The following is a 56,804-nucleotide window of genomic DNA, read 5'->3' on the forward strand; positions in this document are numbered from 1 at the left end:
TGGGCGGGGACGTCGACCGGCTCGCCGCCGACCTGGTGGTCGTCGCCCGGAAGAACGCCCAGGCCATGGACACCTACTACCGCCCGGACGACGACCTGGCCGGCGCCGTCTTCACCGCCCTCGGCGAGCTGCGTGGCCCGGCGGCCCTGGAGGCGCTGTGGACGCTGCACTTCCATGTGACGAACTCCCAGCACCCGCACAAGGTCCTGGTGAAGTCCGTGAAGAAGGCGGCCGCCCGGCTCGGCGTCCCGGCGTACGAACTGGCCGAGCGGACCGTCTCCCGGTGCGGGCTGGAACCGGACGGCACGCTGCCCGTCGGCTGGATCGGGCACGGTGTGCTGTGGTGGAACGCCGGGCTGGACGCGGTCATCACCCTGCATGACGACGGCCGGGTGACCGTCGACTGGACCGACGAACAGGGCACCACGACCCGGACCATATCGCCGTTCCGCTCTCCCGCCGGTTACAAGGCCCGCCACCGCGTCGAAGATGTCGACGGCGTTCGCCGCGGCGCCCGGGCGGTCGAGAAGACCGTCGCCGAGGAGCGGCGCCGGCTCTCGGGCCTGGCGGCCGAGAACCGCACCTGGAGCCACGCCGACTGGGTCCGGTACTACCGCGACCACCCGGTCACGAGAGTGGTCACCCGTTCCCTGGACTGGGAGTACGAGATCCCGGACGGCCTGGGCCATCGCCCGCTGGACCCGGGCGCGGCGCCTGCCGCGGTCCCTGCCACCGCGCGCGTCCGGCTGCGCCCGCCGGCCGACGCCTGACTGCGGCGGTAGAGGTGACCGGACCTCCCTTGCGGAACACCGCTGACGCGGCGTTCCGCAAGGGAGCGAGCTCGGGCGCAGCCGCGTCCGGGGCTCACTTCCAGATGACGAGAGGATCGTCGCCGATCTTGTCGGGGAGGAGCCGGATGTCCGTGGGCGCGCCGGTGCCGCTCTCGGCGAGGTAGATGTCGCAGCCCTTGAAGCTCTGTCCCTTCGCGGCCTTCTTGAAATCGGCCGAGTCGAAGCCCGTGCACTTGTCGAACTCCTGGACGACCGGTGCCAGCGGGTCGCTGAAGTCGAAGGACGGCATCACGTTCAGCGCGGTCAGCTGCTTGTCCCCGGCGTACGCGCCGAAGTACGGCGCGGGGACCTTCTGCCGGTCCTCGGTCTTCGTGATCCGGTAGTGCACGTAGTACGGCGTCTTCCCGGCGTAGCGTGACGTGTCCTTGAAGACGTCGAGGTCGGAGTTCTTCCCCTGCTCGACCCGGAGCACGGCCACATCGTACGAACCGGCCTTCTCGGTGGTGACGTTGGCGCTCTCGCCGTACTTCAGCTCCGCCCCGGAGTCGGAGCCGGAACAGCCGGACACGGCGAGGAGACAGAGCGCGACGGCACACGTGGCCACGGCATAAGGGGGGCCAGGACGCGTGACGGTGGCGTGGGACGTCATCGGTACCCCCCGAGGCGGTTGTTTCCGTTGTTCCCGCGCCTGTTCCCGAAGCCCTTCTTGAGCAGGAGTGCGACGCCGACGACGGAGGCGAGCGCCAGGGCCGCCAGCCACACGCTGTTGTCCCCGCCGTTCTGGCCGGCACCGACCGTGACCGCCGGTTTCTGTGGTGCCGTGTCCGCGCCGCCCGTGGGGGACGTGGTGTCGCCGCCCAGCCAGACGTGCGAGGCACCGGCTCCGGACAGGTCTGCCGAGGCCGCCAGCCCGGCGTCCCGGGGCATGCCGGCCCACTCGTCGCGGAACGCGCTGGCGGGCTTCACCCGGGTGAGGTTCACCCGGGCGAAGTCGACGCCGCCGAAGACGTACGTCTTCGTATAGAGGTAATTCCCGCTGCGGGTACGCCGGGTGATGTTGAACTCGCCCTCACGGTAGGAGCGGACGTACTGGTTGAAGGTGTCCACGGGCTTCCAGCTGGTCCGCGTGACCCAGCGGCTCACATCGCCCCGGCCGATGAGGTCGCTGTAGGTCACCGACGTCCGCCGGTCGAGCTGCCGGTACCACTCGGCGGCGACCCGGCTGAGATAGACCCGCCTCAGCCCGGCGTACTCGGGGGCGTGGTTCACGGCCTGCTCGATCCGGGGCAGGATCAGTCGGCGGAAGGCCTGCTCGTTGCGCTTCTCGGCCGCCGGGTCCCGCTCGTCGCAGGACACCGCCCCCTTGCTGCCCTGCCCGCTGAGGTACTGCGACTCCATCTTCACCGACAGGGGCGCGTCGAGGATGTAGAGCTGGTTGTCCCGCTCGCTGACGCTCGCCGGCGCGGGCACGATCCAGGTGCGGAAGGACATGCAGCGCCCGGAGACCGCCCCCCAGAACCGCTTGCCCGACGAGGAGTCCGGGTGGATCAGCCGGCCGGTCGTCTTCTTGAGCTGGAGGTCGGCCTGGAGCAGGATCCGGCCCGCGTCGGTACGGCCCAGAGCGGGGTCGACGACACGGTCGGGTTCGGTCGGGTTGAGGTTGACCCAGAAGGCCGAGGGCGGCAGGGACAGCCAGACGAAGAACGCGTCGGACGCCTCCCGCGCCGCCGTGACCCCCGCCGCGGCGTTCCCGCCCTTGCCCGCCCCGCCCGGGTCGGCGCTGAAGGCGTACTTCAGGCCTTTGCCGGGGTCGGCGAGATAGCGCAGCTCCAGGGTGGAGAAGTCGATGCCGCCCGGGGCGGCGTGGGGATCGGCGAGCGCCTTCGCCAGACCGCTGGCGCGCGATGGCTCGTCCTCGGGGCACGGGCCCGCCTGCGGCAGCACGCGCGGCACGGTGAACGCGGCCTTGTGCACGGAGTACGAGGAGTTCTGGGCCTTCGTGCCGCCGTTCTCCGGGCAGCCCGGCAGTGCCTGGAAGATGTCCTGCGTCATCTCCTCGTACTCGGCCTGGGCCTGCCCGTACTTCTGGTGCTTCTGCTTCGCCACGGTCAGGGCACCGCGGAGCAGGCCTACGGCCATCGTGCCCCGCTGCTTCCTGATGTTTTTGTACTTCGTCTCGATCGGCTTCGCCGCCTTGGCCTTCGCCTTCTCGGTGGTGTGCTTCGCCGTGGCCGCGGCGATCTCCTTGGCGCGGTTCGCGATTTCCTTCGCGGTGAGCGCGTAGGGCGCGACGTGGAAGCGCCGTGCCTTGGGGGCGACGATTTCCCGGCACTCCTCGCAGTAGTCGCGATCCGAACCCCAGACCAACTCGGTGAGTTTGGCCTTCAGGTGCCCCTTGCGCAGTTTGTCGAGTTCACCCGTGATCAGTGGCTCGGAGTGGGAACCGTGGTCTTCGAAGCTGTAGGCCCGGAAGCTCATTCCGCCCACCATCACCAGATGGCGCGTGCCTGCCTTCTGCAGCTTCTGGTACACGCCTGGGGGCAGGTAGTCCTTGAACGCGTCCAGCGGAACCACCCGGGAGAAGACGGGCGGCGCCTTGGGTTCCGGATTTCGCTTGGCCAGCTGCAGCAGGGTGGCATCGTCCAGGCCGGTCGGGTCGACCAGGGTGAACGCGGCGTTCTTCTCCGGGGCGTAGGCCGAACCGCCCATCGTCGGTGCCAGCCCGACACGGACCATGAAGAGCAGCCGCATGAGCGGATCGTCGTAGTACGGAAGCTGCCCGTTCTTGGGAATGGGAGACGGGGCGGCGACGGGCGAGGTCGCAGGCCCTGCGGCGGTGCTTGTACCGGCCGCCGCCGGAAGGGTGAGGGCGAGGGCGGTGGCGAGTAACCAGGCCGTGGCGTACCGGTACGGACGACTCTTCCATTTCATCGGCAAATCCCCCGTGGGAAAGCTGAGTTGTGGATGGAACGGGTGTGTCGCGAGCAGTCGTCAGTGTGCCCGACATGGTGTCAGTTCTGTAGAGGCTTTCTAGAAAACCCTTTTAGCCGGTGCCAAGCCTTCACAGACCTCCGCGCGCCCGCGGGCCCGGCTGTGCGCGCCGGGCCCGCGGGCGGACGGGGACGGGGTCAGGACTTGACGAGAGTGATCTCGGTGCTCGGGAACCCGGTGTCGACGGTCACCGGGTAGTCACGGTCGTCGGCCCTGCCGACACCCCGGAGCGTGGCGGTGCCGGGCTGGAAGGAGGCGGTGGGGTCGATGTTGCTGCGGAACGAGGCCGTCCACGGGGCGGGGGCGCCGGGCTCGCAGAGGACGATGAGGTCCTCGTACACGCCGGTCGCCGTCGCACGCTTCTGAATCTGATAGGCGCTGGGGGTGAGGTTGATCCGCGCCGGCTTGTTGCAGGTGACCGTGCCGCCGACGGTGATCTCACCGCTGCGGGTGTCGACCGTGCCCGTGGTGTTCAGGTTCAGGCCGATCGCGAGCTCGGCCGGCGGCTCGGGCATGCGGGCATGGACCTCGCCGCGTGCGGGCACCGTGGAGCCGTTGCAGTACTGCTCGAAGGTGGCGTCGAGTTCGCGGATGTACCCGTAGGGGCCGTAGGCGATGTGGGAGACGGTGAAGGAACCGGTGCTGGAGTTGCAGCAGCGGTCGGTCTCGCCGATCATCGAGCTTCTCCTCGAGAAGGCGTGCTCATGGCAGCTACCTGCCAAAACGGTCATGGGGGGTGGCCGTGAACGCTCCTCGGTTACGCGCCAGAACGTAACGGCTGCCACTGACAACATCCGCTGGCATGTGCCGTTGCCGGGTGGTGGCGGCGGATGCGGGCCGATTCGCCGATGTGTGCCGGCCGCCGCGGATCAGCAACCCCCTTGCCACTGTCGGTAAGTTGCAACAGGCTTAGCTGGCCATTACATACCTTCAGGATGCGGAGCGACGTGATGCCCCACCTGCTGCCGGAAGCCGGACCGCAGCGCACCCTCGCCGTCTCGAACTTCGTCCACACCGTCGGCAGCGGCCTCTATCTGACCGCCGGAGTGCTGTACTTCACCCAGGCGGTTCACCTTCCGGCGGCCCAGGTAGGTCTCGGACTGGGCCTGGCCGGTGTCTTCTCGCTCGTGGTGGGCATCGCCGCCGGCCACCTCGCGGACAGACGCGGAGCGCGCGGCGTCTACGTCGCCACCCTCGTCGTCCAGGGGCTGGCAACGGCGGCCTTCGTACTCGCGGACAGTTTCTGGCCGTTCGTGGTCGCGGTATGCGCGGCGACAGGGGCGAAGGGTGCCGGACTGGCCGCACGCAGCCCTCTCATCAGGCAGCATGGAGGAGACCGGCCGCAGGAGTTCCGTGCCTATCTCCGAGCCGTGACCAACATCGGCATCTCCCTGGGCGCCGTGCTGGCAGGCTGGGCCGTCCAGGTCGGCACCCACAGTGCCTACCAACTACTCGTCATCGGCAACGCGATCGCCTTCGTGGCCTCTGCGGTGATCATGGTTTTCCTGCCGCCCGTCACACCCGAGCCCGCCGTCGCCGGCCCGCGCTGGATCGCGCTGCGGGACCGGCCGTACCTCCTGCTCACCGTTCTGGACGGCATCATGGCCATCCAGTTCAAGGTGCTCACCGTGGCCATCCCCCTCTGGCTGGTCGCTGCCACCGCGGCTCCCCACTGGCTCATCTCGGGCACCATGGTTCTGAACACGGTCATCGTCATCGCGTTCCAGGTCCGAGCCAGCCGCCACATCGACACCCCCGCAGCCGGGGCCATCGCATACCGCCGTGCCGGCGTCGCCTTCCTCCTGGCCTGCGCACTGATCTCACTGTCGGCCGGGGTGCCGGCCTGGGCCGCCGCCGTACTCCTCCTGGCCGCGGTCTTCGTCCACACCATCGGCGAACTGTGGCACTCCGCCGGCGGTTTCGAGATCTCCTTCACCCTCGCCCCGAAGCACGCCACCGGCCAGTACCTCGGCGTGTTCGGCCTGGGTGCAGGCCTCGCCGAGGCCGTCGGCCCGGCCCTCCTCATCTCCCTCTGCATCACCTGGGGCCGCCCCGGCTGGTACGTCGTCGGAGCGCTCTTCGCGCTCACGGGCCTGGCGGCACCACTCGGCGTCCGCTGGGCACAACGCCATCAACACGCCGGGCAGCCCCACCTCGAAAGCGCGGGGAAGCAGACGGTGCCGGCGTAGTTTGGTGTGGCCCCCCCGCCAACTCGCCCGCCGACTACGGACGGCACCCGTCATCGCGGCCAGGACGAGACGCCGCCGGGGTCCAACGGTCCCTGTTTCCCGGCTTCCGGCGAGGCATCCCGACTGCCGCGGGCACCGGAGCCGGGCCGCCGGGGGACCGGTGCGGGGTTGTGGAGCGTGGGCCGGGACCAGGGCGCGTCGACCACGCCGGACTCCGGCCGCAGTCCGAGTTCGCGCAGCTGGTTGACCGCCATCATGGCGGTGAACATCGCATTCGGGTTGGCGCCGCCGACCCCCAGTTCGGCGGCGGTCTCTCCGTAGCGGGTGGTGAAGGCGCTCGGCCGAACCTGCCTGCTGTCCTTGGTCAGTCGGAGTGCCGCCTCCTGCAGCGCGGTGGCCTGCTCCAGCAGTCCGTCCAGGTAGGACGCCGCCTCAGCGCCACGGCGCACGCCGAAGGTGTGCCCGTCGGTGAGGACCGCGGCTTCTCCCTCCTCGAAGACGAGGGCGACGGCGCCGAGCACGGTCTGGATCTTGAGCTGGTCGGCGTCGGCCATCGCGCCGCAGGGTCCGTTGCCCTCGTCGGACAGGTGAAGGACACCGCAGTCGTTCAGGTGCACGATCACATGCCCGGCGCAGTGGCCCTGGCTGCGCAGCACGCGGACCGTACCGTCGGCGAAGGTCCAGCCGGTGAAGCGAAGCGAGCCGATCCGTATCCGCTCCAGCGGTCGCTCCTCGTAGGTCCGGGTCGTCGCGCCGAAGGGCCGCATCGGCTCGAAGAGGGACACCACTTTGCCGGCCGGCGCGGGCAGCGGCGCCAGCCCGGCGATGCGGTCGAAGGACCGCACCCAGTACTGGGCCGGGTCCCGCATCTGGTCGACGTCGAAGGCGGGGACGTAGTGCTGGACCGGCACACCCAGCTCGTCGGCCAGGTCGTTGTTGCCGACGTGGTCGGGATGGCCGTGCGTGGTCAGCACCAGGGCCCGGGACCAGGGCCCGACCCGGTCGGCCGCCTCCCGCAGTGCCGAGCGGAAGGCCGCCGTGACGCCGGTGTCGACAAGCACCAAGGTGTCGCCGGCCCGGTGTACGAGGGCGTTGGCGACGTCCGGCTGATCGTGCTCGACATCCAGTCCCTGCCCGAGGACCAGTACGGTCCCGTCGTCGATCTCGATCAGGTCGCCGAGCGCGGTCAAGGTTCCTCCCGCGGTCTCGTCCGGGTCCGGCTCACGGTGGAGCCGTTGGAGGTGAGTGGTGAGCCGGAGGTACCCGGTGAGGTTACGGTCGACGCTGCGCGCCGGTCGGTTCGGGGTGAGCCCTGCCGCCCCACCGCAACGAATCACGGGTCCCCCTGCCGACGAGCGTACGCCGCACCAGGCACGGCGTCCTGGCGAAGCCTCCGGCCAGGATTTCCCTGGTCGCCCGGCGCGGTCACGGTGCCGCCGCCGTGCTGGGCCGGGGGTGGTCCCTGCTTCAGACCGCCGCTGAGTCCCCGGCCGGCACCGGCCGCGCGGTCCGGGCGGCTTGCCCGGGCAGCGCCGGCGGCAGGACCTCCAGGTGCTGGGCGGCCTCGGCGGCGGTGTAGGAGGAGGCGAAGGTGAAGGCGCGGGGGGACGGCCCGTGCGCCCGCAGGTCCGCCAGCCGCTCCAGGGCCTCGCCGACGGTCGGGACGTGCCCGGCGGGGACCCACCAGAGCACCAGGTGCGCCTCGACGTGCCGTTCGAACCAATCGCGGCGCCGCCGCATCACCTCCAGGTGCCCGGTGCGGTAGGCGAAGTCCCACAGGGCCTCCTGGGTCTCCCACACCGACAGATTGACGATGACGTTCTCGCCCGCAGGGCGCAGTCCGGTGGCGTCGGCTGCCCCTTCTTCCACGAGCCGCCACACGAAGCCGGGCGCACCGTCGGCGGCGGCGTTGACCGGGTCGAGCATCTCGACGAACGGCGCCACGCGCGGGTCACCGATGGGGTGGCGGAGCGTACCGACGTTGAGTTGGGCGAGGTGGGCGGCATGCGCGGATGCGGTCATGGCCTCATCCCAACACGACCCTTTTTCTATGTCAATCATCATTGTTTTTAGAAGCCTCGACCACCACGCAGCACTCCCCGGGGCGGGCGTCCATGCGGGCGCGGACGGGGCCGTCCGTGCCGAGCAGTCCCTCCAGCAGTGCGAGGTTCATGCCGCAGACGAGTGGCGGGAAGCGTTCGGCGACGGCGTGGAAGGGGCAGTTGCGCATGCGGACGACGCGTGCTGCGTCCCCGGTCGTTCCCTCGGCGCCTTCGGTGTTGTCGGCGTCTTCCAGGTGTGGTTCGTAGCCGCGGGCGGCCAGCATCTTCGCCGCCTCGTCGAGCCCGCCGCAGGGCGCAGCCGAGCCGCGCAGGGCTTCACCCCGGCGGCGTGCGGCCGCGCAGAGCCCGGCGTCGAGCCCGGCCTGCTCGGCGGCTTCGGCGAGCAGCTCGGCGGCGGTGCGGTAGTCGCGGGCGGGCAGTGACACCGACCGCTCGGTCCGGGCCCGCGTGTACACCTTGGCGGGACGGCCGGCCCCCGGCCCCGAGCGGCCCGTCAGGCGGCGGCTGCCGCTCTCCAGCAGCCCGGCCTCGGTCAGTTTGTCCAGATGGTGCGCGGCGAGCGTGCGCGCCACCCCGGCCGCCTCGGCGGCCTCGTTGCGGCTGACCTCACGGCCCTGTGCCGCCACGTATTCGTACAGGCGGCGCCGCACCGGATCCTGCAACACCGCGATCGCGTCGATGTCCTTCATTCGGACATTCTAGGAACAACGCAGGTTGGAGATAGAAGGAAGGGTCGTCCCGCCCAGGCTCTGTCGTCCAAGTGATCAGGCCGCCGGCGGCGGGCCGAGTTCGGCGGCCCACTCCGGGTGGAGCGCGGCCTTCTCCTCATGCGGGGCGAGGATCTCCCGGGCGGTGCGTGCTCGCGCTCCTCATCGGCCGCGGTTTCGCGAGGCCGTCGAGGACGCCGCCGACCGGATCGGCGCGTGGAACCTCGCCGCCGTCGAGCAGCTGGGCGAGGCCGCCGCGGACGGGGACCCATGCGCGCCGCTCACAGCCGTGCCTCGCGGTCCGCTTCAGGCGTTTCGGCGACGAAGACTCCCGTGCCGTACGGCGGTTGGCCTGTGCCCAGGCGGCGCGGTTCCCCGGCCTGGCGGCGAGCGTACGCGGCTGAGCTTGTCCGGGCTGATCACCGGGCGGACGTCGATGGCCGCGGGGACGCCGGGGGCCGGAATCGAGCTTGTTACCGGTCATCGCGGGTCGCTGAATTCCAGCGGGGTTGTGCCAGGGCAGGATGGCGTCCGACGACTCTCGTCGTCCGCGCGCCAAGGATCATCGCTATGGAGAGAAACCGGAATGCATTCGCGTTTCATGTGGAGTTGGTCCGCCGTCGGATCACTTCTCGCCGTGCTCGCGCTGGTGCCGGGCTGCGTCGGAAGTCCGGGCGCCGAACGGCACTCCCATTCGGTGCCGTCGCCGACGGGACTGGCCACGGTCTCCCCGTCGGCCGCCCTCACCGCCCCGGCCACGACCGAACTGCGTGACCCCGCCCAGGTGGTGAGCAGAAACGGGCTGCTCCGCACGCGCATCGTCGTCGAGCGGAAGAAGGTCGGCCTGGCGGGCCGCCGACTGTGGGCCCTGACCTACAACGGCCAGTACATGCCGCCGACGCTGCGCCTCAAGCCCGGCGACCGCATGGAGATCACGTTCGAGAACAGGCTCGACAAGCAGACAAATCTGCATGTGCACGGAATGCACGTATCACCGGCGGGGAATTCCGACAATGTCTTCCTGGCGGTCGAACCGGGAAAGACCTTCCGATACTCCTACCGGTTCCCGGAGAGCCTCGAGCCCGGCACGTACTGGTACCACCCGCACCCGCACACCCAATCGGCGGCACAGACCGCCGGCGGACTGTCCGGCATCATCGTGGTCGACGGGCTCGATGCGTATCTGCCGCCGTCCCTGCGGGGTATCACGGAACATGTCGTCGCGCTCAAGGACTTCCAGATCGTCGGCGACCGGATCAAGACCCAGGACCTGAAGATGGGCGCGCCGACCACGCGGACCGTCAACGGGCAGCTCAATCCCCGGATCCGGATCCGCCCCGGTGAGACGCAGCTGTGGCGGCTCGCCAACATCGGAGCCAACATCTTCTACAAAGTCGCCCTGCCGGGACAGAAGTTCTACGTCGTGGCCCAGGACGGATATCCGGTCAACAAGGTCTACTCGGCCGACTCGATCGTCATTCCCGCGGGCGCCCGCTACGACGTGCTCGTCCAAGGCGGCCCCAAGGGTTCCCGGGAACTGCGGACGCTCCCGTACAACACCGGAAAGGCCGGAAATCAGTTCCCGCAGGCGACGCTCGCGACCGTCGAATCCGCCGGCGAGCCGATGACCGCCGAGCCCATGCCCACCACCTTCGGTCCCACTGACGACCTCGCCGAGGCATCCGTCGCCGCCCGCAAGACGATCACGTACACCGAGAACACGGCGGGTACCCAGTTCTTCATCAACGGCAAGCAGTTCGACCACAACCGCGTCGACTTCCGGGTCAAACTGAACACGGTCGAGGAATGGACCATCCGGAACAACACCGACGAGGTGCACTCGTTCCACATCCACACCAACGACTTCCAGGTGATGAGCATCAACGGCAAGCCGGAGCCCCATTTCGGGCTCCAGGACACCGTGGACATCCCGCCGCGCGGGACCATGGTGATCCGGTCGCGCTTCCTCGACTATCCGGGCAGGACCGTCCTCCACTGCCACATCCTCAACCACGAGGATCAGGGAATGATGTCCGTGCTGGAGATCGAGAAGTAGGCCGGTCGGTCGACTCTCCGGCGGGGCGCCTTCACGGAGGAACGGGACATACATTCATGGTGTACGTACCCATGCGTTCCCCTGCCAGGTGAATCATTCCGTGGTGCCCCCGGGCCGCCACCGCGTTCCGGGGCCGTCCCCGGACGAGGACACGGAGAGAAAGGCCAGACCCATGCGTGCGTCGCTGATCCAGCTAGCCGTGGAGGCGTCCGAGACCGCCGAGCAGCGCAGGAGCCGCGCCGCCGCGCTCGTCCTCGACCGGGCAGGCGACGACCTGGTGATGCTCCCGGAACTGTGGCCGACCGGCGCCTGGGACTACGACGCGTGGACCGAGGGCGCGGAGGGGCTGGACGGCCCGACGGCCGCGGCCATGTCCGCGGCGGCCCGCGCTGCGGGCGTATGGGTCCACGCGGGATCGGTCATCGAACGCGACGGCGACGGGACCCTCTACAACACGGCTCTCGTCTTCGACCGCGAGGGTGAGCTGCGCGGCCACTACCGGAAGATCCACCGGTACGGCTTCGACACCGGCGAGGCCGTCTTCCTCGGGGCCGGACAGGAGATCGTCACCGTCCCCACGGACTTCGGGACGCTCGGCCTGGCCATCTGCTACGACCTGCGGTTTCCCGAGATCTTCCGGGCCCTGATCGACGCCGGGGCGGACATCGTGGCCGTTCCGGCGGCGTGGCCGGCGGAACGGCTGGAGCACCTGCGGCTCTTCGCCCGCACCAGGGCCGTCGAGGAACAGGTCTTCCTCCTGGCCTGCGTGGCCACGGGCGAGCACGGGGGCATGCGACAGGCCGGACACAGCATGATCGTCGACCCCTGGGGCGATGTGCTCGCCGGAGCGGGCGACGGCGAGCAGACCCTGACGGGGGACTTCGACATGAGGGACGTCGAGGCCCATCGCACCCGCCTTCCGGTCCTCCGGGACCGCGTCCTGTCCATCGCCGCACCACGGACGCGGTGAGTGACGCACCGATCCGCCCCGACAGCCGGATGCCGTCCGGGCGGCGGCGGGGCCCGGCCGAACAGGAGGACCGCGAGCGGATGCCGCCGGTGCCGCAGCGCCGGGCCGCGCACGCGACGGGTGGCGGACCGGTCAGGAATGGAGAAGCACCGGCGGCCGAGCGGCGACTAACGTGACGGACATGGACATCACCATTCACACGACCGCCCTCCCGCATGACGACCCGGACGCCTCCCTGGCCTTCTACCGCGACACCCTCGGCTTCGAGGTCCGCAGCGACGTCGGGCACGGCAAGATGCGCTGGATCACGGTCGGCCCCGTCGATCAGCCCGGCACGTCCATCCTCCTGGCGCCGCCTGCCGCCGACCCGGGGGTCACCGAGGAGGAGCGGCGCACCATCGTCGAGATGATGGCCAAGGGCACCTACGGGTGGATCCTGCTGGCGACCCGGGACCTCGACGGCACCTTCGAGAAGCTGCAGGCAGGCGACGCCGAGGTCGTCCAGGAGCCGACCGAGCAGCCGTACGGCATTCGCGACTGCGCCTTCCGCGATCCCGCGGGCAACCTGATCCGCATCCAAGAGCTTCGCTGAGCCGTTCGGCGATCCATCGGGGCTCGGTGGCCGACGTGCTTGCCTGCGTCCTCGCGATGACGGCCACCGGGCCGAGGCGTTCTTCACCCTCAGCCTGTCCGCAGGTGCTTGCGACCATCGATGAAAGGGTTCTCTCATGTGTCATCCCGGATGGATGCGCGCACTTACCGCCGCACAGCGCCTGAGCGACCTCGCGCGACTGCGCCGCGTCCGCGACCGGATCGACCGGGAGTACGCGCAGCCGCTGAACGTCGAGGCGCTCGCCCGCGACGCGAACATGCCGGCCGGGCAGCTCGGCCGGCAGTTCCGGCTCGCCTACGGCGCGTCGCCGTACGCCTATCTGATGACACGTCGCGTCGAGCGCGCGACGGCGCTGCTGTGGCGCGGCGACCTCGACGTCACCGAGGTCTGCTCCGCGGTCGGCTGCTCGTCGCCGGTCACCTTCAGCACCCGCTTCACCGAGCTGACCGGCATGCCGCCCGGCGCCTACCACCGCCACAGCAAAGAGCTTCGGCCGTAAGGCGCGCAGAAGCTCACGTCGACGTACGCCAGGCTCGGGTGCGGCTCCGGCTTCAGCAGCGGATCATCGACATCAGCAGCCCATGGGTCTCGGCGTCGGCGGCCACGACGAGTCCGCGGTTCGACCGCCCGACGGGGGCGCCGTCGATCCCGGTGACGAGGCAGCCTGCGGCCCGGTACAGAGCGATGCCGGCGGCGAAATGCACGCTCCCGGACAGCTCGCTGCCATCGGTGACGTATGCGGCGCGCTTGCCTGCGGCGACCCAGGCCAAGGCCAGCGTCGTGGACACGACTCGTGGCCGGAACCGCTCGGCGAAACCGGGGTGGGCCAGCAGGTCCACCGCCCGGAAGCCGGGCGCGCTCGGGAAGGGCGGATCCAGGTTCACGTCCACCAGTCGGGTGGCGGACGTGGGCGCCAGCTGTGCATCGGCCCCGTTGTTCCGCACCCAGGCGGTCTCCCCGTCGGTGAAGAAGACTTCGCCACTGAACGGGTCGGCCACGGCCGCCGCTCCGCCGCGCAGCGCCACGTTGACGGCCACCAGCATGTTGCCGACAGCGTAGTTGAGCGTGCCGCACAAAGGATCCACCAGCCACTGACGCGCAGCCCCGGCGGCACCCTGATGCCCGCCCTCCTCGCCGAGCACCGCGTCATCGGGCCGAGCGGCACGGATGACGCCGAGGATCGCCTTCTCGGCCTCGACATCGGCGGCGGTGGCGAAGTCCCCGGCGCCCTTGTCGAAGCGGGTGAGCCGCCGGCCGTACATGCCGTGCACCGTGTCCGCGCCGGCACATGCCGCGGCCATCGCGACCCCGGCATCGTCAAGGCTCGCGTATGAGTCGATCACGTCGCGCAGATTATCCGACCGGCAGGGATCGTCCGGCTTCCGCCAGACCACCGGGGATCGGACGGGACGACCGGGTACGGCAAGGGACATGGACCCCACGCGCATCATCGACCCGACGCGGCCCGCCGACCGCTCGCCCCGCCAGGTCTGGTACACGGCCTACGGCTCCAACACCCACCTGGACCGCCTCTCGTACTACCTCGCGGGAGGCCGGCCTCCGGGAGCGTCCCGGACCTACCCGGGCAGCCGGGACCGCCGCGCGCCCTCGGCATCCGTCCCCGTGGAGCTCGCCGGCGCCCTGTACTTCGCCACCCTCTCCCCGGTGTGGCGCGGCGGCCGGGCCTTCTACGACCCCGACGTGCCCGGACGTGTCCTCGCCCGGGCCCACCTGGTCACGGCCGGACAGTTCTCCGACATCACCGCTCAGGAGATGTACCGGGATCCGGGGCGCGACCTGGATCTCACCGATGTGCTGAGCCGCGGCAGCGCGCTGCTGGGGAACGGGCGTTACGAAAGACTCGTCTGCCTTGGCACCGTCGACGGCGTTCCGGTGCTCACCTTCACCGCACCGTGGGGAATGGGCGACGTCGTGTGGGAAAAGCCGTCCGCCGCGTATCTGCGGCATCTGAGCGCCGGGTTGCTGCAGGCGGGCGCATGGAAGCCGACGGACATCGCCGCGTACGTGGCTGCTTGCCCGGGCGCGGCGGGGCACTGGACCGCGCGGGACGTCGCCGGCCTCATGACCCCCTGGACCCGGGGGCCGGCATCGGCATCGGGATGAGGCGGCGTCGAGCAGTGGGCGAAGGGCCGGATGGTGTGGACGCGGTGGCGGGGCCGTCGCCAACAACTCGAACCGCGACGGCGGGGTGCGCGGCCGACGTGGCCACCAGTGAGCTGCGTCTCGCCATCCGGCCCGAGCACGATGGCCCATGCGGATCGGGACGGTCGTCCGGTCGTGGTGCCGGCGGACGGCCCTCGGGGCGCGGTGACGATGACGTACATCGAGCGCGATGGCCGCCGCCGGCGGTGTGGGTCACATGGTCAGTCGGTGATGGTGACGCAGGGGAGCCCCACGCTCTCGCCGCCGCGGAAGCCTTCCGCGCAGAGCCGGGTACCCGCGGGGAAATGACGCTGGGGGTATGCCTGATCCCGGTAGGTGCGGAATTCGGCGACGTCCTCGGTCTTGGTGTGGGTGCTCCAGCCGTTGGTGGTCCATACGCGGGCGGTGATGCGGTGCGGCTGGTTGGTGTTGGTGACGGACACTTCCACCCTGCCCAGGTAGGTGCCGTGGTCGTAGGTCTCGATGCAGACCGAGTGGTTGCACCACTTGCCCGCGGCCGCCGCGGGCGGACCTGAGACGATGACGCAGCCGAGCGCAGCGGCTGCCGCTCCGATCGCCGAAGCGATCTTCTTGGTGATGTCGCGCATGGTGAATTGCCCTCAAGCGTTCTTCCTGGCCCCGCAACGAGGCGCCTGATCCTTTCGGGGCCGGACCGTTCGACATCGTCGAAAGTGTCAGGCCCCACGCCGACCAACGCGGGCAAAGATCACGAGTTACGCCCGCCCGGGGCCGCTCGGACGGCGAGACTGCGCGCGCCCTGGCACTCCTTGATCCCTTGGGTGGGTTCGCGAACGGCCTGCTCGACGCGCTTGCCGCTGCTGTTCCAGGCAAACCTTGATGCGCGAGTTCGTCCCGATATGATGCATCTTGTGATCACTCTCGGGTGGCTCTGGCGCCGTCGTCTTCCCTGCAGTGGCCGGTGGGACGTCGCCCTGCTGTCGCCGGTGATCCTCACCATCGTCATCGCCGGCCTCGCGTTCTCCACACCGAGGGAAATCGCCTTCAGCCGTCTTCTGCCCGCCGCACCCGCCCTCGCCGCCGCGATGTGGCCCGTGCTCCCCACGCTCCTGCTGGGGGCGTTCTGCCTGCTGACCATGATCGGCCTCAGCTTCGCCTACACCGATCTGGGAACGCCCTACACGGTGGCCGCGATCGTCGCGGTCACCCTGGCCGCCGCATACGCGAGCCACGTCCGACTCCAGCGGGAGGAGGCGCTCTTCCACATCCGGCTCGTCGCCGACGCGGCCCAGAAGGTGCTGCTGCGCCCACTGCCGCCCCGCATCGAGGACGTCGAGATCGAGTCGCTGTACCTGGCGGCCCAGGAGCAGGCCCGGATCGGCGGCGACTTCTATGAGGCGGCCAATACGCAGTACGGGGTGCGGCTGCTCATCGGCGATGTACGCGGCAAGGGCCTGGCCGCGGTAGGGGCCGCCTCGGCGGTGATCAGCTGTTTCAGAGAGGCAGCGTACGACGAGCCGGACCTGAGAGGCATCACACGTCGCCTGGAGACCAGCGTCACCCGCTGGAGCGCGGCGTTCCCCGCCCAGGACGTTCCGGAACGCTTCGCCACCGCGCTCATCGCCGAGATCCCGCACGACAGCGGCCACGTCAGACTCCTCAACTGCGGGCACCCCCCGCCGCTGCTCGTGCACCGCGGGGAGATCCACGTCCTGGAACCCACCGCCCCCTCGCCGCCGCTCAACCTCGCGACGCTCATCGGGGACCACTACTGCGTCGACACCGTCGCTTTCTTCCCGGGCGACCAGCTGCTGCTCTACACCGACGGCGTAACGGAGACCCGGGACCGTACGGGCGAATTCTTCCCGCTGCCGGACTGGATGCGGCGACAAGGCCCCACGCCGCCCCGTGACCTGCTCGACCGGCTTCACCGGGACCTGCTCACCTACAGCGGCGGCAGGCTCGACGACGACCTCGCGGCCCTCGCGGTGCAGTGCTCGAACCCCCGGTCCCAGGGGCGCTCCCGGTAGACCCCGGCGCGGGCGTACGGGCTAATGCCCAGGACGACACGAGCGACCGTGAGTGAGTTCAGCGCGTGCGATCCGCACAATTCGGTTCGAAGGTTGGTGTCGCCACCCCAACCGTGGACGACCTTCAGAACCTCCCGGAGAGACCCATGCGCATTCCAGCTCTCGCCCTCGCCGCCCTGGCCGCCGCGGCCGCTGTACTCACCCCGACCGCAGCCGCTGCCGACAACTTCACCGGCGATGTCTCCGTCAAGGAGCAGGCGTACATCGCCCCGGACGGAACGCTCACCATGTCCGGCACCTACCGGTGCAGCGAGCCGTCGCCCGCCCGGAGAATCTTCATCGCCAGCAGCCTGGTGCAGGAAGGCAAGCGGCTCGGCTTCGGCGGCACCGAGGCGCGCTGTGACGGTGCCGAGCACAGCTGGACGACCAGCGGGCCGGTCGGCACTGTGATGAACCTCGGCTTCCACGACGGCCCCGCGGCGGTCGACGCCCGCCTGATGGTCATGGAGAACGTGGGCGGCCTTCCGCTGCCGCGCGTGCTGGCCGGCGGCGAGAAGGCGGTCAGCCTCGTCGACGACCGTAGCTAAGGCCGGTCGAGCGGTCTCAGGGACCGATCTCGAACTCAGGCGGCTCGAGGCCGCTCAGGCATCCGGTCCTCGGCGCGGCCGGGGTGTCGAAGAACGAGACGGCGATCTCCTGGGCGCACTCCGACGTCGCGAACACCACATGCGGCTCGTAGGGGACCGTGACGACCTTGGCCCTGCTCAGCGTACGGGCGACGTACGGGCCGCTGTCCGCGCCGGTCTGGGCGTCGAACGCACCCGACAGGGCGAGGGTGGGGATGTCACTGCGCGTGACGTCCCGGATCGAGCGCGCAGCCGGGGGGACGTTCCAGACCTCGCAGTCCGGACGGAGGAAGGCGAGCAGCGGGGCCTGGGCCTGTACCGAGCGGGGGAACGACGGGTACGCCTTCTGTCCGCCCCGCAGTGCCTGTTCCTCGCTCTCGTACGGCGTCCACTCGCTGCAGAAGACGCCGTAGACGAGACCGTGCGAAGTCACTCCGATGCCCTTGGGGTTGGTCCTCCAGCCCGCCCACTGCTCGGCGATCCGCTGCGGGTTGCCGTGGGCCAGCTCGTCGAGGGAGCGGGGTACGGCCTCCGCCGTGTGGGTGGCGGAGGTCAGCCAGTTCACCAGGGTCCCGCCGTCCAGCACGACCTTCACCGGCTTGTCGCTGCCGGGGAGCGTGACGGTGGTGGTGACCGGCTTGGCTTCGAGGTCGTTGACGAGCTTCTCGAAGGTGGCCGACAGGTTCGGATAGCGCTTGTTGCACGCCGGCTGGTCCGCGCAGGCTTTGAACAGGCCGTTGACGCCCTGCTGGAAGCTGCTCCAGGTCGAGGCCGACCCGCCCTTGGACGGCGGCAGGATGCCGTCGAGGCCCACCGAGCGGAGCCCCTCGGGGTGCAGGCGCATGTAGGCCAGCGCCAGGTGGGTGCCGTAGGAGATGCCGTACAGGTTCCACTGCTTGATGCCCAGCGCGTCGCGCAGGTCGTCGTAGTCGGCGGCGCTCTCGGTGTCGTTGTAGGCGCTGAGGTCGAGGCCCTTGCCCACCAGCTTGTCGCGGCAGGCCTTGGTGGCCTCGACGTGCAGGCGTTCGGTGGACGGCGCGTCGTGGACGAGGCCGACCACGCGTGCGTTGAACTCGTCGATGTTGGGGCACAGGGCATCGGGTTCGGCCGAGTAGGTGCCGCGCTGGGACATGAAGATCACGTCACGGTCGCGGTTCAGGCCGCCGTCGATCGCCATCTTCGCCTCCCCGACGGCGTCGTCGCCGGGTCCGCCCGCGAGCCACACGATGGGGTCGGGTTTCGGTGTGCCGGCCGCGGCGGGCACGATCGCGACACCGAGTTCGATCGTTCGACTGCCGGGCTTGGCGCGGTTCTCGGGCACGGTGAGCGTTCCGCAGCGGGCTCCTTCGAGCGCCTTGACCGGTTCCGGGGTCTTCGGGCAGGGGCCCGGCTCGAAGCGGGCGTCGCCCACCGTCCGGGCGACCGTGCCGATCGGCGCGCGGGGGCCGGTGCCGGTGCGGGAGTCGGTGCGGGGTTGCGCCGGGGCGGGTGCCGCGAGCAGGCCGGTGACGAGGAGACCGGACGCCACGCCGGCCGAGGTGGCCAGGAACCGTCGTGCGGTGCGGCGACGACCAAGCGCTTGACGGAGTGTCATCAGCCGGAGTGTCATCAGCCCTCCCGGTCATTTCGGGATGATCGTGAACGGTTTCGGCTCGAGGCCGTCCACGCAACCGGTGTCGGGCGCGGTCGGGCGCGCGAGGAACGAGGCCAGCACGCGTTGCGCGCACGGCGACTGCGGGACCACCCAGTGGCCGATTCCGGGAACCCGCACGGCGGTCGAGCCGGACAGGTCACGGGCCACGTCCCGCGCCCAACTCGCCCCGGTCTTCACGTCGAACGTGCCGGAGAGGACGAGCGCCGGCACCGAGCTGACCGTGGCCACCCGCTGGACGGAGGCCCGGTCCGGAACGTTCCAGATCCGGCACGACGCGTACTGGAAGGGAAGCTGTGGCACCTGGGCCAGGACGGTGTCCGGCCACCCGGGGAAGGCCTTGCGCCCGGCGTTCAGCACGTCGGGTTCGGAGTACCCCGGCGCCCACTCGCCGCACACCACCGACTCCGTCAGGCCGTGCGCGAACGCGCCGACGTTCTGGACCGAGCCGGCCGCGCGGCCCTTCGCGAAGCGTTCCGGGTTTCCGGCGGCGAGTTCGTCGAGCGCCGCCGGGAGGTCCTCGGGACGGACGGCGAAGGCGATGATCAGGTCCAGCAGCGCGCCCCCGTCGAGGACGACCTTGACCGGCTTCCCTCCGCTCGGCGGCGGGACGTTCAGCGTCAGGGGCCGCGCCTCCAGCTTGCGCACCTGCTCCGTCAGCGTACGGGGGAGGTCCGGGTAGCGGCTCTTGCAGGCGGGCTCCGCCGCGCACGCCTCGAAGATGGTGGCGATGCCCTCGGCGGCGCTGCTCCATCCCCATGGCAGGGTCACGGTCCGGGGAGGTGCGATCGAGTCGATCGCCACCGCGCGGATCCCCTCGGGATGCAGGCGCAGGTACGTGAGGGCCAGGTCGCTGCCGTAGGAGTACCCGTAGACGTTCCACCGGGGGAGGCCCAAGGCCTTGCGCAGGTCGGCGAAGTCGGCGGCGTTCTCCGTGGTGTTGTAGGCGCCGAGGTCGATGCCTTCGGCCGTCAGGCGGTTCCGGCACTCCTTCACCGCCTTCAGCAGGAGCTGTTCCGCCGGCTTCGCGCCGAAGCGCAGGCCCACGGCCCGCGCGTTGAACCGGTCGACCTCCGGGCAGGCGAGGTTCGGCTGCCCGTAGAGGTTTCCGCGCTGGGCCATGATGATCAGCTCGCGGTCCTTGTTCAGGCCGGAGTCGACGAGGAACGGGATGTCGTCGAACGTGTCGCCACCGGGGCCGCCGGCCATGAACACCACGGGGTCCTGTGCGGGCTTCGCCGGGGCGACGGCCGGTATGACCGCCACGGGCAGCTTGATGGTCCGCCCGCCGGGGCGGGAGCGGCTCTCGGGGACCTCGAGGAAGCCGCACCGTGCGCCGCTCAGCGCGGCGATGGGCTCGGGCGGCTTGGGACAGGGGCCGGGCACGAACCGGGACGGAGCCGCCGGGCTGGGCCCGGCGGACCGGGCGGGTGGCGACGCGGCGCTGCTGGGTGTGGGGCCGAACGCTGTCAGGCAGACCAGAGCGGCCGCGGCGGTCACCGCGTGGATGCTCTGCTTTGGCATGTCGTCTCGTTCCTCTGCCGACATTCGTCGGCAGCGCTGCCGGGCGGGCCGGGCCGCAGCGGTTTGGGCGGAACGCGCGTCCTTCGACGCTACCGGGTGGCGCGTCCGCGCGCATGCGGAGCGGTCGCAGCCCGTGGCCCGTGCCGTCATCGGCAGCCCGGTAGGGTGGGAGGCCCGGCGTCCCGTGGCGGATGCGTCGTTGCGGCATGGGGGACGGGGGAGAGCGATGATCGTGGATGTCGTCGTGGACGGTGCGAGGTTCACGGTGACCGAACGCCCGGGCAGCCCGGGCGTGCACGACTTCGTGTGGCAGTCGGGCCCCAACCCCGGCTACGGATTCACGATGGCGGCGCACGGAGCGGGGCCGCTCGGCAGGGCGGACCTCGAACAGGCGGCGCGCGATTTCCTTTCGCAGGTGGACCCGGCCACCGGGTACCTCGCGGACTAGGCCGGCTCCGCCTGTCGGCGGCAAGGCGTGCACGGACCTGTCGGTGCCGGTCGCCGCCGGACACCACAGAACCCCGGGAAGGTACAGCTCATGGGCTGAATTGCGGCTGCGGATGATCACCGCGGCTGCGATGCTGGTCCGCATGACCGATGCCGACGACCCGACGAGTTCGCTCCTCTCCCCGAGGATCATCCGCCTGGAACGGGGCCTGATGGAGGTCGAAGGCGTCACCCCGGGCAAGGACTTCGTCCTGTACCCGGGCGGCGGCCATGCATGGGACTGGGCCGAGCACGGCACCCGGCACGACCCCGGGATCCAACCCGGGGACGTACGGGAGCTTCTCGGGCGAGGCGCCGAGGTCGTCGTCCTCAGCCTCGGCATGGACCGACGGCTGCGGATCGCCCCACCGACCCTGGAGCTGCTCAGGGAGGCCGGGGCGGAAGTGCATGTGGACGAAACCCCGGCAGCCGTCGAGCTCTACAACACCCTGACGGCCGGGCCCCGGCCTGTGGGCGGCCTGTTCCACTCGACCTGCTGAGGCCGACCGTACGGCGCCGTCACCGCAGCCGCATGTCCGGCACCCGCCTGCTGACCACCGACACACAACCGCTGAGGAATCGCACCGTGCCCGCGCCCGCCGACCCGACAGTTCTCCATCCGATGCCCGAGCAACCCCGGGTGGTGCTGCTCAGGCCGCTGGTGAAGTCCCCTTTGATCGAGGTCGGGGAGTATTCCTACTACGACGACCCGGACGATGCGACCGCGTTCGAGACACGCAACGTCCTCTACCACTACGGGCCGGAGAAGCTGGTCATCGGCAAGTTCTGCGCGCTGGGCACGGGCGTGCGGTTCATCATGAACGGTGCCAACCACCGCATGGACGGCCCCTCGACCTTCCCCTTCCCCGCCATGGGCGGTTCGTGGTCCGAGCACGTCGACCTGCTCACCGGCCTGCCCGACCGAGGTGACACCGTCGTCGGCAACGACGTCTGGTTCGGCCACAGCGCGACGGTGATGCCCGGCGTACGGATCGGACACGGCGCGATCATCGGCGCGGGGGCCGTGGTCACCGGCGACGTACCCGACTACGGCATCGTCGGCGGCAACCCGGCCCGCCTCATCCGCACCCGCTACAACGACCGGGACATCTCCCGGCTGCTGGCGGTGGCCTGGTGGAACTGGCCCGCGGAGCACATCACCGACCACGTACGGACGATCATGTCGGGAACCATCGCCGATCTGGAAGCCGTCGCCCCGGGCAACCCGCACATGTGACGGGCGGGTTGCCCGCGTCGTCCGCGACCCCCTGCCGAGTGCCGGCGGCCCGTCTCACCCGGGCTCCGGTCAGGATCGGGCCGAAGGGTCCAAGGGCACGGCGAGTTCACCCAGGACCCGGGCCGCCGGAGCCGGGTCGGTCAGCCACTTCAGATGGCTGCCCTCGAGGGTGCGGACGTCGTACGGGTTGTCCGGTGTCAGCGCGTTGCCCTCGCGGATCAGCCGGTCCTGTATGGCGAGCGGCAGGCTGGCGTCGTCGGCCAGACGCACATAGGTCTTCGGGATGCTGCCCCAGGTAGCGGCCTGCGCCCGGTCGGCGGAGGTGCCGACGTCCAGGTTCTCGTCGGGCTGGAAGGTGTTCAGGAAGGTCAGGAACTCCTCGTCGGTGCCGTCGGCGAGGAAGGCCGCCTTGAACGCCGCGAGGGCGTCCGGGTCCGCGGTGCGGAAGTTGACGCGGAGCAGGCCGAGTTCGGCCGGGTTCCCCGCCATCGCCTGCGCCAGGGAAGCCGCGTCGACCGTGGCCATCTCCGGCTCGGCGTAGTACTCACTGACGTCGAGATCGACCGGGCACCAGGCCGATACGTACACGACGCGGTCGATCAGGTCCGGCCGGGCGTTGGCCGCGGCCGTTGCCGTGACGCCGCCCCGACTGTGCGCGACGAGGATCACGGGGCCGTTCCGCTTGGCCCGTTCCAGGACCCCGATCAGATGCGCGGCGTTGTCGGCGAGCGTGACGCCCTTGATCGAGCCGGGCGCGGTCGCCAGCCCCTCGGGGTCCTGCGGCGCCTGATAGGCGTGCACGTAGGTCGCCCCGAATCCATGGCCGGGCAGGTCGACGGCGACCGAACGGTGCCCGAGGAGGCCGAGTTCGGCCTGGAGCGGCGCGAAGGAGAAGGAGTTCGCGAAGGCTCCGTGAACCAGTACGAAGGTCGGCTGCATGTGTCTCGTCACTTTCTGGCCTCCGCGGCACCGGCGGCACGCGGTCACGCGCGGAGTCGTAGAGGGCGCGCGGACTGTTGTCCGGTATGAGGGTGCACACTACGCAAGGAAAGATCATCCGCACCACCCGACCGCCTGGCTGTGCTCCGGGCGTAGTCTGCCGTGGACGCGCTGCTCGCGTCCCGCGCGCGCCGCCAGGCCGTCGTCGATGGCGCGCCGACCGGGCACGCGGGCGCGGGTGTCGATGCGGCACCTCGATTTCGACCTCTGGGGGGTGTCCGGCCGACGGCAGCAGAGGCGGTTCTCCCTCAGTCGTCGAGCAGCCGCCATGCGGTCAGGGCGAGCCTGGTCCGGGTCAGTCCGGCGGGTGTGGTGAGTTCGATGCCCAGGGACTTTCCGAGGTGGTCGAGTCGGCGGGCGACGCTGCTGTGGTGCAGGTGGAGTTGGTCGGCGGCCTGGCGCAGGGATCCGGTGGCGCAGTAGGCGTCCAGGGTCTCCAGATCATCCGGGTTGCCAGCCAGGCGGGCGATCGCGGCCACGTCGGCGTTGTCCCGCACGGTGTCCTGAGCTATCTCGGCCAGGAGTGCCAGCGCCCCCAGGTCGGCGTGGCGGATGACGGGTTCGCGCGGGGTGGTGAAGCGGAGGGCGGTGCGGGCCTGCTGCCAGGCGCGGTCGGGGCTCTCGGCGGAGCCGATGCCCGCGCGTACACCTGCCGGGAAGCGGGCCTGGTCCACGCTGCCGGCCAGGATGACGCCCACGTCGGCGAGGGGCGCGGCCTTGACCGGGCGGGCCGGGCAGAGCAGGCCGCCGATCTGGTCGAGCGGAAGTTTCGAGCGTACGGCGACGACGTGGATGCGCAGGTCGGCGGCGAAGCCCAGCAGCCGGAGCGCCCGTGCTCTGGCCGCCTCGTCGCTGTCGGAGCTGATCGCCAGTTCGACGAGAGCGGGGTCGGCCATGGTGGTACGGGCCGGGCCGTACCGCTCGACGACCGCCGCGGCGGCGATGGCGAGCCGGTCGAGCAGCGCTTCGTCGAGCGGACTCGGCGGGCCGGGGCGTTCCAGCCACACCGTGCCGATCTCTTCCCCGTCGAGTGTGATCGGCCCCGTGCTGGAGGCGGGTGGCGGCGGGGCGGACGCCGGCCTGCCGTCGGGCGATACGCGGAGCACGCGCCCCGTGCCGTGGATCCGGATCCCGGCCACGCACTCGGCCAGGCCCGCCGAGGCCCGTGCGAGCGCCGGAAGGTCCACCCGCCGGCGCATCAGCGTGTCGTAGAACATGACGACGCGTATCGCGCCTTCGGCTTGGGAGTCCAAGTGCGACAACCGTGCGGCCAGTGCCTCCATGGTCAGAGGATACGGCCGCTACGGCGGGGCAGCGGGCGCCGATCGGCGCGTGATCCCGTGAGGATCCCCGACAGTTGGCGGATGATCCCCAGGGGTGGTGCCGGTGAGGATGTCCGGCATGGATCCCGAACTCGAAGCATTCGTCCCGCTGTTCCCCCGAGCCGACCTCGTCGACCCGGTCGCGGACCGCAAGAACTTCGCCGAACTGGCCGCCGCGGCCCCTCAAGTGGACACCACCGGAATGGAGGTCGAGGACCGCACCGTGCCCGCCGAGCCGGACGTGCCGGTGCGGATCTACCGCCCGGAGCAGGCGCACGGCGGCGCCGTCGTCTGGCTGCACGGCGGCGCGTTCGTCATGGGCGGCCTGGACACCGAGCACCCGTGGGCCGGCCGGGTCGCGGACAGCTCCGGGGCGGTGGTGATCTCGGTGGGCTACCGCCTGGCGCCCGAGCACCCGTTCCCGGCCGCCTTCGACGACGCCTACGCCGTACTGACCTGGACGGCCGAGCACGCGGCCGAGCTCGGCATCGACCCGGACCGGATCGCGGTCGGAGGCCACAGCGCCGGCGGAGGGCTCGCGGCCGCGGTGGCGCTGCGGGCCCGTGACGAACAGGGCCCGCCGATCCGCTTCCAACTGCTCAACCAGCCCGAGCTCGACGACCGGCAACAGACGTGGTCGGCACGGAACTTCACCGATACGCCCTGGATGACCCGCGACAAGATCGCCGCGTCGTGGCGGCACTACCTGGGCTCCGCGCCCGCCACGGCGTACGCCGCCCCGGCGCGGGCCACTGACCTGTCCGGCCTGCCACCGGCGTACGTCGCCACCGCGGAGTTGTGCCCGAACCGCGACGAGGACATCGCCTACGCCCTGCGCCTGCTGCAGGCGGGCGTATCGGTCGAACTCCACCAGTGGCCCGGCACCTTCCACGGGTCGCAGGCGATTCTGTCCGCCGATGTCTCCCAGCGGCAGATCGCCGAGCTCGGCGCTGTCCTGCGCCGCGCCCTGGCCGAGTGAGACTGCCGCACCTCGCCGTACGCCGCCCAGGTGGGGGCCGCCGCCCCGGCCGGCCCCTGTTCGGGGACGTCGCGGTCACACGTCCCAGGTGACCGGGAGGCTCTTCACCCCGTAGATGTCCGCGGTCTCCGGACGCAGGGCCACGTCTTCGGCCGGTACGGCCAGGCGCAGCGTGGGGAAGCGGCCCAGCAGCGCGGAGAACGCGACCCGCATCTCGACGCGGGCCAGCTGCGCACCCAGGCACAGGTGGATGCCGTGGCCGAAGGCCAGGTGCCCGCCGGACTCCCTGCGCAGGTCGAGCACATGGGGATCGGCGAAGCGCTCGGGGTCACGGTTGGCGGTGTTGTACGACAGGACGACCGTCGTGCCGGCCTCAATGGTCTGGCCGCCCACCTCGACGTCCACCAGCGCCGTCCTCATGAACGACTTGGCGACGCTCAGATAGCGCAGCAACTCCTCCACGGCCCGGTCGGTGAGCGTGGGATCGGCGCGCAGCGCGGCCAACTGCGCGGGGTTCTGGAGCAGTGCGAAGGCCCCGAGGGACAGCATGTTCGCGGTGGTGTCGAACCCGGCCGCCAGCAGGATCAGGCTGATCCCCTGCAGCTCCTCATCGGTCAGGTCGCTGTCGGTGAGTTCGCTGAGCACGTCGTCGGTGGGCTTCGCGCGCTTGGCGGCCACCAGTTGTGCGAGGTAGTTCTGCGTCGCGGTGTAGGCCGCTATCAGATCCTCGTCGCTCGTCTCCCCGTTCATGAACTTGTCGATCTGCTCCTGGAAGGAGTCCCGATCCTCGTACGGCACCCCCAGCAGCTCACAGATGACCATGGTGGGGATGGGCTTGGCGAACGCGGTCACCAGGTCCGCCGACGGTCCGGCCTCCTCCATGGCGTCCAGGCAGTCGGTGGTGATCTGCTCGATCCGCTCGGTGAGCAGTCGCATCCGTCGCGCGGTGAACTTGCCCACCAGCGGCTTCCGGTAGCGCCCGTGCTGAGGTTCGTCCATGAGGAGGAACTCGCCGGGCGGCGCCGGCGGGAGCTCGAAGTCGACCACGTTCAGGAGGTCCTTGCGCGAGCTGAACCGAGGGTCGGCCAGGACCGACCTGACCAGGTCGTATCCGGTGATCAGCCAGCCGGGCTTACCGCCGGGGTGGGTGTAGCGGCTGATGGGGCCGTGCCGGCGGGCGTCGATCAGCTCGGCCGGCGGGTCGAAGGGGCAGCCGGGCCGGCGCTCCGTCGGCAGCGTCGTGACGGTGTGGAGGGACTCGCTCATGACCATTCCTCATCTCGCGATAGTACGTGTTCGTCGCTGCTCGAAAGCTACGTTGCATTCACGATCGCGTCAATCGCGTGAAGGGAATTTTCCCAGGTCGTCGGCGCCAAATTGATGCAATGACGCTGGAGTCGAATGCAATGGTGCGTTGCAATGAATGGCGGCGAAGGCAATGCCGGCGACATGTCGGGAGGACGCCTGGCCCGGCAGGACCGCCGACGCATCGCGGCGCGGCACACCGGCACCCCGGCGCGCGGGCGGACCGGCGTGACGTGCCTCCCTCAGTTACGGCCGCGGGCGTTCTTGAACCGCGCCAGGCCATCCGCGAGGCTGATCAGCGGCTCCGGGTAGTCGAGCCGCGCCCGTTCACCCTCGGGCAGCCGCCACGGTTCATGGATCCGCGTGGCGGCCACATCCTCCAGTTCCGGCACCCATCGGCGTACGTACGCACCCTGCGGATCGAAGCGCTTGCCCTGGACCACCGGGTTGAGCACGCGGTGGGGGCGCGTGTCCGTGCCGGTCCCGGCCACCCACTGCCAGTTCAGCTGGTTGTTGACGATGTCCCCGTCCACCAGCAGGTCCAGGAACTGGCGCGCGCCGATGCGCCAGTCGACGTACAGGGTCTTGGTGAGGAAGCTCGCCGCCAGCAGCCGGGCCCGGTTGTGCATCCACCCCTCGTGGGTGAGCTGGCGCATCGCCGCGTCGACCAGCGGGTAGCCGGTGCGGCCCTCCTTCCAGGCGGCGATCTCCTCCGCGGCCTCCTCCTCGGAGCGCCAGTCGTCGTCGCGTGTGCGGTAGTCGCGTACCGACGACTCCGGCCGGGCGGCCATCACCTGGTAATGGAAGTCGCGCCAGCACAGCTGCCGGACGAACGCCTCCGCTCCCGGGCCGCCGCGCGTGCGCGCCCGCTGCACGACTTCGGCGGGGGAGAGTGCGCCGAAGTGCAGATAGGGCGAAAGCCGCGAGGTCGCGTCACCGGCCAGATCGTCGTGCCGCTCCGCGTAGGCGGCGAGACCGCCGCGCCCCCAGCCGGTCAGACGCCGGCGCCCCTCACTCTCGCCGCCCGGCGGAATCCCGGGGGAGACACCCGACCCGGCGCCCCGGGCAGGGAGCGGATCACTGCGCAGGCCGTCCGGAACCGGCACCTTGCGCGGGGCGGATTCCGGTGCGCGCAGCTGTACCGTGGACCAGCGGCGGAAGTACGGCGTGAAGACCGCGAAGTGGTCGGAGCCCGCCGGCACCACGGCGCCCGGGGCCACGGCCGTCACCACGGCGTCGTGCGCGACCAGCCGCACACCACTGCCGGCCAACTCCTTGCGCAGCAGCTCCTCCCTCAGCTGCGCGAACCGGGTCACGCCCGCCGCCATGTGCACCTCGTGTGCCCCGCACTCGGCGGCGACCGCGACGACCTCTCGTGCCGGCGGCCCGGTGCGCAGCACCAGCCGGCCACCGCGCACGCGCAGCGAGGCGTCGACGTCGGCAAGACAGTCGGCCAGGAACGCACGCCGGTTGGGCGCGTCGAACCCCGCGGCGTGGACATCCGGGTCGAGCACGAACAGCGGCACCACTTCGTCGGCGGCGCGCAGCGCTGCCCGCAGCGGAGGATGGTCGTGCAGACGCAGGTCCGAGGTGAACAGGACGACCGCAACGGTCATGCGCCACTCCTGGTGCCGGGCCGGACAACAGGATGGATTGTGGACCATCCTGGGCCACTTCCGAGGGAGGACGGCTCGTGGACGGCTTCTCGGACAGGCCCTAGTGGGCGCTCATCCCTTTGGCGGCGGCCTGGGTGATGTTGCGCGCCATGCCGCCGAACACCACGGCGTGGAAGGGCGCGACGCTCCACCAGTAAGTGTGACCGAAGAGTCCGCGGGGGTGGAACAGGGCGCGTTGCCGGTAGCGGGTGCGGCCGTCGTCATCGTTCTCGGCGTACATTTCCAGCCATGCGAGGCCCGGCAGTCGCATCTCCGCACGCAACCGCAGCAGGTGCCCGGTCTCGATCTCCTCCACCCGCCAGAAGTCCAGTGAGTCGCCGACCCGCAGGTGCTCGGCGTCGCGACGGCCACGGCGCAGCCCCACGCCGCCGATGAAACGGTCCAGCCAGCCGCGCACCGCCCAGGCGAGCGGGAAGGAGTACCAGCCGTTGTCGCCGCCGATGCCCTCGATCACCTTCCACAGCGCCTCACGAGACGCCTCGACCGTCAGCTGCCGCTCGTCCTCGTAGAGGCTGCCGCCGGCCCAGTCGGGGTCGGTGGGCAGCGGATCGCTCGGCGCACCGGGCAGGCCCGCCGACGACCAGCGGGTGACGACCTGAGCCTCGCGCACGCGCCGCAGCGCCAGGGCGAGGGCCGCGTCGAACGGCAAGGGCCGGCCGGGGGAGTCGGGCACGTAGCGGGCGATCTCATGTTCCCGGCAGACGACTTCGTGGCGCAGCGACTCCGTCAACGGCCGGGCGATGGACGCGGGCACCGGCGTGACGAGGCCGACCCAGTAGCTGGACAGACGTGGAGTGAGCACCGGCACGGGCACGATGACCCGTCGCCGCAGCCCGGAGACGACGGTGTACCGGCGCATCATCTCCCGGTAGGTGAGGACGTCCGGGCCGCCGATGTCGAACGCCCGATCGACATCGTCCGGCATGGTGGCCGAGCCGACGAGATACCGCAGCACGTCGCGCACCCCGATGGGCTGGACCTTGGTGTGCACCCAGCTGGGGGTGACCATGACCGGCAGCCGTTCGGTCAGGTAGCGCAGCATCTCGAAGGACGCCGACCCGGAACCGATGACGACCGCGGCCCGCAGGACGGTGGCGGGTACCGGCGCGTCGAGGAAGATCTGGCCGACTTCGGCACGCGAGCGCAGATGCGGGGACAGTGACCGCTGCGGGATGCCTCGCGGCGTGAGGCCACCGAGATAGACGATCCGCCGTACGTCCGCGGCGTGCGCCTCCTCGGCGAAGGCCCGGGCCGCGCGGCGGTCGGTCTCCTCGAAGCCCGAGCCGGAGCCGAGCGCGTGCACCAGGTAGTAGGCCACATCGATGCCGCGCATGGCGTCGGTCATGGAGCCGGGATCGGTGACATCACCCTTGACCACCTCGACGTCGCCCGACCAGGGGTGGTCACGCAGCTTGCCCGGAGTGCGGGCGAGGCATCGCACCCGGTGGCCGGCTTTCAGCAGTTCGGGCACCAGCCGCCCGCCGATGTATCCGGAGGCACCGGTCACCAGACAGTGCAGTCCGCCCGTGTCCGGGGTTGTGCTCATGGCCGGCTCCTCCACTGCTCGCGTGTTGCTGTGCCCGCTGTTCCGATCATGGCTGCAGCAGGGCGACCGTGCCCCTCACGGTGCTCCGGCCGCCGCCGCTTTCGACGAGGAATCGTGTCGCTGGCGCGGGCGCCGGGTGCTGTTGTGCCGTTCGTCGCCCTTTGGTACGGCGGTGACCGACGTTCCCTGGGCCACCACGACGCGCGAGGCAGTCGACCCCGTACACTCTGCCCTTGCTCCCGGCCGCAGTCGGGAGCGGTATGCCATCCAGGGAAGGACCTGCTGACGTGAGTCCCGCGGACCGCCACGAGGCGCCCATTTATGCCAAGCTCATCGCGGAGCGTGGAGACGTTCCGGCCGAGGCGCGGCTGACGGCGGAGCGGACGCGGGACGAGTTGCAGAGAGTGATGAACTTCGGCGACGTGCGGATGCCGCGGTTCCGCTGAGGTCACCAGCACAATGCGCGGACGGTGCCGCGGCGTGTCGTTGCCGTCGTGGCCCGCGCACCGCCAACTGCCCTTGCAGCAAAGGGCACAGCGCGCCGGGCCGCGCACAGCTGCGGCAGTCCCCGTTCCCCTCGTCGATCGCATGATCCCTATGCTGACGGCATGCTCGATATACCGCTCTCAGCGCTGGAAGTCGCGATGGTCCAAACGGGCGCACGCGCCGTGGACACCCTGCGGGACACCGCGGCCTTCGCGCAGGGACTGGAACGGCTGGGCTACCACAGGATCTGGTACGCCGAGCATCACCACTCGCCCGCGATCGGCGCGTTCCCGCCCGTCGTGCTGACCGCCCACGCTGCCGCTTCGACCTCGGTCATCCGTCTCGGTTCGGGCGGAGTGCTGGCGCCCAACCACGCGCCCATCACCCTGGCGGAGCAGTGGGGAACGCTGGCCGCCTTGCACGAGGACCGCGTCGACCTGGGCATCGGCCGGGGTCCTGGCACCTTCGACGAGGCCACCGCACGGGCACTTCGCCGCGGAGCCGGACCGGCGACGGACGCGGAATACCAAGGCGACGTGGCCGCGATCCTGTCCTTCCTTCTCGACGAAGTCGCGCTCGGCCCGCTGCCGGAGCCGTGGCTGCTGGCCTCCAGCACCGCAGGTGCCGCTCTCGCCGCGGGACTCGGCCTGCCGATCGCCATCGCCCACCACATCCGGCCGGACAACACCCTCGCGGCCCTGGAACGCTACCGGGCAGAGTTCACCCCGTCCCGTTGGTGCGAGCAGCCTCGGGTGCTCTTGTGCGTGGAGACGGTGTGCGCCGAGACGGAGGAGGAAGCCGCATGGCGCGTCGGGCCGATGGACGTCGTCAAAGCCGGGCTCCTCAAAGGTCTGAGTGAGACGCCCTTCCCCACGCCCGAGGAGGCGGCCACCCATCCCTTCACGGCGAGGGAACGCGAGGCACTGGCCGGCTTCCGCGCGCAGCAAGCCGTCGGGACACCCAAGACCGTCGTGCACCGGCTCGCTCAACTGGCCGGTGAGACCGGAGCGGACGAACTGATGCTGACCACACCCGTCTACGACCTCCGCGACCGCATGCGCTCCTACGAACTCATCAGGAACTACGCCGAGGACGCGACGGCACCGTAGGGTCCGCCCGGCCCCGGTAGATGGCGGCGACACGGCCGAGATCCCGCTGGCGGGCGCCCGCGCAGCTCAGCACACTGAGGCTCATGGAAGCCATCGTGCCTGTCAGCAACGGTGAACTCTGGGCGGACGATTCGGGAGGGGACGGGCAGCCGCTGGTCCTGCTCCACCCGGGCGTGGGCGACTCGACGATCTGGGAGCCCGTTCTCGCGGGGCTCACCGTGCGGTACCGGGTGATCCGTTACGACGCCCGCGGCTTCGGGCGCTCGCCCGCGCCCACCGCCGCGTATTCCCTGGTCGAGGATCTCGCCGCGGTCCTCGACCACTTCGGGTTGGCCCGTGCGGTGCTGGTGGGCTCCAGCATGGGCGGTGCCACCTCGATCAGCCTGGCTCTGGACGTCCCCGACCGGGTGGCGGGCCTCGCCCTCTTCGTGCCCGGGGTCACTGGGTACGACGGGCTGGCGCCACTGGGGTTCTACGAAGAGGTGGGCAAGCTGGCCACGGCCGGCGACATGGAGGGCATCGTCCGGCTCGGGCTGGGCATCTGGGGGAGGGCCGGCGGCGGCGCCCCCGAAGCCGATCCGCTCGCTGCCGCCCAGCTCCGCGGCGTACTGCCCGCCTGGTTCAGCAATATCGGCCATCAGGGAACCGACGCCCCCGCCTTCGACCGGCTCGGGGAGATCGCCGCACCCGCGCTGCTGGCGCTGGGGGAGCTGGACCAGCCGGAGGTGGTGCGCTGCAACGAGGAGATGGCGGATCGGATTCCCCGCTGCCGCCTGGCCCGGCTGGCCGGCTCCGACCACTTCCCGACGCTGCGTGAGCCGGGGACCGTCCTCCGCCTGATCGAGGAGCTCTGCGCCGACGCGTACTGAGCACTGAGCACTGCCGGCGGCTTGGCGGCGCAGGGACGACCTGTGACGCGGGAGTTCCGCACCGAAGGCATCTCTCCGCTTGCGTGTCCTAGGGGCCCTAGATTATATCTAGGGACCTTAGGATCGAGTGGAGGATGTATGGCGCGGGCAGGGCTGACGGCGGAGCGCGTGACGATCGCGGGTGCCGAGCTGGCGGACGAGGTCGGACTCGACCAGGTGACCATGTCTCAGGTGGCCCGGCGGCTCGGTGTGAAGGACGCGAGTCTCTACGCGCACGTGCGCGGCCTGGAGGATCTGCGTGGACGGATCGCGCTCCTCGCGGCGGACGAGAAGACCATCCGGATCGCGGAGGCGACCGCCGGGCGGGCCGGCCGGGACGCGCTGGTCGCGTTCGCCAATGCCTGGCGGGAGTACGCCCGCGAACATCCGGGCCGCTACATGGCGACGCAGACCCGGATCCGGATCGACCCGGAACTCGCCGCGCAGGCCCCCGGACCGCGGCGCGCGGTCGAACTGACCTACGGCATGCTGCGCGGCTACGGGCTGGCCGAGCCCGACCTGACCGACGCGGTCCGGTTGCTGCGCAGCACGTTCCACGGGTTCGTCGCTCTGGAGGCCGCCGGCGGGTTCGCGCACGAGCGCTCCCCGCAACTCTCCTGGGTTCGCGCGCTCGACGCCCTGCACGCGCTCCTGGATCACTGGCCCGCCTCCCGGGAACGAGAGCCCTCATGACCGAACCGACCGCCGGTAGGCTGCGCGTGAAGGGTGCGACCCTGCACTACGAAGTACGTGGCCACGGGCCGCTCCTGCTGCTGATCCCCGGAGGGGCGGGCGGCGCGGCCTCCTTCGACGGTGTCGCCGGCGACCTTGCCGTTGAGTACACCGTCGCGACCTACGACCCGCGCGGAATGTCCCGCAGCGCGCTGGACGACCCCGACCCCGACCCCGCCCACGCCCCCGGCCCCGAGCAGCGAGTGGCCGAGCACGCCGACGACGCGTTGCGGATGCTGGATCTGCTGTCGCCCGGTGAGCCCGCCCGGGTGTTCGGCACCAGCTCGGGCGCGATCGCCGCCGTGCACCTGCTCACCGTCCACCCCGAACGCGTCGAACGACTCGTGGCACATGAACCGCCGCTGGTGGAGGTTCTTCCGGACGCCCCCGAACACCGCGCGCTCCTCGCCCGTGTGCGGGAGACGTTCCGCGACGACGGGCTCATGCCGGCGATGGCCGTGTTCGCCGCCGGGCTGAAGAAGCCCGGGGACACCACCGGGCCGAAGGCCGCGGTCACGCTTCCGCCGCAGGCGGCGGCGCGGGCCGAGCGGACGATGGCCAATCTGCCGTACTTCCTGGAACGCATCGTGCCCGCCTTCATGTCCTACGCCCCGGACATCGACCGCCTCGTGGCCCAGTCGCACCGGCTCGTGCTCGCCTGCGGCCGGGATTCACGAGGCGAACTGCCCTACCGCCCGGCGGCCTTCCTGGCCGAGCGCCTGGGCACGGACCTCCTGCACTTCCCCGGTGGCCATACCGGACTGACCACACACCCCGTCGAGTTCGGTGAACGCCTCCGGCAGGCATTCCACGCGTAGATCCGGACTGCCCTGTGCGTGCGCCGCTGTGACACTTCTGCGACACGAGATTCCCACGTTTCGCGCACAACTCCCGCGCACCCGCGTATGGTTAACCGTGTTCACACCGCAACTTGCATGTTAACGGTTAACACGAGGGGGGTCAGGTGTCCCATCACCTGCGCACGACCAGCCACACCCGGCGTAGCCGCCACACAGCCATCGCCATCGCCGCCGTACTCGCCGCAGGGCTGGCAACCGCTCTGCCGGCCACGGCTCACGCGGCCGAAGCCGAAGCGGTCGAGGTCCTCATACCCGCGCCCGATGCCTACGGGGAGGGCACCGAGACGGTGCTCGCGACCGGCAGCCAGGGCGTGCTGCACCACGAGGGCGGCGAATACCTCTGGACCAATACGTACAACGTCCTCACCAAGCCCGTCCCGGCCCTCGACGGTGTGCCGCAGGACGCCATCGTGCGCGGCCACGACGAGTTCAACCGCGTCAACTACACCAAGCCGCGCGAGGACGGCGGCACGGACCTCGTGCGGGTCGGCATCGAGGACCCCCGCAACACCAGCACGATCAGGGTGCCTGCCGGATACCTCAACCCGCGCGTCGCCAACGGCTGGGTGCTGGCCACCGTCGACCAGGGCGACGGAACGTACCAGCTGCGCGTGGCACGCGGCGGGGACGTGGCGAGCGACCCCGTCGTGCAGCTGCCCGCCGGAGCCACCACCGGCGCCGAGCCCGTGCTGCTCGGCGCCTGGTCGAACCAGCTCGTCATCGGCTACCGCACCGCCGACGGCACCCCGGGCTACGGCGTCCTCACCGCGTACAACGGCAGGGTCGCCCCACTGCCCGTGACCGGCGAGGCGAGCAGCTTCCGCATCACGCAGAACACCGTCAGTTGGTTCACCCGCAGCGGTGAGCCGGGCGTGCGGGTCATGCCGCGGGGCAGCACGGCCGCCCCGCGTATCGTGCCGCTCGCCACGCAGTCGACCGACAGCAAGGTCACGTCCTTCGTGGTGGGCGACAACGTGCTCTGGTACGAGGGTGACGGCGGCCCGCTGCGCCTCACCCCGTTCGCCGGGGCGGAGACCGAGCGGACGCTGCTGAGCGACACCGAGCAAGCGTTCCTGCGCGCCGAGGGTGACGGTTCGCTGGTCGTGCTCGGCAAGGGCGCCGACGGCAAGCGTGCCGTACACCTGTTCCATGTGAACGGCCTGGGGCTCGTCTCCGATCTGCTGATGCGCCAGGTGCCGCGGGTCAAGACGGCGGACGGTGCGATCGAGGCGCTGAGCCTGGACCGGGGGCAGCTGCGGTACGTCAACTCCCTCGCCGGTACGAAGACGCTGCACGGCAAGGACATCGGCACCGGGCTCGACCCGGCGGACGGCGCGGCGCTCGCCGACCTCCCGGGCCTCGCGGCGGGCCGCTTCGCCGACGGCACCGACGAGGGGCTGGCCCGGCTGGTCACCGACCCGGACACGGGCGCCGACGTCCTGGTGACCGGCGACGACCCGAAGCAGCCGGCGGACAGCTTCCCGCTGCCCGGCACCGGCGGCCGGATCCTCGATACGGCACCGGAGTTCGTGCTGTACGAGGCGGGCGGACGGCAGTACGTCGTGGACACCGCCCGCGACCTCATCGTCCGCGAGCAGCCGGCGCAGGGCGCCGTACTGGAGCAGAAGAGGCTGTTCAAGGCGGCACCGAACAAGCCCGGCACGGTGAGGGTGATCAACCTGAGCTCCGGCGAGCTGGTCAGGACCGTCGCTCTCGGCACCACCTGCGTGCCCAGCGAACTGCAGCACAGCGGCACGCTGCTGTACTGGAGCTGCGCCTCGCAGGACGCGGCGGGTGTACGCGACCTGGCGACCGGGCGCACCTATCCCGCCCCGGCGTCCGGCGTCCTGCTGGGCGACCGCTTCCTGGCCCATCGCGACACGGCCGGCGACCTGCGCCTCACGGGCCTGCGGGCGGACGGCGGTACCGCCGACCTGGGCACCGTCACGGGCCTGAAGCAGCCCGCGGGCGGCGACGGGCGCGGCACCACGTGGACCCTCGACGCGGGCGCCGGCAAGCTCGCCTGGGTCGGCGCGGACGACACCGTCCACGTCACCGCGCCGCAGCACGCGGTCTCCGCGCTGCGCGTCGCCCGCACCGCCGCACCCCGAACGGCGGCCGGTGAGTGGGCCGCCGCGTGGTGGCTCTCCAAGCCCGCGGCGTCCTGGCAGGTCACGCTCACCCACCGCGCGACCGGTGAGGTCGTCCGCACCTGGACGGGCGAGGGCACCCGCAGCGCGGTACGGGTCACCTGGGACGGTACGTCCGAGTCGGGCACCCCGGTGGCGACCGGCGGCTACACCTGGCGGCTGACCGCCACCCCGGCCGACGGCACGGGTGCGGACGCGACGGCCTCGGGCGTCGTGAAGATCACCGGCTGAGCCGGACGCCGCATGGAAGCCGGCCCCTTCCCCGAGGCGCCTCGGGGAAGGGGCCGGCACCCTGAACACAGGGCCATCGGGGGCTTGCCGCGGGTGCGAGTGCGGGTCGAGGCGATCGGTGTGGCATCCACCCGGTTGGCCGTCCGGACGGCGGCCGGACCGACGCTGCTGGAGGGCCGGGCGCCGTGCGCGCACGAGGTGCTGCCCGCCGATGGTCACGCCGTCCGGCCGGGGGCCGGCGAAATCGCACGTACTTGCCGCTGCATCCCGCCTAACTTTGTTCCTATGGACAGCATGCCGCGTGACGCATCCGGCCCACTGAACCCGCTGCGCCAGCTCTCCCTCGGCCGCCTTCGGCTGCGGACGAGCGCGAAGTGGCGCACCTTTCCGGACGATGTGCTGCCGCTGTGGGTGGCGGAGATGGACGTCCCCCTGGCCGAGCCGGTCGTGCGGGCGGTCACGGACGCGATGACGATCGGCGATACCGGCTATGCCGCAGGGAGCGGGTACGCCGACGCGCTGGCGGAGTTCGCGCGCAAGCGGTGGGGCTGGCACGGGCTCGCGGTGGAGCGTACGGCGCTCGTGCCCGATGTCATGCTGGGCATCGTCGAGGTTCTCAAGCTGATCACCGGCCCGGGCGACGCCGTGGTGGTCAACTGCCCCGTCTACCCGCCCTTCTACCAGTTCGTCGAGCACCTGGACCGGCGCGTCGTGGAGGCTCCGCTGGGTGAAGGCCTCCGCATCGACTTCGCCGCGCTGGACGACGCGTTCCGGCGCGCTGCCGGGGGCGGCCGGCCGGCCGCGTACCTGCTGTGCAGCCCGCACAATCCGACCGGCACCGTCCACACCGCCGACGAGCTGTCCGCCGTCGCCGCTCTGGCTGCCGACCACGGTGTACGGGTGGTGGTCGACGAGGTGCACGCCCCGATCGTGGCCCCCGGAGCCGTCTTCGTGCCGTACCTGAGCGTGCCCGGCGCACAGAGCGGCATGTCGCTGATGTCGGCCTCCAAGGCGTGGAACCTGGCCGGGCTCAAGGCCGCGCTCGCCGTTGCCGGCCCGGGAGCGGCCGATGACCTCGCGCGCATGCCCGAGGAGGTCAGCCACGGCCCCAGCCACCTCGGCGTCATCGCCCACACCGCCGCCCTGCGGGACGGCGCCGACTGGCTCGACGCCGTGCTCGCGGGGCTGGACGACAACCGCCGTCTGCTCGCGGAGCTCCTCGACGAACACCTGCCGGAGATACGGTACGAGCCCGCACCGGGCACCTACCTGGCGTGGCTGGACTGCCGTGCCCTCCCGCTGGGCGACGACCCGGCCGCCGTCTTCCTGGAGCGCGGCAGGGTCGCCCTCACCTCCGGGACGCGCTTCGGCGCCGGAGGCGCGGGGCACGCCAGGCTCAATCTGGCCACCTCGCCGGAGCTGATCACCGAAGCCGTACGCCGTATGACCGTCGCCCTGGGACGGCCGCCCGGGTGAATGTTCCGGCGACGGGCCCTCTCGGGAATCCCGTCGACCAAGCATCCGGGCATACTGTGCTAATGGTTGCTCAAAAGACAATTACTCCTTTGATCCACCAAACCTGGAAAGACACGGATGTTCCCCGGGAATGGCGGAAGTGGGCTGATTCCTGGCGGCTCCACAACCCCGGCTGGGGGTACCGGTTGTGGACCGACGCGGACAATCGCGCATTCCTTCAGGAGCACTATCCGTGGTTCCTGCCGGTCTACGACGGCTACCCCGAAGCGATCATGCGGGCCGACGCGATCCGCTACTTCCTGCTCGACCATTTCGGCGGGCTCTACGTGGATCTGGACTTCGAGTGCCTGAGGCCGGTCGCGGGAATCCTTGACGGGAACGAACTCGTCCTCGGCTGCGAACCCGAGGCGCACACCCGCCTGCTGCTGGCCCGCCAGCGGGGATTCGGCCGTATCGTCGGCAACGCGTTCATGGCGTCACGGCCGGGCCACCCCTTCTGGGCCCATGTGCACCGCCAGCTCGTCAGCGCCCACAAGCTGCCCGGCACTCTCGACGTGACGGGCCCGTTCTTCCTCACCAGGGCGATCGACGGCGCCCCGGACCCCGACTCGATCACGGTTCTCGGCCCCGAGGTCCTGTACCCCGAGGTGAGCCCCTACGCGACAGAGCTGTTCGGCCCGCAGGAAGCCGACTACGACCGCGCCCACGCCGTGCACCACTGGTCGGGCAGCTGGGTGTGCGACACCTCGGCCGCGCCGCGCACGTCGGCCGGCACGCGGGTTCCGTTCTGGGCGAGCCAGGAGCTGCAACCGCTCGCCGACGGTCTGCTCAGCCTCGACGCGCAGCGCCGCCGCTGGGCCGCGGGCGCACCCGCACCCACGGTGTCATGCCTGATGGTGACCAAGGACCGATCGGCGACGGCGCGACGCGCGATCAAGTGCTTCCGCAACCAGACGTACCCGAACCTGGAACTGGTCGTGGTGGAGGACGGCACGGGTGGCGCCCTCGAGCAGCACATCCGCTACCTGGGCGACCCCCGGATCCGCTATTACCGGCTCCCCGCGGAGGACCGGCCGCTGGGCGAACTGCGCAACGAGGCGGTGGACCGGGCCACCGGGCCCTACGTGTGCCAGTGGGACGACGACGACCTGTACGACCCGGAGCGGGTCGAGACGCAGATGGCGGCGATTCTCGCGCTGGGCGCCGACGCCTGCTTCCTCGCCCGCGAACGGCTCTGGTGGCCCGCCCGCCGCAAGCTCGCGGTCTCCTGTGCGCGGGTCTGGGAAGGGTCGATGGTGTGCGCGAAGGAGCGGATGCCGCGCTACCCGGCGCAACGCCGGGGCGAGGACACCCCGGTGGCGGAAGAGGTGGTCCGCACCTGCCGAGTCGTATCGGTCGACGCACCCGAGCTGTACACGTACGTGTGCCACGGGACCAACACCTTCAATGAGTCCCATTTCGCGGAGCACTTCGACGTGGCGACCGAGGTCTGGGCCGAACCCGGCGCCTACGCCGAGCGGTTGCTGGCCATGGCGACCCGGCTGCCGATCGAGCCCGCGGACATCGCCCACGCCGAGACCGGCGCCACCGCGGCCGCGATCGCCGAGCGGACACCACGGGCGGCGGCCGCCGAGCCCGCGACGGCCCCGCCGGGTGAACGGCCCCTCGTTCTGGTGCTCACGCCCCTCAAGGACGCGGCCGCGTTCCTGCCGGGCTATCTGGACCGCCTGCGCGCCCTGGACTACCCGCGCGACGCGATCTCGCTGGGCCTGCTGGAGGGCGACAGCACGGACACGACACCGGAACTGCTCCAGGAGCTCCTGCCCGGCCTCGAGCGGGAGTTCCGGCGGGTCACCCTCGTACGCCGCGACTTCGGCCTCCAGTTGGCCGGACCCCGTTGGGAGCCCGGCGTCCAGCGCCGGCGCCGGTCGGTGCTGGCCAAGGTGCGCAACCATCTGCTCTCCCGGGCCCTCGTCGACGAGGAATGGGTGCTGTGGCTCGACGTCGATGTCACCGGTTACCCGGCCGACCTCGTCCAGCGCCTGCTCGGCGCGCGCAAGGACATCGTCGTCCCGCACTGTGCCACCGCGCCCGGTGGGCCCACGTACGACCTCAACACCTTCGTCCTTCACCCCAGGGCCGGCACGCTCAACTGGTCCCAGTGGCTTCGCGACGGCATCCTCCAGCCCCCGAGGGGCTTCGGCCGGACGTACCTCGAAGAGTTGCGCGGGCAGGGACTCCTCCGTGTCGACTCGGTCGGTGGCACCACCTTGCTGGTCCGCGCCGACCTTCACCGCGACGGCCTGGTCTTCCCCTCCTTCCCTCACCGGCAGCTCATCGAGACCGAGGGGCTGGCCGCGATGGCCCAGGACATGGGCGTCGCCTGCTGGGCGCTGCCCGACCTGGAAGTGCTGCATCCGCACCATGCCCAGGAGCCCGCGCGCGCCGAGGCCGTCACCGTTTCCTGACCGACAGGGCCGCCGCGCGTGGTCGCTATAGTCCTGAATTGAACAGAGAGTGGTCGTTTTGACACGGTTAGTAGGCAATCTTACGGTGGCACTGCTGCCCTGCCGTGAAGTGCACCGGCGTCCCGGGGCAGCTCCCCTCCAAGAGGAAGGCCCCACTGTGAAAACCCGCGTCATGACGTCTCTGGCCCTCCCTGCCGCACTGGCCACCGCCGGACTGCTCAACACGGCGGAGGCGGCCTACGCCTCACTCGGACCCGACACGACCACCACGACGGAGTACGGGCAGCAGGAACGGCCGATAGGCGACCCCGCCTTCACCCAGGGTCCGGAACGCCCCTGCCCGCCGCACGGCAACATCACCATGACGGACTACGGCGGGGACTGCTGCCCGCCCTTCAACAACCAGACGATGTCGGACTACGGCGGGCACTGCTGCCCGCCCTTCAACAACCAGACGATGTCGGACTACGGCGGGCACTGCTGCCCGCCCATCAACAACCAGACGATGGCGGACTATGGGCACTGCTGCCCGCCCTTCAACAACATCACCATCCCGGACTACGGGCACTGTCGCGATCACGAGCACCACGAGCACGGGCCCCACAACAAGCCCGACTACGTGTCGCTGCAGCGCCACGGCTAGCACGAGGTGCGGCAGGCCTGCTCCGGCGTGGCCCCGGGAACGGGGCGGGGCGCGGCCGGCGCCCGACACGCCGGAGTCCGGCCACCGGCATCCCCCTGATCCCCTGGATCCTCCTCTCCCCTTCCCTGTCCCGTCACGAAGCGAAGGACGACGCATGCCGCACAGCTCCGACCCTGTGGTCTCGGTGGTCATCCCCTGCCATGACTACGGCCGTTATCTGCCCGAGGCGGTGTCCAGCGTCGTCGCCCAGACGTTCCGCGACTGGGAACTCGTCATCGTCGACGACGGAAGTGCCGACAACACCGGCGAGGTGGCCGAGGATCTGATCGCCCGCCATCCCGACCGGCGCATCAGGCTGATCCGGCAGGCCAATGCCGGGGTCTCCGCCGCGCGCAACACCGGGATCGAGGCCGCCGCCGGCCGGTACATCCTTCCCCTGGACGCCGACGACGTGATCGCGGCCACGATGCTGGAGAAGACCGTCGCGGTACTGGACGGCAACCCCGGCGTCGCCATCGCCTCGACCGACGTGTTCACCTTCACCGACGACGATCTGCCCCCGCAGGCGATGTCCTTCCCCGCCTACAGCAGAGAACTGCTGCTCCAGCGGCTGATCATGTTCTACTGCTCGCTCTACCGCCGTGAGGCGTGGCAGACCGTGGGCGGGTACAACGAGAGCATGCGGGCAGGGGAGGACTGGGACTTCTGGGTCGGCTGCGCGGAGCACGGTTTCGATGCACACCACATCCCTGAGCTGCTGTTCGGGGCGCGCAACAAGGACACGGGTCTGCACGTGGAAGCGGCCGAGAACGACCTGGCCATCCGGGCGCGGATCGTGTCCAACCACCCGAGCCTGTTCAAGCCGATCACCCGCAAGTGGGCGCAGGCCGTGCTCGGCCTGGACGCCGAGGCCTGTCTGCGGGACGAGCACGTGCCCGACGACATCCTCACCCGGGCCGCCGAGATGGATCAGTTCCTCACCGCGGTCATGGCCCTGCAGCGCACGGCGCGGGTGCAGTACTACCACATCAAGCGACTCGAGAAGGCGCTGGCCGCTCACGGCGGCGCCGCCGACACGCCCGCCCGGGAGAGGGGTTCTGCCCCCACGGCTTCCGCCGTTTGACGCGGCCGTCGGAAGCCGAAAGCCGTTACCCGGACGGGTACCACGGTCGGCCCAGTGCGCCATGCGGCGCGGCCGGCTGTGCGGCGGAGCCCGTAAGGGCTTGCTGCTGATCCCTGGGCGGGTGGGTGTAATGGGCAGTATCTGTCAGGGCCACGTCTGCGGCACTTATGTGCTCCATGAAGCCGACATTTGCAGAAATGTCCGGGTTCGGTAACGGGCCTCGAGTGGCGTGCCGGAAGCGTTCGGAGCAGCGGCAAAGTCTGGGTCCTCGGCCCGCACCGGACCGAGACCCGCTCCGCTCCCACCAGCTTGCATCGACTGGTGGAGCACTGCCTTGAGGAGACATCACCTATGTCTGCTTCTTCGACCGCCCGCCGCATCGCGGCAACCGCGCTCGCCGCCGGCGCCATCGTCTCCGCCGTCGCCCTCCCGGCCGCCGCCCACGACGACAACCGCCACCACCGCCACCACCGCCACGAGCAGCGGGTCGAGATCGGCCGGGTCCAGACCGACGGCCCGGGACGCGACAACCGCTCCAACCGGTCGCTGAACGCCGAGTGGGTCGAGATCACCAACAACAGCCGCCGCGCGGTCGACCTGGACGGCTGGACGCTGCGGGACAACGACGGCAACCGCTACCGCTTCGACGACGTCCGCCTCGCCGGCCGCTCCACCGTGCGCATCCACACCGGTGAGGGACGCGACACCCGCACCGACCTCTACCAGGGCCGCCGCAACCACGTGTGGGACAACCACTCCGACAAGGCCACCCTGCGCGACAGCCATGGCCGCACCGTGGACACCAAGTCCTGGGGCAACCACCACCGCGGCCACCACCACCGCGGCCACGACCACCGCTGACCGCGCCCGCCGGTGGCCCCACTGTCCGTTCGTCCACGGCGGACGCCGGGCCGGCGCCGGTAGGTATCCCTCAACCGCGTGCGCCGGGCAGGTCAGGCTGCCCGGCGCACGCGTGCGCGTACCTGACGTGGCCCCGGGCGATCAGCCGGAGTATCAGGCGCCGGGCGGGCGAAGCCCGGCCATCGCCCATCGCGCCCGCGTCGACAGGTGGCTGAGCGCCTTCGCCGACTCCTTGCCGATGGTGTCCAGCAGGAGCCTGCCGTGCGCCATCGTCGCACGCGCGAGTTCCGTGTCACCGGCCTGGACCGCGGCGAGCGTCAGCTCCAGATGCTGTTCCGTGATCAGTCGGCCGAGCCCTCGGCGTGACCACTGGGAAACGGTTTCGTCCGTAGGGGAGCCATCGAAGCCGACCGCCGTCCGTGCCCGCTCCAGTGCCCGCCCCGCCGCCGCGAGGTCACCCTTGAGGCGCTCCAGGCGGGCGAGGGCGTACGCCGCCGAGGCCCGGTCCCATGCCGTGTCCTGAAGCGACAGCAGGTTGAACTGGGCGCGGGCCGCCTGTGCGTGGTCGCCGATGCGCTCCAGCGCGCGGCTCAGTTCCCGGAGCCGGTCCGGGTCCGGGCCCGTGTCGTCCAGGATGCGGATGAGCGCGACCCGGGCGTGCTCGACACGACCCTGCCGGCGGGCCAGTTCGATCCAGGTGAACTCGCTCTCCGCGGCCACGTCCCGCCCGTGCCGCTTCGCCTCCTCGTTGCGGGCCCAATCCACGGCTCCGGCGGTGTCGGTGACCGCCCCGCTCGTGGCCGACCGCAGGAGCGGAACGTCCCCGTCCTGCCCGTGCAGCGCCACCAGCACCGCTGCCAGCCGCTGCTCCTCGAACCACTCGGTCCGTACGGCGTTCTCGTGCTCCAGCATGTACCGCAGCAGCGGCAGGTCGTCGTCACGGCGGTCGTACTGCGCCGCGCGCAGCACCCCCGCCCGCAGCACGGGATCCGCGGCGACCTCCTCCCGCGCGCCGAGGTCGCCGCGGCGCATCCGCTCCAGCGCGTCCCGCCCCGGGCCGAGGACGACGTCGCGCAGGGGCTGCCGGAACGACTCGCCGAGGTGGTATGCGCGGAGCTCCAGGGAGTTGAGCAGGACGTAGTCGGGCTCGGTGCGCCTGGTCGCCGACTCCGACATGGCGACAAGCTCGGTGAGCGGCCGGTCGGGCAAGCCCAGACCGCTGATCAGCGCCGCTCGCCGCGCGTCCAGGTCGGGGGCGAACTCCTCCCTCGCTTCGTCGTCCCCCTCACGTAGCACGGCGAGCAATTCCTCCTCGTCCAGCTCGGCGGAGACGTTCTCGCACCACCAGGGCAGCCGGACGAGGATCTCGAGCGCCTCGCCCACACTGTCGGCGAGCAGCGATGCGTATCCCTCGGAAGACGCGCGGAGCACGGCCGTTCCCCCGCACAGGAAGTACGTGCCGCCGGTGTCGTCGCCGGCGATCGGCTCCAGCGACGCACCGGACGCCAGGTGCACCTCCTCGACGTGGTAAGCCCGGCCCACATCGAAGTTGAAGGGAAACGCGGCCAGTTCCGCCAGATCCGGGCGGGCGCGCAAGAGTTCCAGTACGCGGTCGGTCATACGACCGAACCCTAACGAGGCTCGACCAGGAACATCCGGCGAGGGTCGCACGCCGGGCCGACCGCGGTGCGCCCCAGCCGGGCCGCATCCACCGCGCCCGGTGCCCGGCCTCCTCGCTCAGCCGCGGTAGAGCTTGTTCACCGCGGTGCGCGTGGACTTCTTGAAGGCGTCCACCGGGGCGTCCGCGAAGGTGCCCATGCGCCCCCAGTGCACGACGGTGACCGTCCGCCCGTCCCGGCCCACCGCGAAGAGGTGGACGTCGTTGCCGGTCCACGCGTGCGTGGTGCGCACACCCTGGACGCTCGCGCCGTCCTCGGTGACGACACGGCCGAAGTCGCGCCACTCGGCCTTGATGTCCGGGTCCTGCTGCTGGGCCCGCTCCGCGCAGCCCTTGACCGCCGTGCCGAACAGCGCGGCCAGCGAGCTCGCCGCCGTCTCGTCGCGCTCGACCACCGTGACCTGAACGGCGTTGGTGTCGACGTCGGTCCAGAACGCGCGGTGTCGTGACGTGGCACCCGGCAGCGCCTCACCGACGCAGAACGGCAGTGGGTCGGGCGTACCGGCGGTCACCGGTCCGGAATGCCAGGCGGTGCCCGCCTGCGGTGGCAGCTCGCGGGCGTCGAGGAAGGCGGGCCCGCCCGCCGCCACGGCCGGCGGAACCGCCGTGGGGACGACCGCTGCCGCGGCAGCCGCGAGGCCGGTGAGGAGAGAGGCACGACGACGCATGAAAGTTCCCCGTTCATAGGAGCCACGACGGCTTCGCCGGCATGCGCCCGTGGCACGCCGTCCCGCCCGCAGGACCAACGTTCCCACGGCTGCGCCACAACGCAAGAACACTCCGTTACGTGCCTCGCGAGAACGCTCGTTCACGAAGCCAGTGGTTCTCCCTTTGTCTCTCGTGTGAGCAGGACGACCGCGGTCCCCACCAGCGACAGCGCGACGGTGTACCCGAGGAAGGCGTCGCCGTGGCCGTTCGTGGACAGCCATGTCTGCAGGTAAGGAGCGGTGCCGCCGCAGAGGGCCACCACCAGCGAGTAGGACAGTCCCATGCCCGAGGCGCGGATGCCCGTGGGGAAGAGTTCGGCGAGCCATGCCGGCAGGATCGATGCCGCCGGGGCGATGACGACGCACGCGAGGGACATGGACAGCATCAACTGCCACGTCTCGCCCTGGATCATGCGGTTGAGCGGGAAGGACAGGACTGCTGCCCCGACGCTGGAGACCAGGAGGACCGGGCGCCGTCCGATCCTGTCCGACAGGGCCCCGGCGAGCGGCAGAACGGCGACCATGATGGAGAAGGCGACGACACCGGACCAGAACGCGCTGGATGGGGGTACGTGCTTCACGGCGATCGCGTACGCCGGAACCGCGACGACCCAGGTGTAGAAGAACACGGCGCCGCCGGCGATGTACCCGATGACGCGGAGGGCCGATGTCCGGTGCTGCCAGATGCCGTGGAGGAGTGACGCGCGCTCAGCGGTCCTTCGTTCGTTCTGAACCCGTTCGAACAGTGGTGATTCGGACAGCATGCGGCGCAGAAAGAGGATGACGATGCCGAGTGCGCCGCCGACCAGGAAGGGCACCCGCCAGCCCCAGTCGGCCATTTCCTGCCTGGTCAGCATGGTGGTCAGGGCGGCGCCGAGAAGTGCGGCGACCAGGGAGGCGAGGATGGCGGAGACGTAGACGGCACTCGACCACAGTCCCCGGCGGCCGACGGGGGCCACTTCGGCGACATAGGTGTAAGAGACGATGATCTCGCCCCCGTACGCGAGTCCTTGGAGCAGCCGGGCGAGCACCAGGACCACCGATGCGGTCAACCCCACGTCCGTGTACGTGGGGGCGATGCCGATGAGCAGACTGCCGCTGGAGATGAGGGCGACCGACAGCAGCATTGACAGCTTCCGGCCGTGACGGTCGGCGAACCAGCCGAACAGGATGCTGCCGAGGGGGCGCATCAAAAACGAAACGGCGAATACCCCGAGGGTTGCCAGCAGTGCCGAATTGCCGGGAGGGAAAAACTGGGCCGCGATGAATGGAGCGAAAAACGCGTAGATATTCCAGTCGTACCACTCGAGCGCGTTTCCTGTCCCGGCGCCGACGATCGCGCGCACCCGTTGCCGCCGCCCTGCGAGCGTATCCGTACCAGCGTGTTCCGGGCCGCCCCGTCCGGTGAGATCTCGCCCCATGGGCATCATTGTCCCTCTTCCCGCCGCAGCCGTCAGAGGCTGCCGAGGGCTCGACGGGCCGATCAGCACGACTCCCGGCGCCGCCTGCTGACCGGCGGGAGGCGTGGCCCGGCGATAGAATTGCGTTCCGGATCGACGGATTCACTGGAGTGAATAACGCTGTCCGGCTGTACAACGCCTTCCCGCTATGCGGCCGCGCGGAATTCCCTGGGGGTGGCACAGTCGAGTGCCGCGAGTCGCGGAGTGGATGTGACGCATGCACGACGCCATGTTCCACGGCGCCCTCCCCGAGTCGGGAGGTGAGGCATCCGCCACCATGGACGCACACGGTGTGCTGACGAGCTGGAGTCCAGGTGCCCAGCGCCTGCTCGGCTACGCCGCGGACGAGGTCTGTGGGCGGCCCGGAGCCGACCTGGTGTACACCCGTGCGGACGCTGCCCGGCTCATGGAGCGCTGCGAAGCGCGGGCGACGGCGCGGGGAACGGCACCGCAGGCGGCCTCTCTCGGGCAGACGGTCCTCCGCCACCGGGACGGTAGCCGGGTCGAGGTCGGGATGTGGGTCAGTCCCCTGGTGACCGCTGCCCGCGATTCGCATTGGCTGGTCCAGGTCGAGAGCGCCGATACCGTACGCCGGAAGAGTCTCGGCCGCGCGCTTCTGCGGGGTCTGTTCACCGAATCACCTTTCCATATCGATGTCTTCGACACCCATTTGCGCTTTGTCGCGCAGAACGCACGGCGCTTGAGGGATTTCCCGGATGAGGATTTCTTCGGGCGCACCATGCGAGAGGTGGCTCCGCCCGGAGTGCTGGACATGGCGGCTTTGGAGGACCGGCAGCGGCAGGTCCTGGCCACCGGTGTGGCGCTGGTCGCCACCGAGGTGCACGCCCGTACTCCCGAAGATCCGGACCGGCCCCTGGCCTTTTCGGAGACGATCGTTCCGCTGCGAAGCGATTCCGATGAGGTGATCGGACTCGCACACGCGGTGTTCGAGATAACTGATCGGGTCCGGGCGCGGCAGCGACTGGCTCTGGTCAACGACGCGAGCGCGACGATCGGTAGCAGGCTCGACGTCCTGTACACGGCGCAGGAACTGACCGATGTGGCCGTCCCGCTCTTCGCCGACCATGCCTACATCGATCTGCTGGACGCGGTGCTCGTGGGAGAGGAACCGGTCGTCGGTCCGCTCGCCGCGACTGTGCGGCTGCGCCGTGCCGCGACGTCGTCCGTCCCCGAGGGGCCAGGGGAGACGGTGGTCGCCTCGGGAGATGTCGACGCTTTCGCCTCCGGGGCGGGCTCGCCGTTCATCCGCGCGATGGCGACGGGCGAGCCCCTGCTCCTGACAGGCGAGGAGGTGATCGCCCGGCTCACGGTGGTCGACCCCCACCGGGCCGCGCTGGCCCGCGAACGCGGAGTCCACTCGTGGCTGCTGGTCCCGATGTTCGCACGGGGAGCCGCGGTCGGCGCGGTGGTCTTCGCACGCTTCAGGGGCACGCACGCGTTCGAGAGGGATGACGTACTGCTGGCCGGGGACCTCGTGGCACGGGCCGCCGTGTGCATCGACAACGCCAGGCGCTACACCCGGGAGCGGACGACGGCGCTGGCGTTGCAACGCAGTCTGCTGCCGCAGCGGATGCCGGTGCTCGGTGCCGTGGAGGCGGCTTCGCGCTATCTGCCGGCGAGCGGCCACACGGTGCTGGGGGGTGCCTGGTTCGACATGATCCCGCTGTCGGGCGCACGGGTGGCGCTGGTGGTGGGAGATGTCGCGGGGCACGGCCTGCACTCGGCCGTGACCATGGGACGGCTGCGCACCGCGGTGCGCACCCTCGCGGACCTCGATCTGGCACCCGAGGAACTGCTCACCCACCTGGACGACCAGGTGGCCCGCTTCCAGGACGGGCCCACGGACGAACCCGCCGGAGGCGCGGCCGGGACCCGTTGCGTGTACGCGGTGTTCGACCCCATCACCCGTCGCTGTGCCGTGGCCCGGGCGGGCCAGGCGCCACCCGCCAGGGTGTCGTCGGAGGGGCAGGTCGAGTTCCTCGACCTGCCCGGCGGCCCTCCCCTCGGCCACGGCGGTGCGCCCTTCGCCTGCGGTGAGGTGACCCTGAACGACGGCGAACTCCTGATCCTTTACACCGGCGGCCCGGCGGACGCGCGGGGTCCGGACACCGACACCCATGTGGCCTGGCTCCGCGCATCCCTGTCCGACCGCCGACTCACCACGTCCGCCCCGCTCGACGACATGTGCGACGCACTGATCCGGCATCTGCCGGAGCCCCGCGCGCAGGACGACGTGGCGCTGCTCGTGGCGCGGGTGCGGGCGCTGGATCCCCACCGATACGTCACCTGGGAGCTGCCGTCCGATCCGCAGATCGTGAGCGAAGCACGCAAGCTCGCCGACCGCCGGCTGGCCGAATGGGGACTGGAGGATCTGGACTTCACCACGGAACTGATCGTCAGTGAGCTGGTCACCAACGCCATCCGCTACGGGCGCCCACCGATCCGCTTGCGGTTGATCCTCAGCGGCAGCCTGATCTGCGAGGTTTCCGACGGCAGCAGCACCTCTCCGCACATCCGGCGCGCGCTGGAGACCGACGAAGGCGGCCGGGGCCTGTACATGGTCGCGCAGTTCGCCCAACTGTGGGGTACCCGCTACCACTCGCGCGGCAAGACGATCTGGGCCGAGCAGCCGGTCGGACCGCCGTGACCACGCGCGGCCCGGATCTGTGGCGTACGGCAGGAGGCCGGCATCCGCCGTAGGCTGAATCTCGCAGGTGAGGGACAGGAGGCTGAGGTGGCCGAGACGGCGTTGGCCGAGGTGATGGCCGAGCTGGCCGGGCTCGAGGACCCGAAGACACGCGCGGTGAACGAGAAGCACGGTGACGATCACGGTGTGAACCTCGGCAAGCTGCGCGCGGTCGCGAAACGGCTCAAGACGCAGCAGGAACTCGCGGTCCGGCTCTGGGAGACGGACGACACCGCGGCGAGACTGCTGGCGCTCCTGATCTGCCGCCCGAAGGCCTTCGAGCGTGACGAGTTGGACGCCATGGTGCGCGAGGCGCGCACCCCCAAGGTGCACGACTGGCTCGTCAACTACGTGGTGAAGAAGAACCCGCACTCCGAAGAGCTGCGCCTGGCCTGGTCCGCCGATCCGGATCCGGTGGTCGCGAGTGCCGGCTGGGCGCTGACCACCGAGCGCGTGGCGAAGAAGCCCGAGGGCCTTGACCTCGCAGGGCTGCTCGACGTCATCGAGGCGGAGATGAAGGACGCCCCGGATCGCCTGCAGTGGGCGATGAACCACTGCCTGGCCCAGATCGGGATCGAGCACGCCGAGTACCGCACCCGTGCCATCGACATCGGTGAGCGCCTGGAGGTGCTCAAGGACTACCCGACCTCGCCGGGCTGTACATCCCCGTTCGCGCCCGTCTGGATCACCGAGATGGTGCGCCGGAGGCACGATGGGTAGGGACGACGACGAGAAGACCGCTGCCGGAGTGCGGCTCGTGCAGGACCTGGTCGCTCAGGTGCCGGGGTTCGAGGACACGTACGAATGCCACGTCTTCAACGAGGACGGGGTGCTCTCGCACGTGTTCTTCTGGGACGTCGTGCAGGACACCGTGCGTTCGTATCTGGGGGAGGGGGATCCGGACGGTCCCGACTGGCGCCGGGTCCTCGCCTTCCTCGAGGAGGAGACGCGGCGTTGCGTGCCCGGGGCGATCGAGGTCATCGTGACGTCGTTCCTCTGCGACCTCCCCTACAAGAAGGAACCCGGGTACGGGATCGAGGCGCATCTCGGACCCGTCATGAAGGAGAGGTACCTGCGGCTCCGGCCCTGGTACGAGGCGTAGGCTCCGGGCGCTCCGGGGGAGCCGGAACCTCGTCATCGTCATCGTCACCGGAGCCGTACTCGATGAGCAGCAGGGCGATGTCGTCGGCCCGGTACGAGGAGCCCCGGGCGTTGTGCAGAAGCCGCTCGGCGAGTTCGTCCAGTGAGTCCGCGGGGGCGTGGGCCAGGGATGCGCGCAGGCGGTCGATCCCCACGTTGATGTCGGCGCCGCGTTCCTCGACCAGTCCGTCGGTGTAGAGGGCGAGGAGGGACCCCGGCGGGAGGTCGATCCGGGTCGCGGGATAGGCGCTCGCGCGATCCACACCGAGGACTGGGCCGACATCCAGCTCCAGGGCATTGGTCGTCATGTCGGGACGGCGGAGCAGGGGCGGGGGGTGGCCGGCGGTCACGGCCCAGGCGTGGTGGCCGTGGGGTTCGAGGTGGATGTAGCAGCAGCTGGCCAGCAGCCCGGGGTCGAGGTCGATGAGGGTTCGGTTGGTGCCCGCCATCACATCACCGGGCGTATGGCCCACCGCGGCGAAGGCCCGTACGGCGCTGCGCAACTGCGCCATGGTGGCCGCGGCGGCGATGCTGTGCCCCTCCACGTCTCCGATGACGAGAGAGACCCCGCTACCGGTGGGGAAGACGTCGTACCAGTCACCTCCGATGTCCATTCCGCTGGTGCCGGCCAGATAGCGCGCGACGGTGCGGATCCCCGGGACCACCGGCAGCCGGTGCGGCAGGAGCGCCTGCTGGAGCCCGCGCGCGAGGGCGAACTCCGAGTCGTAGAGCCGCGCCCGTTCCAGCGCCTGGGCGATCAGCCCGGCGAGTGCGGTGAGGACGCCGCGGTCCTTCTCCGTGAACCGGTGGATCTCGTCGAAGCCGAGGACGCACGTGCCGACAGGGTGGCTGGAGGCGATCAGCGGCAGATACGCCCAGGAGCTCACCTCGCCCGTGGGGATTCCCGGGTAGCCCTGGGAGAGGTCCTGCTGCGACTCGATGAAGAACGGGGCGCCGGAGGTCAGGGTCTCCGTACCGGGCAGGCGCGCGTGCAGCGGTGCGCCCTCCAGCCAGTCGAGGAAGTCTTCGTGGTGGCCGGTGTGGAAGAGAAGACGCATCGTTCCGTCGCGGACCACGTAGATCGCCAGCTGCTGGCCTCCGAAGGCCGGGAGGAGCTGGTCGGAGACGACTTCACAGACCTCGCGGGCGGTGACCGCCTCGGTCAGCGCGCTCCCCAGCTGCAGGACGTGGTACATGACACCCAGGCGCGCGGGTGTGGCAGCGGTCGCCGTCCCGGGCGAGGAGGCGGACGGTGTCGGGGCCGAGGGTGGATGACCCAGGGGCACGACCCGGCCGGTCACTCCGTCCGCTTTCGGATGGAGGGAGAACGCGAGCCACTGATCGGGCGGTCGGCAGGCCAGGAAGGAGAGCGGCGTCTGCGCGATCATCGCGGACCGGTGCCGGTGCTCGACCTCGGGATCGGACAGCCACGGCAGCACGTCCGCGAGGAACCGGCCCAGCAACTCGTCGCCGCGCACGCCCAGTAGTTGCAGGGCGCTGTGGTTGGCGTAGGTGACCCGCCCGTCAGGGGCGACGGAGAACACCCCGTCCCGCAGCCGTTCGACCGCGGCGACGGCCGCGCTGCCGGCCTGTGCGTCGACGACCGTGCCGACCAGGTGGGTGCGTTCCCGCGCGCCGTCGCCCTCCGGTACGCGGCCCCACACCTCGACCGTGCGGTATCCCCCGTGGCCGTCCCCGAGATCCCGTACGCGCACACGCCGCGCGTCGATCCGGCCCTCGGCGGCTGCCGCGCGGGCGGCCGCCCGAAGAGCGGCGCGGTCGCCGGGGTGCAGGCAGGAAACAAGCGTTTCGGCCCGTCCGTCGAAAGCACGGGGGTCGAGACCGAAGATCGCGCAGAACTCGTCGTCCACGGTGAAGGTGCCGGTGACGAGGTCCCAGTCGAACAGGCCGGCCCGCACGGCCGGCGGCGCGGGGGCCGGGGACTCGACGGGAGTCGTCTGCGCGTCGCACTCGACGGGATCGCCCGTGCGGGCGCGGAGGTCGGCGAGTGAGTCACCGAGCCGCCCGGCGACGCCCCGCACGCGGCGGCGCTGCGCCTTGGACAGCCCCTCGCCGCCGGGTGACGCGGCCCAGACGATCGCCAGCGCCCCGAAGGTCTCCTCACCTGTGCCCACCGGCACGGAGCAGGAGCCGAAGGCGTACGGCAACGCCACCGCGAGCTGCGGATACCGGCGCATCGTCTCGTCGGCGTCGGCCAGATGGACCGTGCGCCCGGAACTGTAGGCGACGGCGACCGGGAGGGGACTGCTCACCGGAACGAGATGCCAGCCACCGAGCAGAGAGGGCGGCACCCCGCACGTTGCGGCGAGCACGATCGACCGACGGTCGCGGGAGCGGAGAAAGACGCTCCCGGCGTACGCGCCGGTTCCTTCGACGGCCTCGGCGACGGCCGCAGCGAGCAGATCCTCACGCTCCGCCGTCCCGCCGCCGGATATTTCCCGCATGGTTCCAGTGTGCGCAGTTCGGCCCACCGGCCCCAAGGCGGCGACCCTGCGAGACGCATCGATCACAGAACGCTGATCCATGGGCCGGAGAACCTCAGGAATCCCCGAACCGACGGCTACCGAGAGTCACCGACACCCCTTAGGCTGACCCGGTGATCGAGGACGGTGCGACGGACAAGGGAAGCGTGACCACGGTGCGGCGGATCGGCGAGACGATCCGCAGGCCGGTCGGCGAGTGGACGCCCGCGGTGCACGCTTTGTTGACCCACCTGGAATCAGTGGGCTTCACGCGGGCTCCGCGGGTCCTCGGCACCGACGGCACCGATGAGGTGCTGTCGCTGCTGCACGGCGAACCCGCGTTCTCCCCTTGGCCGCCGGCACTGCGGTCGACCGCCGGAATCGGCGAACTGGGGTCCTGGCTGCGCGACTACCACGACGCTGTCCGGGACTTCCGGCCACCGGCCGACGCGCGATGGCAGGGCCAGGAGGACGAGTGGAGGCCCGGCATGGTCATTCGGCACGGCGACCTCGGCCCGTGGAACTCCATCTGGAACGGCGACCAGTTGGCCGGTTTCATCGACTGGGACTTCGCGGCGCCCGGCCATGCGCTCGACGACCTCGCCCAGCTCGCCTGGTACGCCGTGCCGCTGCGCCCCGTCGAACAGCAGCGGAGAGCGGCGATCGCCGGGCAGCACACCCTGCGGAGCCGCCTCGCCGCCCTCTGCGCCGCCTACGGGGCACGCCCGGCAGCGGTTCTCGACGCGCTGGACGCCGTCCAGTCCCGCGAGGCCGCCCGCATCGAACGGCTGGGGCGACGAGGCCAGGAGCCATGGGCGACGTTCCTCGCCCGCGGCGATGTGGCCGAGATGGCTGCCGAGCGATCCTGGCTCCGATCGGAACGCGCGCTGCTCCTCGGCGCTTCGGACGGCTGAGCGCGCGCCGCCGCGGTCGGCGCAGGCCCTACCGGGCCGTATCCCCTCGGTCCCGGACGCTGAGCAAGCCGCCGAAGGTGGAGACGTAGGCCGTTCCGTCGGGCGCGAGCGAGATGGGCGACCAGTTGTTGTTGAAGGCGTCCCCGGTACCTGTCGCAACGCGGTAGCGCGTCCTGCCGGTCTTCCAGTCCACCCCGGTCAGGTGCCAGGTGTCGGTGCCGTCCGCGCTGGGCTGCTTGGTGTAGAGGTAGAGCAGGCCATTGGCGCGGGACAGTTTCATCACGACGGTCGGCGAGCGCTCGTCGCTCTTCCACCGCACATGGCAGCCCGCACCGTTCTTGTCGATGTCGACGCGGGTCACTCCGCCGTCCACCGACCTGCCGCCCCGCACGCTCCTCGGCGACTCGTAGCCGTAGTTGTTCTCCACGGCCATCCCATCGCCCCAGGCGACGATGGAGTTCTCGGTGGCGCTGCGGCCGTCCCCGAAGACCGGCACCGAGCACACGAGCCGCTCACCGCCCGGGTCAGCGGCCCGGCGATAGACGTTGACGTGCATCCGCGGCTCGGCGTTGTCCGTGATCGCGACGTAGTCGTCACCGATCAGGGTGGGGGTGGTGCCGGTTCCCTGGTCGATCTGGCCTGGTTTGCGGCGCTCGCCGCGGTCGTAGCCCTGGCTCCACACGATCTGCGGAACACCCTGCCGGTTCGCCCGCATCTGGTACAGCCGTCGGTCGCCGGCGATCGAGACGCCGTCCGGTCCGGCGGCGAAGGAGTTCTGAATCCCCTCTCCGCCGAGGCGGATCGACTTCACGGCGCCGGTATCGGGGTTCACCGTCCCGACCCTCCCGCCTCTGGTGACCCACCAGATGAGGCCCTGCCAGTCCGGTTGCGCGGCGGTGACGGGGTCGCACTCGCCTTTAGGGGAGGGGTTCTTCGCGGTCGCGCAGTCGTTCGGCAGGTGACGGCTCAGATCCCAGTCGTCGACCTGCCGGAAGCGCCACCGTCCCGCGGCGTCCTCCTCCACGGCGATCCGCTGGAGGTGCTGCGCGGCGTCCGCGATCACCACGCGATCGCGGTGGTCGAGGTAGAAGTACGCCCCCGAGGTGTCGCCGAACATCACCGAGGGATCGCCGCTGGTGCGGGCCACGATGGTGGAGGGGCGTACCGGCAGGGGGTACAGGGCGAGGTCCTTCAGGGTGTCCGGGTCGATGACGCGCAGCGCCGGCCTGCTGGACGCCGCGCCGCAGTGCGCCACCGGTGTCCCGTCCTTGAGGAAGACCATGCCCGCGCACTGTGCGGGTTCACCCGGGGCGTCCGGGAGTGCCTTGCTCGCCCAGGTGACCTTCGGGTGCTTGTTCCGCGGCGCGGGGAACGGCGCTGTGTCGCTCGCGTAGCTGTCGGCGTGCATGGAGTTGCGGCCGGGGGCGGCCATGTAGGGGTGGGTTTCGAGACCGCCGCCGTCGACGGCCTGCGGTGTTGCGTGGGCCCCGGTGTCGGCCGGGGCACGGTCACATGCCGCGGCGGAAACCGCGAGGGCCAAGGCGGCCAGGGCGGCGCGCAGTCGGGGCCGCGTGCGGGGAATGCGGCGGCGGGGTGGGGGCGGGGCGCTGAGGGACACGTCGACACGTTCCTTCGTTCGGGGAGGTCGGTCGTTCGGGGAGGCCGGTCCGGGCGGAATGCGCCATCACAGGAGGCGGGCACGGGGGTGGGCGCCAACACCGAACCACACTTTAAGGCGGTCGCCTTAAACCGGTATAGCCGTACGGTTGGCTCATGTCCAGAGCACACGACACGCGAGAAGCCCTGCTGAGTACCGCACAGCGGATGTTCGCCGAACGAGGCATCGACGCTGTCTCGCTGCGTGAGATCGGTGCGGCGGCCGGCCAGCGCAACAAGACCGCCGCGCAGTACCACTTCGGCAGCAAGGACCAGTTGGTACGAGCGATCTTCGAACGCCACACCGAATGCGTGAACCGGCGCAGGCTGGAACTACTGGCCGCCCTGGACGCGGATGACTCCGGCCGGGATCTGCACCGCCTGGTCACGGCGCTGGTCCAGCCACTGGCCGAGAAGGCGGTCGAACCCGGCTCCTGTTACCTGCGCTTCATGGTGCAGGTCTCGCTGACCAAGTGGGTCCGCACACTGCCGCTGACCGATCAGCGACTGATGGAGAGCATGGAGTCCACCTTGGCCCGTATCGCCCAGCAGCTCGACCGGCTCCCGCCGTTCGTCCTGCGGGCCCGGCTGGGGATGGCCATGACGCTGGTCATCCGCACCCTCGCCGAGTACGAGGACTCCCGGGCGACGGACGCCGACGGGACGGGCGTCGGCGGTGCGGAAGCGGACCGTACGGACGCCGACGGGGCGGAGGGCGGGCGCCGTGCGGCACTCCTGACGGCCAACCTCATCGACGCGGTCGCCGGCATGCTCGTTTCCCCCGTCTCCGCCGCCACCGCCGCGCTGCTCGGCGAAAGTCCGGAGGATGCGGCGGAGGAAGAACAGCCGCAGGGCTGGGCCTGGCGACTTCCGTCGGCCGCCGGGGGCGAAGGCCACGGGTCCGCAGCGCGTTGACACGGGGCGGCGAGTACTGGGCGGGGGGGTGACGGGTTCGGTCGGCGCGGAGATGACGAGGGTGGGCACGTCGGTGCGGGGTGGGATCCGCGTTCCGTCGGGGAGCGTGTACGGGGTGGTGCTGAGTGCGCCGGTGCCGAACAGGGTGGCGCTGAGCAGCCGGTCCGGATGATCTGCGATGAGGAGTTGGACGA

Annotated in this window: 49 protein-coding genes and 2 pseudogenes (2 of these 51 running past the window's edge); 30 read left to right on the top strand and 21 right to left on the bottom strand. The window is 70.7% G+C overall.

What is annotated here, in order from left to right:
- Positions 1–770, top strand: the 3' portion of a protein-coding gene (locus ABT342_RS18490; protein ID WP_351574414.1) for a DUF4132 domain-containing protein. 358 nt of this gene lie to the left of the window's left edge; the window shows 770 of its 1,128 coding nt (coding positions 359–1,128); its start codon lies beyond the left edge, outside the window; the stop codon is at positions 768–770.
- A 94-nt stretch (positions 771–864) separates the two neighbouring features.
- On the opposite strand, the gene ABT342_RS18495 is transcribed toward ABT342_RS18490, so the two are convergent.
- The 3 genes from ABT342_RS18495 to ABT342_RS18505 all read right to left on the bottom strand — a co-directional run bounded on the left by ABT342_RS18495 (position 865) and on the right by ABT342_RS18505 (position 4,459).
- On the bottom strand, positions 865–1,395 hold the full coding sequence (locus ABT342_RS18495; RefSeq protein WP_351574417.1) for a hypothetical protein: 531 nt from the start codon (positions 1,393–1,395) through the stop codon (positions 865–867).
- A gap of 41 nt (positions 1,396–1,436) precedes the next feature.
- A complete protein-coding gene (locus ABT342_RS18500; RefSeq protein WP_351574420.1) occupies positions 1,437–3,722 on the bottom strand; it encodes a hypothetical protein in 2,286 nt (761 codons plus the stop codon).
- A gap of 197 nt (positions 3,723–3,919) precedes the next feature.
- Positions 3,920–4,459: a hypothetical protein gene (locus ABT342_RS18505; RefSeq protein WP_351574423.1), complete on the bottom strand. Its 540-nt coding sequence runs from the start codon at positions 4,457–4,459 to the stop codon at positions 3,920–3,922.
- Positions 4,460–4,717: 258 nt separating this feature from the next.
- Between ABT342_RS18505 and ABT342_RS18510 the strand changes: the two genes are divergently transcribed.
- The gene (locus ABT342_RS18510) at positions 4,718–5,971 is read left to right on the top strand and encodes an MFS transporter (RefSeq protein WP_351574426.1); all 1,254 of its coding nucleotides are present in this window, start codon (positions 4,718–4,720) and stop codon (positions 5,969–5,971) included.
- A 50-nt stretch (positions 5,972–6,021) separates the two neighbouring features.
- Here the strand turns inward: ABT342_RS18510 and ABT342_RS18515 are convergent, their stop codons facing one another.
- From ABT342_RS18515 to ABT342_RS18525, 3 genes are all read right to left on the bottom strand, one after another.
- On the bottom strand, positions 6,022–7,161 hold the full coding sequence (locus ABT342_RS18515) for an MBL fold metallo-hydrolase (protein WP_351574428.1): 1,140 nt from the start codon (positions 7,159–7,161) through the stop codon (positions 6,022–6,024).
- 277 nt (positions 7,162–7,438) lie between these two features.
- Positions 7,439–7,993, bottom strand: coding sequence for a DUF3291 domain-containing protein (locus tag ABT342_RS18520; protein WP_351574430.1), 555 nt, complete (start codon positions 7,991–7,993; stop codon positions 7,439–7,441).
- Between the two features lie 31 nt (positions 7,994–8,024).
- On the bottom strand, positions 8,025–8,723 hold the full coding sequence (locus tag ABT342_RS18525; RefSeq protein ID WP_351574433.1) for a helix-turn-helix transcriptional regulator: 699 nt from the start codon (positions 8,721–8,723) through the stop codon (positions 8,025–8,027).
- 604 nt (positions 8,724–9,327) lie between these two features.
- On the opposite strand from ABT342_RS18525, the gene ABT342_RS18530 reads away from it, so the two are divergent.
- The 5 genes and pseudogenes from ABT342_RS18530 to ABT342_RS18550 all read left to right on the top strand — a co-directional run.
- A complete protein-coding gene (locus ABT342_RS18530; RefSeq protein WP_351574436.1) occupies positions 9,328–10,797 on the top strand; it encodes a multicopper oxidase family protein in 1,470 nt (489 codons plus the stop codon).
- Positions 10,798–10,969: 172 nt separating this feature from the next.
- Entirely contained in the window at positions 10,970–11,767 is a 798-nt protein-coding gene (locus ABT342_RS18535; RefSeq protein ID WP_351574439.1) for a nitrilase-related carbon-nitrogen hydrolase, read from the top strand.
- Positions 11,764–11,943 carry a hypothetical protein gene (locus ABT342_RS18540; RefSeq protein WP_351574442.1) on the top strand — a complete coding sequence of 60 codons (180 nt, stop codon included), beginning with the start codon at positions 11,764–11,766 and terminating at the stop codon, positions 11,941–11,943. Before ABT342_RS18535 ends, ABT342_RS18540 begins: the two co-directional genes overlap by 4 nt.
- A gap of 5 nt (positions 11,944–11,948) precedes the next feature.
- A complete protein-coding gene (locus ABT342_RS18545; protein WP_351574445.1) occupies positions 11,949–12,359 on the top strand; it encodes a VOC family protein in 411 nt (136 codons plus the stop codon).
- 136 nt (positions 12,360–12,495) lie between these two features.
- Positions 12,496–12,867: pseudogene (locus ABT342_RS18550) on the top strand (helix-turn-helix domain-containing protein); the annotation flags it as partial.
- A gap of 64 nt (positions 12,868–12,931) precedes the next feature.
- Here ABT342_RS18550 and ABT342_RS18555 read toward each other — a convergent pair.
- A complete protein-coding gene (locus tag ABT342_RS18555) occupies positions 12,932–13,723 on the bottom strand; it encodes an inositol monophosphatase family protein (protein ID WP_351574451.1) in 792 nt (263 codons plus the stop codon).
- Between the two features lie 88 nt (positions 13,724–13,811).
- Between ABT342_RS18555 and ABT342_RS18560 the strand changes: the two genes are divergently transcribed.
- Positions 13,812–14,504, top strand: coding sequence for a histone deacetylase (locus ABT342_RS18560; RefSeq protein WP_351574454.1), 693 nt, complete (start codon positions 13,812–13,814; stop codon positions 14,502–14,504).
- Between the two features lie 260 nt (positions 14,505–14,764).
- Here ABT342_RS18560 and ABT342_RS18565 read toward each other — a convergent pair whose 3' ends face one another.
- The gene (locus ABT342_RS18565; protein ID WP_351574457.1) at positions 14,765–15,151 is read right to left on the bottom strand and encodes a hypothetical protein; all 387 of its coding nucleotides are present in this window, start codon (positions 15,149–15,151) and stop codon (positions 14,765–14,767) included.
- A 273-nt stretch (positions 15,152–15,424) separates the two neighbouring features.
- Here ABT342_RS18565 and ABT342_RS18570 point away from each other — a divergent pair, with 273 nt between their 5' ends.
- Both ABT342_RS18570 and ABT342_RS18575 read left to right on the top strand, forming a co-directional pair.
- A complete protein-coding gene (locus tag ABT342_RS18570; RefSeq protein WP_502965570.1) occupies positions 15,425–16,552 on the top strand; it encodes a PP2C family protein-serine/threonine phosphatase in 1,128 nt (375 codons plus the stop codon).
- A 146-nt stretch (positions 16,553–16,698) separates the two neighbouring features.
- Positions 16,699–17,139, top strand: a complete 441-nt coding sequence (locus ABT342_RS18575; RefSeq protein ID WP_351574460.1) for a DUF6299 family protein — start codon at positions 16,699–16,701, stop codon at positions 17,137–17,139.
- Between the two features lie 16 nt (positions 17,140–17,155).
- On the opposite strand, the gene ABT342_RS18580 is transcribed toward ABT342_RS18575, so the two are convergent.
- Together ABT342_RS18580 and ABT342_RS18585 are read right to left on the bottom strand one after the other, a co-directional pair.
- A complete protein-coding gene (locus ABT342_RS18580) occupies positions 17,156–18,772 on the bottom strand; it encodes an alpha/beta fold hydrolase (RefSeq protein ID WP_351574463.1) in 1,617 nt (538 codons plus the stop codon).
- Positions 18,773–18,799: 27 nt separating this feature from the next.
- A complete protein-coding gene (locus tag ABT342_RS18585) occupies positions 18,800–20,353 on the bottom strand; it encodes an alpha/beta fold hydrolase (RefSeq protein WP_351574466.1) in 1,554 nt (517 codons plus the stop codon).
- A 226-nt stretch (positions 20,354–20,579) separates the two neighbouring features.
- Between ABT342_RS18585 and ABT342_RS18590 the strand changes: the two genes are divergently transcribed.
- From ABT342_RS18590 to ABT342_RS18600, 3 genes are all read left to right on the top strand, one after another.
- Positions 20,580–20,801 (top strand): hypothetical protein, encoded by a 222-nt coding sequence (locus tag ABT342_RS18590; protein WP_351574468.1) that lies wholly within the window; start codon positions 20,580–20,582, stop codon positions 20,799–20,801.
- Positions 20,802–20,943: 142 nt separating this feature from the next.
- Entirely contained in the window at positions 20,944–21,339 is a 396-nt protein-coding gene (locus ABT342_RS18595) for an Mth938-like domain-containing protein (protein WP_351574471.1), read from the top strand.
- Between the two features lie 122 nt (positions 21,340–21,461).
- Positions 21,462–22,076, top strand: a complete 615-nt coding sequence (locus tag ABT342_RS18600; RefSeq protein WP_502965571.1) for a CatB-related O-acetyltransferase — start codon at positions 21,462–21,464, stop codon at positions 22,074–22,076.
- A 69-nt stretch (positions 22,077–22,145) separates the two neighbouring features.
- On the opposite strand, the gene ABT342_RS18605 is transcribed toward ABT342_RS18600, so the two are convergent.
- Both ABT342_RS18605 and ABT342_RS18610 read right to left on the bottom strand, forming a co-directional pair.
- Positions 22,146–23,015 (bottom strand): alpha/beta fold hydrolase, encoded by an 870-nt coding sequence (locus tag ABT342_RS18605; RefSeq protein WP_351574619.1) that lies wholly within the window; start codon positions 23,013–23,015, stop codon positions 22,146–22,148.
- Positions 23,016–23,323: 308 nt separating this feature from the next.
- Complete coding sequence (locus tag ABT342_RS18610; protein WP_351574474.1) at positions 23,324–24,358, bottom strand: helix-turn-helix domain-containing protein; 1,035 nt, start codon at positions 24,356–24,358, stop codon at positions 23,324–23,326.
- Positions 24,359–24,476: 118 nt separating this feature from the next.
- Between ABT342_RS18610 and ABT342_RS18615 the strand changes: the two genes are divergently transcribed.
- Positions 24,477–25,376 carry an alpha/beta hydrolase gene (locus ABT342_RS18615; protein WP_351574477.1) on the top strand — a complete coding sequence of 300 codons (900 nt, stop codon included), beginning with the start codon at positions 24,477–24,479 and terminating at the stop codon, positions 25,374–25,376.
- Between the two features lie 75 nt (positions 25,377–25,451).
- Here ABT342_RS18615 and ABT342_RS18620 read toward each other — a convergent pair whose 3' ends face one another.
- From ABT342_RS18620 to ABT342_RS18630, 3 genes are all read right to left on the bottom strand, one after another.
- A complete protein-coding gene (locus tag ABT342_RS18620; protein ID WP_351574480.1) occupies positions 25,452–26,642 on the bottom strand; it encodes a cytochrome P450 in 1,191 nt (396 codons plus the stop codon).
- Between the two features lie 281 nt (positions 26,643–26,923).
- A complete protein-coding gene (locus ABT342_RS18625; RefSeq protein ID WP_351574483.1) occupies positions 26,924–28,297 on the bottom strand; it encodes a cryptochrome/photolyase family protein in 1,374 nt (457 codons plus the stop codon).
- Positions 28,298–28,397: 100 nt separating this feature from the next.
- Positions 28,398–29,903: an SDR family oxidoreductase gene (locus tag ABT342_RS18630; protein ID WP_502965569.1), complete on the bottom strand. Its 1,506-nt coding sequence runs from the start codon at positions 29,901–29,903 to the stop codon at positions 28,398–28,400.
- Positions 29,904–30,190: 287 nt separating this feature from the next.
- On the opposite strand from ABT342_RS18630, the gene ABT342_RS18635 reads away from it, so the two are divergent.
- The 11 genes from ABT342_RS18635 to ABT342_RS18685 all read left to right on the top strand — a co-directional run bounded on the left by ABT342_RS18635 (position 30,191) and on the right by ABT342_RS18685 (position 42,950).
- Entirely contained in the window at positions 30,191–30,349 is a 159-nt protein-coding gene (locus tag ABT342_RS18635) for a hypothetical protein (protein WP_351574486.1), read from the top strand.
- Between the two features lie 162 nt (positions 30,350–30,511).
- Positions 30,512–31,498, top strand: coding sequence for an LLM class flavin-dependent oxidoreductase (locus ABT342_RS18640; protein WP_351574489.1), 987 nt, complete (start codon positions 30,512–30,514; stop codon positions 31,496–31,498).
- An 83-nt stretch (positions 31,499–31,581) separates the two neighbouring features.
- Positions 31,582–32,367 (top strand): alpha/beta fold hydrolase, encoded by a 786-nt coding sequence (locus ABT342_RS18645; RefSeq protein WP_351574492.1) that lies wholly within the window; start codon positions 31,582–31,584, stop codon positions 32,365–32,367.
- Between the two features lie 138 nt (positions 32,368–32,505).
- Positions 32,506–33,099: a TetR/AcrR family transcriptional regulator gene (locus tag ABT342_RS18650; protein WP_351574494.1), complete on the top strand. Its 594-nt coding sequence runs from the start codon at positions 32,506–32,508 to the stop codon at positions 33,097–33,099.
- Entirely contained in the window at positions 33,096–33,956 is an 861-nt protein-coding gene (locus tag ABT342_RS18655; RefSeq protein WP_351574497.1) for an alpha/beta fold hydrolase, read from the top strand. Before ABT342_RS18650 ends, ABT342_RS18655 begins: the two co-directional genes overlap by 4 nt.
- A gap of 146 nt (positions 33,957–34,102) precedes the next feature.
- Positions 34,103–36,379 (top strand): FlgD immunoglobulin-like domain containing protein, encoded by a 2,277-nt coding sequence (locus ABT342_RS18660; protein ID WP_351574500.1) that lies wholly within the window; start codon positions 34,103–34,105, stop codon positions 36,377–36,379.
- Between the two features lie 285 nt (positions 36,380–36,664).
- Entirely contained in the window at positions 36,665–37,855 is a 1,191-nt protein-coding gene (locus tag ABT342_RS18665; protein ID WP_351574503.1) for a MalY/PatB family protein, read from the top strand.
- Between the two features lie 89 nt (positions 37,856–37,944).
- The gene (locus ABT342_RS18670; RefSeq protein ID WP_351574506.1) at positions 37,945–40,323 is read left to right on the top strand and encodes a glycosyltransferase; all 2,379 of its coding nucleotides are present in this window, start codon (positions 37,945–37,947) and stop codon (positions 40,321–40,323) included.
- Positions 40,324–40,495: 172 nt separating this feature from the next.
- Positions 40,496–40,966, top strand: coding sequence for a hypothetical protein (locus ABT342_RS18675; protein ID WP_351574509.1), 471 nt, complete (start codon positions 40,496–40,498; stop codon positions 40,964–40,966).
- 154 nt (positions 40,967–41,120) lie between these two features.
- The gene (locus tag ABT342_RS18680; protein WP_351574512.1) at positions 41,121–42,089 is read left to right on the top strand and encodes a glycosyltransferase family 2 protein; all 969 of its coding nucleotides are present in this window, start codon (positions 41,121–41,123) and stop codon (positions 42,087–42,089) included.
- Positions 42,090–42,440: 351 nt separating this feature from the next.
- Positions 42,441–42,950: a lamin tail domain-containing protein gene (locus ABT342_RS18685; protein WP_351574518.1), complete on the top strand. Its 510-nt coding sequence runs from the start codon at positions 42,441–42,443 to the stop codon at positions 42,948–42,950.
- A 153-nt stretch (positions 42,951–43,103) separates the two neighbouring features.
- Here the strand turns inward: ABT342_RS18685 and ABT342_RS18690 are convergent, their stop codons facing one another.
- The 3 genes from ABT342_RS18690 to ABT342_RS18700 form a co-directional block, all read right to left on the bottom strand.
- Positions 43,104–44,570 carry a tetratricopeptide repeat protein gene (locus tag ABT342_RS18690; protein ID WP_351574521.1) on the bottom strand — a complete coding sequence of 489 codons (1,467 nt, stop codon included), beginning with the start codon at positions 44,568–44,570 and terminating at the stop codon, positions 43,104–43,106.
- A 117-nt stretch (positions 44,571–44,687) separates the two neighbouring features.
- Positions 44,688–45,296, bottom strand: coding sequence for a hypothetical protein (locus ABT342_RS18695; RefSeq protein ID WP_351574524.1), 609 nt, complete (start codon positions 45,294–45,296; stop codon positions 44,688–44,690).
- 140 nt (positions 45,297–45,436) lie between these two features.
- On the bottom strand, positions 45,437–46,765 hold the full coding sequence (locus ABT342_RS18700) for an MFS transporter (RefSeq protein ID WP_502965572.1): 1,329 nt from the start codon (positions 46,763–46,765) through the stop codon (positions 45,437–45,439).
- 247 nt (positions 46,766–47,012) lie between these two features.
- On the opposite strand from ABT342_RS18700, the gene ABT342_RS18705 reads away from it, so the two are divergent.
- The 3 genes from ABT342_RS18705 to ABT342_RS18715 all read left to right on the top strand — a co-directional run bounded on the left by ABT342_RS18705 (position 47,013) and on the right by ABT342_RS18715 (position 50,604).
- Positions 47,013–49,463 carry a SpoIIE family protein phosphatase gene (locus ABT342_RS18705; RefSeq protein ID WP_351574530.1) on the top strand — a complete coding sequence of 817 codons (2,451 nt, stop codon included), beginning with the start codon at positions 47,013–47,015 and terminating at the stop codon, positions 49,461–49,463.
- Between the two features lie 114 nt (positions 49,464–49,577).
- Positions 49,578–50,222, top strand: coding sequence for a DNA alkylation repair protein (locus ABT342_RS18710; RefSeq protein WP_351574622.1), 645 nt, complete (start codon positions 49,578–49,580; stop codon positions 50,220–50,222).
- Positions 50,215–50,604, top strand: a complete 390-nt coding sequence (locus ABT342_RS18715; protein ID WP_351574533.1) for a hypothetical protein — start codon at positions 50,215–50,217, stop codon at positions 50,602–50,604. The genes ABT342_RS18710 and ABT342_RS18715 overlap by 8 nt, the downstream gene beginning before the upstream one ends.
- Here ABT342_RS18715 and ABT342_RS18720 read toward each other — a convergent pair.
- Positions 50,558–53,107, bottom strand: a complete 2,550-nt coding sequence (locus ABT342_RS18720) for a SpoIIE family protein phosphatase (RefSeq protein WP_351574536.1) — start codon at positions 53,105–53,107, stop codon at positions 50,558–50,560. The genes ABT342_RS18715 and ABT342_RS18720 overlap by 47 nt on opposite strands.
- 152 nt (positions 53,108–53,259) lie before the next feature.
- Between ABT342_RS18720 and ABT342_RS18725 the strand changes: the two genes are divergently transcribed.
- The gene (locus tag ABT342_RS18725; RefSeq protein WP_351574539.1) at positions 53,260–54,039 is read left to right on the top strand and encodes a phosphotransferase; all 780 of its coding nucleotides are present in this window, start codon (positions 53,260–53,262) and stop codon (positions 54,037–54,039) included.
- Positions 54,040–54,067: 28 nt separating this feature from the next.
- Here the strand turns inward: ABT342_RS18725 and ABT342_RS18730 are convergent, their stop codons facing one another.
- Positions 54,068–55,657 carry a hypothetical protein gene (locus tag ABT342_RS18730; protein ID WP_351574542.1) on the bottom strand — a complete coding sequence of 530 codons (1,590 nt, stop codon included), beginning with the start codon at positions 55,655–55,657 and terminating at the stop codon, positions 54,068–54,070.
- Positions 55,658–55,812: 155 nt separating this feature from the next.
- Here ABT342_RS18730 and ABT342_RS18735 point away from each other — a divergent pair, with 155 nt between their 5' ends.
- Positions 55,813–56,610, top strand: coding sequence for a TetR/AcrR family transcriptional regulator (locus ABT342_RS18735; RefSeq protein WP_351574545.1), 798 nt, complete (start codon positions 55,813–55,815; stop codon positions 56,608–56,610).
- 78 nt (positions 56,611–56,688) lie between these two features.
- Here the strand turns inward: ABT342_RS18735 and ABT342_RS18740 are convergent.
- Positions 56,689–56,804, bottom strand: a pseudogene (locus ABT342_RS18740) (alpha/beta fold hydrolase); its annotated part runs 250 nt beyond the window's last position; the annotation flags it as partial.

The sequence above is a fragment of the Streptomyces sp. NPDC000410 genome, assembly GCF_040300305.1.
Lineage (GTDB): Bacteria > Actinomycetota > Actinomycetes > Streptomycetales > Streptomycetaceae > Streptomyces.

Bases quoted from the DNA above. Each gene is read 5' to 3' on its own strand.
- ABT342_RS18605 (WP_351574619.1), bottom strand. From the start codon at position 23,015: ATGCAGCCGACCTTCGTACTGGTTCACGGAGCCTTCGCGAACTCCTTC.
- ABT342_RS18715 (WP_351574533.1), top strand. From the start codon at position 50,215: ATGGGTAGGGACGACGACGAGAAGACCGCTGCCGGAGTGCGGCTCGTG.
- ABT342_RS18645 (WP_351574492.1), top strand. From the start codon at position 31,582: ATGGAAGCCATCGTGCCTGTCAGCAACGGTGAACTCTGGGCGGACGAT.
- ABT342_RS18500 (WP_351574420.1), bottom strand. From the start codon at position 3,722: ATGAAATGGAAGAGTCGTCCGTACCGGTACGCCACGGCCTGGTTACTC.
- ABT342_RS18590 (WP_351574468.1), top strand. From the start codon at position 20,580: ATGATCGTGGATGTCGTCGTGGACGGTGCGAGGTTCACGGTGACCGAA.
- ABT342_RS18710 (WP_351574622.1), top strand. From the start codon at position 49,578: ATGGCCGAGCTGGCCGGGCTCGAGGACCCGAAGACACGCGCGGTGAAC.
- ABT342_RS18685 (WP_351574518.1), top strand. From the start codon at position 42,441: ATGTCTGCTTCTTCGACCGCCCGCCGCATCGCGGCAACCGCGCTCGCC.
- ABT342_RS18640 (WP_351574489.1), top strand. From the start codon at position 30,512: ATGCTCGATATACCGCTCTCAGCGCTGGAAGTCGCGATGGTCCAAACG.
- ABT342_RS18690 (WP_351574521.1), bottom strand. From the start codon at position 44,570: ATGACCGACCGCGTACTGGAACTCTTGCGCGCCCGCCCGGATCTGGCG.
- ABT342_RS18695 (WP_351574524.1), bottom strand. From the start codon at position 45,296: ATGCGTCGTCGTGCCTCTCTCCTCACCGGCCTCGCGGCTGCCGCGGCA.
- ABT342_RS18530 (WP_351574436.1), top strand. From the start codon at position 9,328: ATGCATTCGCGTTTCATGTGGAGTTGGTCCGCCGTCGGATCACTTCTC.
- ABT342_RS18510 (WP_351574426.1), top strand. From the start codon at position 4,718: ATGCGGAGCGACGTGATGCCCCACCTGCTGCCGGAAGCCGGACCGCAG.
- ABT342_RS18520 (WP_351574430.1), bottom strand. From the start codon at position 7,993: ATGACCGCATCCGCGCATGCCGCCCACCTCGCCCAACTCAACGTCGGT.
- ABT342_RS18565 (WP_351574457.1), bottom strand. From the start codon at position 15,151: ATGCGCGACATCACCAAGAAGATCGCTTCGGCGATCGGAGCGGCAGCC.
- ABT342_RS18735 (WP_351574545.1), top strand. From the start codon at position 55,813: ATGTCCAGAGCACACGACACGCGAGAAGCCCTGCTGAGTACCGCACAG.
- ABT342_RS18650 (WP_351574494.1), top strand. From the start codon at position 32,506: ATGGCGCGGGCAGGGCTGACGGCGGAGCGCGTGACGATCGCGGGTGCC.
- ABT342_RS18610 (WP_351574474.1), bottom strand. From the start codon at position 24,358: ATGGAGGCACTGGCCGCACGGTTGTCGCACTTGGACTCCCAAGCCGAA.
- ABT342_RS18665 (WP_351574503.1), top strand. From the start codon at position 36,665: ATGGACAGCATGCCGCGTGACGCATCCGGCCCACTGAACCCGCTGCGC.
- ABT342_RS18675 (WP_351574509.1), top strand. From the start codon at position 40,496: ATGACGTCTCTGGCCCTCCCTGCCGCACTGGCCACCGCCGGACTGCTC.
- ABT342_RS18680 (WP_351574512.1), top strand. From the start codon at position 41,121: ATGCCGCACAGCTCCGACCCTGTGGTCTCGGTGGTCATCCCCTGCCAT.
- ABT342_RS18575 (WP_351574460.1), top strand. From the start codon at position 16,699: ATGCGCATTCCAGCTCTCGCCCTCGCCGCCCTGGCCGCCGCGGCCGCT.
- ABT342_RS18615 (WP_351574477.1), top strand. From the start codon at position 24,477: ATGGATCCCGAACTCGAAGCATTCGTCCCGCTGTTCCCCCGAGCCGAC.
- ABT342_RS18535 (WP_351574439.1), top strand. From the start codon at position 10,970: ATGCGTGCGTCGCTGATCCAGCTAGCCGTGGAGGCGTCCGAGACCGCC.
- ABT342_RS18700 (WP_502965572.1), bottom strand. From the start codon at position 46,765: ATGATGCCCATGGGGCGAGATCTCACCGGACGGGGCGGCCCGGAACAC.
- ABT342_RS18630 (WP_502965569.1), bottom strand. From the start codon at position 29,903: ATGAGCACAACCCCGGACACGGGCGGACTGCACTGTCTGGTGACCGGT.
- ABT342_RS18580 (WP_351574463.1), bottom strand. From the start codon at position 18,772: ATGACACTCCGTCAAGCGCTTGGTCGTCGCCGCACCGCACGACGGTTC.
- ABT342_RS18595 (WP_351574471.1), top strand. From the start codon at position 20,944: ATGACCGATGCCGACGACCCGACGAGTTCGCTCCTCTCCCCGAGGATC.
- ABT342_RS18545 (WP_351574445.1), top strand. From the start codon at position 11,949: ATGGACATCACCATTCACACGACCGCCCTCCCGCATGACGACCCGGAC.
- ABT342_RS18705 (WP_351574530.1), top strand. From the start codon at position 47,013: ATGCACGACGCCATGTTCCACGGCGCCCTCCCCGAGTCGGGAGGTGAG.
- ABT342_RS18525 (WP_351574433.1), bottom strand. From the start codon at position 8,723: ATGAAGGACATCGACGCGATCGCGGTGTTGCAGGATCCGGTGCGGCGC.
- ABT342_RS18585 (WP_351574466.1), bottom strand. From the start codon at position 20,353: ATGCCAAAGCAGAGCATCCACGCGGTGACCGCCGCGGCCGCTCTGGTC.
- ABT342_RS18655 (WP_351574497.1), top strand. From the start codon at position 33,096: ATGACCGAACCGACCGCCGGTAGGCTGCGCGTGAAGGGTGCGACCCTG.
- ABT342_RS18570 (WP_502965570.1), top strand. From the start codon at position 15,425: ATGCATCTTGTGATCACTCTCGGGTGGCTCTGGCGCCGTCGTCTTCCC.
- ABT342_RS18600 (WP_502965571.1), top strand. From the start codon at position 21,462: ATGCCCGAGCAACCCCGGGTGGTGCTGCTCAGGCCGCTGGTGAAGTCC.
- ABT342_RS18560 (WP_351574454.1), top strand. From the start codon at position 13,812: ATGGACCCCACGCGCATCATCGACCCGACGCGGCCCGCCGACCGCTCG.
- ABT342_RS18625 (WP_351574483.1), bottom strand. From the start codon at position 28,297: ATGACCGTTGCGGTCGTCCTGTTCACCTCGGACCTGCGTCTGCACGAC.
- ABT342_RS18720 (WP_351574536.1), bottom strand. From the start codon at position 53,107: ATGCGGGAAATATCCGGCGGCGGGACGGCGGAGCGTGAGGATCTGCTC.
- ABT342_RS18620 (WP_351574480.1), bottom strand. From the start codon at position 26,642: ATGAGCGAGTCCCTCCACACCGTCACGACGCTGCCGACGGAGCGCCGG.
- ABT342_RS18505 (WP_351574423.1), bottom strand. From the start codon at position 4,459: ATGATCGGCGAGACCGACCGCTGCTGCAACTCCAGCACCGGTTCCTTC.